This window comes from Pseudarthrobacter sp. NamE2, from assembly GCF_005796205.1.
Classification (GTDB): Bacteria; Actinomycetota; Actinomycetes; order Actinomycetales; family Micrococcaceae; genus Arthrobacter.
On sequence record NZ_VAHN01000020.1, the window covers coordinates 1 to 48882 of the forward strand.

The following is a 48882-nucleotide window of genomic DNA, read 5'->3' on the forward strand; positions in this document are numbered from 1 at the left end:
GATCGCCGCCCCGATGCCGGCCATCACACCGCAGCCCAGCAGGCCAACGGCCGCAGCATCAACATCAGGATCGACCTTGGTGCACTGCCCGGCGGCGACCAGCGTCTTCTCGGCGAAGGCACCGATACCCAGGGCGGGAGAGAGTTCGGTGCCGTCCTCCAAGGTCATCTTCTGGGTGGCGTTGTGCGTGTTGAAGCAGTACTGCGGCTGGCCCTTGGCACAGGCACGGCACTGCCCGCACACAGCGCGCCAGTTCAGGATCACCCGATCGCCCGGAGCCACGGAAGTAACGTCAGGGCCCACGGCGCTGACCACGCCCGTGGCCTCATGGCCCAACAGGTACGGGAAGTCGTTGCCGATGCCGCCCTGCTTGTAATGCAGGTCCGTGTGGCAGACGCCGCAGGTGAGAATGTCCACCAGGGCCTCGCCCGGACCCGGATCCGGCACCAGGATCGTCTCCAACGAAACCGGCGCGTCCTTCTCCCGGACAATCACAGCTTGAACTTTGTGCACCATTCTCTTGTCTTCCTTTCAGATGGCCGGTGGAACTCACCCTGCCCGAGCACCTATAACAACCCGTAGATGCGTAGGTTAGACCTTGCAGCCCGTTGCCCGGTTGCGGAGGAACAGCTGTGGCGAGGCTTCCTGGTGGATCTGGCGTGAACGCAGGCTTACAGAGTCTAGGTGCATTTTGCCTCAGCTCATGGAGAACGAAATGATGGCAAAGGTCCGCTTTCGCACGCCGTGAGCAGCTTCACGGGTCTTCCTATGACTTCTTGCGATACCGGCGCGCAATTGACTCTCTGCCAGCTTACGACAGTACTTGTTCGCGGGTCTCACCAAAGGGAACAGCGTCGCTGAGGGCGATGGTGTACCGGCGGGAATCGTGGCGTGTTACAAGGATGCCTGCACAACCTACGGAGAACGCTACCTCGCGAAGCTCTGCTTCTGCACGATCGAGCAACTCATAGAGGCGACTGGGATCGGTAACGCGGACTTCCAGGTGCTCGTCTATCTGTTGAGGCATGATCACTGTTTCCTTTCGAGGATTAGGGTCCCCCAATAGCCCAACCCCTGATCCTTAACGGGTGCTGCGTCTTATATCCAGTAGAGGGTGACTGGATCACCACGGACAAACAAACGACGGCTGCCTGTGCTCTTGTCGATGAGCCAGATGAGCTGTCCGTCGTCAGCACGCTCGTCCACAAGGGCGGTGTAGAGGAAGAAATCGTTCGACCACACTTCGACGCAATTCCCATGCTGCAGGCAGTCCCAAGCGCGGACAGGCTTTTGATCGGTTAGCCTTCGACTTGCCCCCGCAAGTTTTAGTTTCCGTCCATTCACGTTTCAGTCCTTTGGGCCAAGTTGTACAACCACGTTTGTCCGATACAGCAAAGTGGGTAACCCGATAACTGCATGTCCGTGACGTCTCAGGCCAGCGCCGGAGGTGGCGTCCTTTGGGTGCCAAACCGCAGGACGCCACCACAGCTAGGGATGGTTAGGCGATAGCTTCGCGGAGTTCTTTTGCTGCCAGGGCGGGGTCGGCTGCGCTATAGATCGCACCGCCTGCGACGGCAACGTCGGCGCCGGCTTCCTGCACGGCACCGATGGTGGCGACCTTCACGCCGCCTGCTACAGAGAACGGGACCCGGGCTTCGGCGCCGGCGCGGAGCAGACCGTTGAGGTCGAAGCCGGGCTTGGCCTGCTCGTCCAGGCCGGCGTGCATCTCAACGAACTTGGCACCGAGAGCGCGGACTTCCTTGGCACGGGTGACCTTGTCCTCGACACTGATCAGGTCAACGACAACGCCCTTGTTGTGGGCCTTGGCTGCCTTCACGGCCCCGGCAATGGTGGAGTCATCAGCGGTGCCGAGCACGGTGACCAGGTCGGCGCCGGCCTTGAAAGCGATGTCGGCTTCGAGTTCACCGGCGTCCATGGTCTTCATGTCGGCGAACACGATCTTGTCCGGGTGGGCTTCCTTGATCGCGGTGATCACGGAGAGGCCTTCGGCCTTGATCAGCGGGGTGCCGAGTTCGATGATGTCGACGTACTCGGCGACCTTGCCGGCCAGTTCGAGGGCGTCTTCGGTGGTCAGGAGGTCGATGGCTACCTGGAGTTTCATGATGTGTTTCTTTCTGTTGGGAACTGCAGTGGATGTACGGAAAATTGGAAAGAGCTGCCGGGGTGTTATTCGAGGTTGGCGTGCCGGAGCCAAAGCTCCTCGGCGGGCTCGTCGGTGTTCTCCCAGAGAGACTGGAAGAGCGCCTCGGTGGCCAGGAACAGGGTCTGTTCGAACAGGGACCCGGAGTACTGGCGGGTAACGCTGGAGCCGTGGTCGGTTTTCTGCGCGGCCGGAATGATCACCACCGCGTCAGCAAGCCCGGCCAGTGGTGAGTCCGGGTTGGTGGTGAACGCGGCAATTCGCGCCCCGGCCTTGGCCGCGGTCTCTGCTGACTTGACCACACCGGAGGTCGTTCCCGACCCCGAAGCGACCAACAGCAGGTCGCCGGAGCTGATCGCCGGAGTAGTGGTGTCACCGGCGATATGAACGGTCAAACCCAGGTGCATGAGCCGCATCGCGGCCATCCGCAGAACCAGGCCGCTACGTCCTGCTCCGGCTACGAATACCCGCCCTGAATGGCAGATATGGGCAGCCAAGCCCGCCAATTCCTCTTCATTGATCTTGGCAGCAGTGTCCACAATTTCGTCCCTTACAAGGGACAGGTTGCGGACGATGTCACCTGTGGTGCTGTAGACGGCACGCGTCGCACTTGCTGTTGGACTCACGATATCCCCTTCGATTCGGTCACCGGCCGCCTTGGGCGGCGGTGGATTCCTTCCGGTTGACGTCCATACTTCCGAAGCAGTCAGGCTGCGATAACGCTGTTTTATGACGGTTCTCACTACACTTTCGGGTTGTGCATCAACGCACTCATAAGAGGCGTCGTATTGATGCTCGTTCCGTAGCTGTGACGGGTCCCTTTATCGGAGCCCTATCCGAAAAACCAGTGGAACTATCCCAAAACAGCGTTTCCCGTCATCGCATATGGCAGGACCATAGGTGGCACGCTTCCCACGTCGGGGGGCTGTGCGCACAGTCGTCACCGGACCCGGAAGGAGACCCCAAGGATGACGAACCAAAGGTCCGTCCGGCTGCTCCGCGCCGGTCTGGTGGGTTCACTGATTGTCGTTCTGGGTGCGGGCGGACATGTTGCCGGTGGGGGAGCCTTACCCCGGCCGGAGGTCATGATCGCGCTCTGCGCGGTAACCATGATTCCAGTATTGGTGATGTCGTCATTCCGGTTCTCGGTACCTGTGCTCGTTGGCTTGATGGCGGCCGGCCAGGGGTGGTTGCATTGGTCCTTCGGCGCCCTTGTCCCCGGCCAACACTTCGCATCGGGCTTGCTGTTGCCTGCTTCCGGTCATTCCGTACATCTACCGACTTCCAGCCCTGGCACCTTCTTAGGGACCGCGTTTTCGTCCCTTGACGCGGGCGGAGGCTGGCCCATGATGACTGCCCACGCTATAGCCAGCGTGGTCGCCGCGTTGTTCCTGGCGCGTGGCGAGGATGCGGTGCGCCTGGTGGTCAGCTGGCTTAAGCCACTGGTGCAGGTCCCTGAGTTCAACGCCTTGCCGCCAGTGGTCAGCGTGGAGTGGCCGGCCGGTGTCGTGCCTTCCCCGGCAACCACCGCACTCCGTCTTCCCGCCCGGCGAGGTCCGCCTGCCGTCCACGCGGCCGCCTGAATACCCGCCTTCCATTCGGAACAGGGGACACTCAGGACCGGCCGCCGCCGCACAAGGCCTGTAAACAGGCGTAACTGGGTTTTCCTGACCATCCCTTAGTGAAAGGCGTTCCTGCCATGAATACATTGCGTCGTCGTACCCTCGACACCATCGCTGCCACGACGTTGGCTGCCGGCCTAATTACCCTCGGCGCGGGCGCAGCTTCCGCCCATGTCCGCGTCGACCCCGACGGCACCTCTGAGGGAAGCTACACCCAACTGACTTTCCGGGTGCCGAACGAATCTGAAACGGCCAAAACGAACAAACTTGAAGTTTCCCTGCCCACGCAAACTCCCTTCAGCTCTGTCTCTGTAAAACCCCTGGACGGATGGAAGGCAGAGGTTGTGATCAGCGAATTGCCAGAGCCCGTGACCGTCAACGGAGCTACGGTCACCAAGGCCCCGACCTCCGTCATCTGGACGGCGGACGAGACCCATCAAATCGGCCCGCACGAGTACCAGACGTTTTCCATTTCAGTCGGGGTGCTACCCACGGCCGGTACTGAACTGATCCTGCCCGCGTCACAGACCTACACCGACGGGAACACCGTGAAATGGGACCAAGGAGCTACCGAGGGCCAAGCCGAACCGAAGTACCCCGCACCTGCCTTTACCACGACGGCAAAGTCCAACGGACACTCGCACGGCGGGGCAACAACACCGCCCGCCACGGTCCCGGCTGCGGCGGCGTCCAGCACCTCCCCTGCAAATGATGCCGGAGCGACAGCTGGATGGCTGGGCCTTGCAACAGGATTAATTGGCTTGACCACCGGTTTTATAGCCCTGGCACGCACTCGCTCACATCGAGTCGAGTAAGACGTACAGTCCCGCTCACATTCCTTTTCACGCCATGAGGACTGCAGGGGAGCCGTTTCTACCCGAGCTCTTCGACGTGACACAGAATCCAATGAGTGCGCCCCGGGCCTTGTCCGGGGCGCACTCATTAGGATGACCCCCTGGAAAAAATTAGCTACCACTCCCCCTTTCGGGGAGGCAAAATCCATGATGGCCAGATCCGCTACAGGACCTCTCAACAGCTCATTAGGCGGCCAGTCAATAGAGGCCAGTAAGAGTCCTCGCTAGGGGTGGTGCTGCAGTTCCCGAAGGCATTGGCGGGCCAGACTCTTGCTCAGGCCGGTCCGCTGGGCGAGCTGCAGCGGGTCGGGCTGACCGTCGCGGGACTTCTCATGATGTTCCAGATAAGCGGCAACCCGCTGCAACGCCCATTTGGGCAGCAGCCGGGGGGTGCTAGTCATGGCATCCGAAAGTCGTGATGACGTAGCCATCTGCACGCAGGAAGAGCTGCCTGCCATGCGTAGCATCTGGTTCCAGCCACAACATCGAGGAGTCATCCGACACCATGTCCACTTTGCCCTGCCGTACCACTTGTCCTTGTCGCCGCAGCTCGACAGTTTGCCCGATCAGTGAGCTCCAATCGGAAACACTTTGAGCCATGAAACTCTCCTTGTACATCCCAACGCACGGCTCCAACCGGCGCGGCTAGCTGGTGTAGGGGTCGGCGATGCCGATGTATTGGGTGGTGGTGTATTCGGCGATGCCTTCGGAGCCGCCTTCGCGGCCTAGGCCTGATTGCTTCACTCCGCCGAAGGGTGCTGCGGCGTTGGAGATGACGCCGGCGTTGAAGCCGACCATGCCGAACTCAATCTGTTCCGCCACGCGCAGGAGCCGGTTGAAGTCCTTGCTGTAGAGGTAGGACGCGAGGCCGTACTCGGAGGCGTTGGCCAGCCGGATGGCTTCTTCTTCGGTGGTGAAGGTGGTGACGGGGGCGACGGGGCCGAAGATTTCCTGGCCCAGGATCGCCGCGTCATTGGGGACGTCGGCGAGGACGGTGGGCTGGTAGAAGTATCCGGGCCCGTCCACAGGTCCACCGCCGGTGACGGCAATTGCGCCGGCGTCGACGGCGGCGCTCACCAAAGCGTGCACGTCATCCCGGGCGCCGCCGTCAATCAGTGGCCCGACCTTCGTGTTGGGGTCGGTACCGCGGCCGGTGGTCAGGGCGCCCATCGCTGCGGCGAACTTGCGGGTAAATTCCTGCGCGACGGATGCATGAACGAGGAACCGGTTCGCTGCGGTGCAGGCTTCGCCCATGTTCCGCATCTTCGCCGCCATCGCCCCCTCAACAGCTGCATCCAGGTCTGCGTCTTCGAACACGATGAAGGGGGCGTTCCCGCCCAGTTCCATCGAGGTCCGCAGCACGTTCTGGGCGGCATCGGCCATGAGCCGTTTGCCGACCGGGGTGGAGCCGGTGAAGCTCACTTTCCGGAGGCGGGAGTCTTTCAGCAGCGGCCCGGAGATCCCGGACGCCGAGACGGAGGAGACGACGTTGAGGACGCCTGCTGGCAGGCCGGCGTCGAGCATGGTCTGTGCGAAGTACTGCGCCGTGAGCGGGGTCAGCTTCGCGGGTTTCAACACCATGGTGCAGCCGGCGGCGACTGCGGGTGCTACCTTGCGGGTGGCCATTGCGAGCGGGAAGTTCCACGGGGTGATGAGCAGGCAGGGTCCGACCGGTTTGTGCTGGACCAGGATCTTGTTCTTCCCCTCAGGCGTGGTGAGGTAGCGGCCGTAATCGCGGACGGTTTCCTCCGAGAACCAGCGCAAAAACTCCGCCCCGTACGTCACCTCACCCCGGGCCTCCGCCAGCGGCTTACCCATCTCCAGGGTCATCAGCAGCGCGAAGTCCTCGGCACGCTCGGTGACCAGGTCAAAGGCCCGGCGGAGGATCTCGGCCCGGACCCGGGGTGCGGTGCGTGCCCAGGAGGCCTGGACGGCGTCGGCCGCATCCAGCGCGGCGATCGCATCCTCGCTCGTAGCCGAGGCAAGGGTGGCGAGCACCTGCCCGGTAGCGGGATCGTACACATCGAACGTGCCGCCGTCGGACGCCTCCCGCCACTCACCACCGATCAGAAGGCCGGTGGGCACCGAGGCGAGAAGGGAGGCCTCCCGCTCGGAGGAGACAGCGGGAGAAAGGGAAGGGGCAAGAGACATGGTGCTCCTTGGGGAAAGAAAAAGGTCATGGATCGGTGGTTGAGCCTGTTTGGGACAGGCTCAACCACCGGGAGTCTCACTGAAGGTGTTACGCCTTGGGCGTGAGGATCTTGTTGAGATCGCTTTGGGTGACGGAGCGGGTGCGGTCGAAGCGGGGGTCATTTCGGAGTTCCTTGACCAGGCCGACGCCGAGGAGTGCGACGATCACGGTGAACGGCAGGGCCGAGAGCATGGCCGCCTGCTGCAGGGCACCCAGGCCGCCGACAATGAGGAGCACGACGGCGCACAGCCCGGTCAGCAGTCCCCAGGTGGTCAGGACGGGCTTGGTCGGGTTCAGCGTTCCGCGGGAGGACATCATGCTCAGGACGAAGGTGTTCGCGTCGGCGCCGGAGACGAAGTACATCACGACCAGGAAGATGGCCACAATGGACGTCAGGCCCGAGAGTGGAAGCCCGGCGAGAGTGGCGAAGAAGGCCGAGTTGACGTCTTCGAGGGCTGCGGCGCCGATCTGGCCCCCGTTGTCCATGTCGAACTTGATGGCGGTGCCGCCAAAGATGGTGAACCAGGCGAAGAAGACAACGCTGGGGACGATCATGACGCCTGCGACGAATTCGCGGATGGTGCGTCCCTTGGAGATCTTGGCGAGGAATACGCCGACGAAGGCGCCCCAGCTCAGCCACCAGGCCATCATGAAGTAGGTCCACCACTGCATCCACTGGACATCCTCCGGTGTGCCCGGGGTGAGCAGGCTGACGGCGAAGAAGCCGCTGAGGTATTCGCCGAGCGAGCGGAAGAAGAGGTTGGAGATGAAGTTCGTGGGGCCGGTGAACAGGACATACACTGCCAGGCCGACGGACAGGACCATGGTGCCCTGGCTGAGGTACTTAACGCCGCGGTGAACACCCGACAGGGCGGACAATGTGAAGATCACGGTGATGACGGCGATGATGAGGATCTGCCCGACCAGGCTGGAGGGGATCCCGAAGACGCGGTTGAGGCCCTCACCGATCTGGGAAGCGCCCAGGCCGAGCGAGGTGGTGGTTCCGAAGAGGGTGGCGATGATGGCGAAGACGTCGATCATCTTGCCGAACCAGCCGTCAACGAGTCTGCCGAAGACCGGGCGGAGCATGGGGGAGACCAGGCCGGCGTTGTTGCGGCAGTGCGTGGAGTAGGCGATCGCGAGGCCGAAGACGCCGAAGACTGCCCAGGCGTGCGGGCCCCAGTCGAAGTAGGAGAACTGCATGGCGCGGACCGCGGCTTCCATGGTGCCTGCCTGGGCCAGGCCGTGCGGGGGCGACGCGAAGTGCGAGATGGGTTCGGCGACGCCGTAGCTGATCAGTCCAATGCCCATGACGGCCGAGAGGATCATCGCCAGCCAGGCCCAGGTGCTGAACTCAGGTTTGGCGTCCTGGGCACCCAGCCGGATGCGTCCGAACCGGCTGAGGCCGATGTAGATGAGCAGCCCGATGCACCCGAGGGTGACCACCAGGTAGCTCCATCCCACGCTCTGGGCCACCCAGTCCATCGCTGCGGTCATGACAGCGCTGAGGCTCGCCGGGGACAGTGATGCCCAGGCCGTGAAGGCCCCGATGAGGCCGACGGATGCCCAGAAGACTGCACCGGGCTTGCCCCGGAGGCGGTCCGCCTTGGCCATCGGTGTTTCGATGACCGGGCCGTCGCCGTTGGGGGAGTTGAGGACGGTTGGGCTCGCGCCCGTGCCTGGCTTTGTCGTGTCCATCAGGTCCTCGGCATTTTGTGTGTGGGTCATGGGTGCTCCAGATGCAACGCTGCATTAGTTGGAAAGTTGATGGGTTCCCTGTGGGGGGATGGTGGGCTGCCCTGGCCTGCCCGGGGTGGCAGGGCCAGGGCGCTGACGCGCGTGGGTCAGAGTTCCTCGAGCTGCGCACCGTCAAAGAAGTGGCCTGCCTTGTAAATCATTGGCGCCGTTTCGGCGACCTCGGCGTGCCGGACCCGGCCGACGAAGATGGTGTGGGTTTTGGCCTGGAAGCGTTCCTTAATCTCCGCTTCGAGGGACGCTGCTGATCCGTCGATGAGCGGTACGCCGTTGGGGCCGGCGTGCCATTCCAGGTCGGCGAACTTGTCCGGGGTCTTTGAGGCGAAGGTCTTAACGGTTCCCAGCTGGTCGTTGCTGAGGATGTTGATCCCGAAATGGGACGACTGGAACAGGGCGGGGTAGGTCGAGGACGTCTTTTGGACGCAGACGAGAACGAGTGGGGGGTCCAGGGAGATCGAGGCGTAGGAGTTGGCGGCAAGGCCCTTTGGGTTGCCGTCTTCATCAACGGTGGTCACCACGGTGACGCCGGTGATGAACTGCCGGTTGAATCCCTTCATGATGTCCTGCGGCAGGTTTCCGGACAGGTTGTCGACGACCACTTCCGGGGTTTCTTCCTCGAAGGCGGACCCGAGGGAGGGGATGCCCACATGGGCGAGGAGTTCGACGGCGTCCCAGGTCACCTGTTCGTGGGCGATGCGCCCGTCCCGGAGGGTCAGGGCATTGGAGCCGCGGGTTTCCACGACGCGGCCTGTAGGCGGGACGCCTCTAAGCGGGCGAGTGAAGGTTCCGGTCGACTTCCAGAAGATGGCCATGTCGTCGCCGTTGGCGATGACCTTCTCGATGCGGGTGGTCAGATCCGGGAATGCGGCCCGGACGTCAAGGATTTCCTGCTGCAGCTCCTTCAGCCCGGACACCTTCTTCGTGCCGGTGCTCTCACGCTGGTAGTCAGCGGTGACGATGGCGTCGAATGCGGTGACATCACCCTCGTCCCAGGCTGCAGTCCAGGCGGCGGTCACGGCGTCATTGAGTGTTTCTTGCATGCCACAACGGTAGGACCGCAATGTGACCCACGTCAATAGGGCTGCAAAAATCAAGTGGATCCGCGAAATAACCGCAGGGTCTTGACGCTCTTCTTGTATGCAACGTAGTTTTGATGCATGCAAGAAGTCACTCAGTTGCGAAAAGGCATCCAGGGGTCCGCCACCCAGGCCACCCTGTTGGACAAGCTGCGGAAGCTGGTCCTCAGCGGCGAGTACCCGCCTGGCGCACCTTTGCCGGAGTTGTTCCTGGCCGAGGAGTTCGAGGTGAGCCGGACGCCGGTACGTGAGGCGCTCAAGCAGCTGGAGAACGAGGGTCTTGTGGAGATCCGTCCCAAAGTGGGGACGTTTGTCCGCATTCCGACCCGCCGCGAAATCGTGGAACTCTTCCAATTGAAGGAAAGCCTCGAGGGCCTGGCTGCGGGCCTGCTTGCCCGGCGCGGGCCCGTGCCGGAACTGGAGATCCTCAAGCGCAACATCGAGGAATCAGAGCGCGCCGAACGGCGTGCCGACACCGGTAAGTACGCCGAACTTGTCCATGAGTTCCACTGGACGATCGTGCAGGGTTCTGACAACTCCAAGCTCGTCGAGCACTACGGGCGCCTTATGAACCAGCTGGCCTACCATCGGATCGTGCTCGAAACCGTCGAGCGTCCCGCCCGCATGCGTGCCTCTATCCGGGAACACCAGTCGGTGGTCGACGCCCTGTTGGAAAAGGATCCGGTGGGCGCCGAACTCGCCATGCGCGGCCACGTCAATGCCTCAAGCCTCGCCGCGTCGCGCGGCGCAGACGCCGGTTCTGTCACCGGTGCCGAAAAAGAAGCTTAGTCACCGAAAGGAACCCCATGACTGCCACCACCTACCCAAAGAAGGGTTGAACCGTGTCTGAGACCATCACCCCCGTCGCTGAGGGAACCAACCAGGCGACCGCTATCGAAGAACTCGCCCGGGAACTTGGCGTCCGCAAAGTTACCGTAATGACGGAAGAAATCCTCCGCGACGGATCAGGTGCCCTGGTCACCAGCGTGACCAGGGCCGCCGCGGCCGCCGTGATCCGCAACCCGTGGAGCGGTTCGGCTGTTTCCACCGATCTTGCACCGGAAACCGAACGGATCGCTCCCGTGCTCGCGAAAATCCTTACCGACCGTCTCACGGCAGCCCTGGGAGGCGCCGGCGAGATTGAGGCGTTCGGCAAGTCCGCCGTCGTCGGGCTGAAGGGCGAGGTTGAGCACGCCGCAGCGCTCATTCATACGCCGTTCTTCGGCAACCTTGTCCGCGAATTCCTCGAAGGCACCTCGATCCTGTCCTTCTCGGACGACCGGGCAGAGCCGGGAACCACCATTGCCGTGCCGATGTGGCACAAGGAAGCCGCCTCCACCCGCAGCCACTACCAAACCCTGACGCTGAACCTGAGCGATGCGCCCCACCCCAACGAAATCGTCGTGGTCGCCGCCGCCTCAACCGGTTCGCGCCCGCACCCCCGCATCGGTGACCGCACCACCGACCGCCCCGTAACCGCCCAAATCCTGGAGGGAATCCTGCCGTGAACATCCGCAAAATCGTCACCCTGTCCGAAGAAATCCTGACCGAAGGTGGCCGCCCCGTATCGCCAGGCGCCCGTGTTGCGATCGCCGTCGCCGTCGTTGAAAACCCGTGGGCCGGCCAGGGCTTCGTTGAGGACCTCAGCGCGGGCATCGATGCCACCGCCTCGGATCTCGGCAAGCTTCTGACCCCCAAGGTCATCGAGGCCCTCGGCGCCCCCGTTGAGGCCTACGGCAAGGCGGCCATCGTCGGTATCGAAGGCGAGATTGAGCACGGCTCGGCGCTGATTCATACGCTGAAGTTCGGCGACCACTACCGCCAGGCCACCTCCGCCACCACGCTGCTGCCCGCCGTCGAGAAGCGCGCACCGGCCGGTACCGTCTTCGACATCCCGATGAAGCACATCACGGACGCCACCATCCGCTCCCACCACCAGAGCGTGGAGGTCCGGGTGGCCGACGCACCGCACCCCGGTGAGATCCTTATCGCCCTGGCCGCTTCCGCGCAGGGACGGCCGCAGGAGCGCCTGGCGCCCCTGTCCACGGAGCAGTGACCCAAGTGCCTGAAACCCCCGTAGCCCTGCTGCATGGCGTGGGTCTGGACGCGAGCATGTGGGCCCCGGTCCGGGATGCCCTCAAGCGGGATTCAGTTGCCCTTGACCTTCCGGGCCACGGTCGTCAACCGGCGCTGACCCTGCCGGTTTCGCTCGCGGATCTCGCAGCCGACGTGCTGGACCGTCTTCCCGGGCGAAGCCACCTGGTTGGGTTCTCGCTTGGGGCGCTGATCGCGCAACACATCGCCAGGTTCCACCCGGAAAGGGTGGCGACCCTGACCTGTGTGAACTCGGTGTGCCGACGCACGGAGGCTGAATCACGGGCGGTTATGGCACGGCTGGCTTCCGCGGAGCACAACTTTCCGGCCAACGTTGAGGCATCGATCGACCGCTGGTACACCGGCACATCCGTGCCAGCGGATGTCGTGGAAGCGACCCGCCGAACCCTGGAAGCGAACAACGTCGCATCCTTTGTGCACGCCTACCGCGTCTTCGCGACCGGGGACGCGGTCATCGGCCCCGAACTCGGCCGCATCCAGGTTCCCACCCTTGCTGTCACCGGTGAGCTGGACCCCGGATCAACCCCGGACATGACCCGCCGCCTGGCGGCAGCCATCCCCGGGGCAAGGAGCCTGGTGGTTCCCGGCGCACGGCACATGCTGCCGGTCCAGAGCGCCGACGTACTGGCCGGGGCAATCAACGACTTCATCCAAGAATCCGAAGGAGAACGGGCATGACGCTCCGACTCGACCACTTCATCGGCGGTACCTGGTCTGCTCCCGCCGGCGGGGAATACTTCCCCAGCACCAACCCGGCAACCCTTGAGCTGCTCTATGAAGCCGCCCGCGGTACCGAAGAGGACGTCCGTCGTGCCGTCGCGGCGGCCAAGGAAGCCTTCGAGTCCCCGCTATGGCGCGATCTCACCGCCACCAAGCGCGGCCACCTCCTTCGCCGCCTCGGCGACCTGATCGGCGAGCACGCAGACGAGCTCGCCGAGCTGGAAACCCTGGACAACGGCAAGCTGCTGCGCGAGATGCGCGGCCAGCTCGCCAACCTGCCCGAGTACCTCTACTACTACGCCGGGCTCGCGGACAAGGTCCAAGGCAGCCAGATCCCCACCAACTCGATCACCATGCTGAACTACACCCAGCGCGAGCCGCTCGGCGTCGTCGGGGCCATCACGCCGTGGAACTCGCCCCTGACGCTGACCACTTCCAAGCTCGCCCCGGCACTGGCCGCGGGCAACACCGTGGTCATCAAGCCCAGCGAGTACACCTCCCGGACCATCCTCCGCGTCGCCGAGCTGGCCACGCAGGCCGGATTCCCGGACGGTGTGGTGAACGTTGTCACCGGCTTCGGACAGGAAGCGGGTGCCGCCTTGGTCAGCCACCGCGACCTGGCGAAGATTTCCTTCACAGGATCCACCCAGACCGGAGCCCGCATTGCCGCGGAGACCGCGTCGCGCTTCATCGGCTCCACCCTGGAACTCGGCGGCAAGAGCCCCAACATCGTGTTTGAAGACGCCGACGTGTCCAACGCGGCCATGGGAGTCATCGCCGGCATCTTCGCCGCCGCCGGGCAGACCTGCATCGCCGGCAGCCGGGTGTTCGCCCACCGCAGCGTCTATGACGAACTCGTTGAACGGGTCGCCGAACGTGCCGCGTCGATCATCATCGGCGACCCGCGCCTGGCCACCACCGAACTCGGACCCCTCGCGTTCGGCGCACAGCTGGACAAGGTGAGCTCCTACGTCGACATCGGCGTCAGCGAGGGCGCAACGGTGCGGACAGGCGGCAAGCGCCCGGACATCGAACTCCCCGGCTACTTCTTCGCACCCACCGTCTTGACCGGCGTCGACAACACCATGCGCGTGGTGCGCGAAGAGATCTTCGGGCCGGTGGCCGCGATCATGCCCTTCAATTCCGAAGACGAGGTGGTGGGCCTGGCCAACGACACCGAATACGGCCTCGCCGCCGGCGTCTGGACCCAGAACCTCGCACGCGCCCACCGGATGGCCCGCCGGCTCGAAGCAGGCACGGTGTGGGTCAACACCTACAGGGCGATGTCCCCAATGTCACCGCGGCAGGGGTTCAAGAACTCCGGCGTGGGCATCGAGCACGGGCTTGAGTCCATGCACGAATACACCCGGCTCAAGAGCGTCTGGATCAACACCGACGAAGGCCCTGTCTCCGATCCGTTCGTCCTGCGCAGCTAAGGAGCCCGAAATGCCGCTCATTGAAGTATCCATTGCCCGGGGCCGGACCCCTGAACAGCTCCGCTCACTCATCAACGAGCTGCACCAGGCCGCGGAGAAGGCTGTCGGTGCGGTACCTGAGAACACCACGGTCATCATCCGCGAGGTCGAGCACGAACACTGGTCCCGCGGCAACCAGACCATCGCCGAACGCAACGCCGCAGCCAAGTAGCTGCGCCCACTAATCACGCCGGCGGCGGACACCGCCGCCGAACGAAGGAGTTTTACTCATGCGCTTTTCCCTTTTCGTCCACATGGAGCGCTGGGACGAGTCCGTCTCGTACCAGGAAAGCTTCGAAAACCTGACCGAGCTCACCCTCATGGCCGAGGCCGGCGGTTTCAGCACCGTCTGGATCGGTGAGCACCACTCGATGGAATACACCATCTCGCCGAGTCCTATGCCCCAGCTCGCGAACCTGGCCGCGCGAACCTCAAAGATCCGCCTCGGCGCCGGAACCATCATCGCCCCGTTCTGGAACCCGCTCCGCGTCGCGGGGGAGTGCGCCCTCCTGGATGTCATCAGTAACGGCCGCATGGAAGTGGGCCTGGCCCGCGGAGCCTACCAGTTTGAGTTCGACCGCCTGATGGGCGGCATGTCAGCGGTCGACGGCGGCAAGCACCTCCGTGAGCTCGTCCCTGCCGTGCGCAAGCTGTGGGAAGGCGATTACGAACACAATGGCGAAGTGTGGCAGTTCCCCACTTCAACGAGCGTTCCCAAGCCCGTCCAAAAGCCGACCCCGCCGATGTGGATCGCCGCCCGCGATATTTCCTCGCATGAGTTCGCGGTCGAGAACGGATGCAATGTCATGGTCACCCCGCTGATGAAGGGTGACGAGGAGGTCGAGGACCTCGTCAACAAGTTCGAGTCAGCTGTCGAGAAAAACCCGGGCGTGCCCCGTCCGGACCTCATGGTCCTGCGCCACACCCACGTCCACTCCGCAGACGAGCCCGAGGGCTGGCGCCGCCCGGCCGAAGGCATCAACAAGTTCTACCGGACCTTCGATGCCTGGTTCGGCAACAAGACCACGCCCAAGAACGGCTTCCTCGAGCCCAGCCCCGAAGAAAAGTTCGCCGAACGTCCCGAGTTCACGCCTGAGTCTCTGCACAAGACCGCCATGATCGGCACGCCGGAGGAGATCATCGAACGGCTCCGCAAGTACGAAGCCCTCGGCGTCACCGAATTCAGCGTCTGGTCCGACAACAGCCTTACCCACGAGGAAAAGAAGCGCTCCCTCGAACTCTTCATTAAACACGTCGTCCCGGCCTTCGAGGAGCAACCCGCCGCCGTTGGAGGCTAACCACCAATTCGTACCACAGGGCTGACGGAAACCGCCGATAGGTAAATCCTTCATCAACTTGGCAGTGACAAAGCAGCACCCCGGTCTTGGACCGGGGTGCTGTTCTTTTATCGCCTCTGTGGTCTTTTCCGCGCGTGCTCTTGCCGTTCTGCCTCGGCGGTCGCCCGTTTGACGGGAGTAAGGCGCCAGCTTGTGCCCACCCGCCGGCCACCCAACGTTTGCAGACCTAAGCCAGGTTGCAACCTGGTGCTGTAGCCAAATCTCGCTGGGTTAACGCGCGTTTATACTCAATTTATGACAACTGGGCAGACGGAGAAGGTACTTTCTGCCGAGTCCGGCCCCGGAACGTTGGATGCTCCCGGTCCCCTGGAAAGCGTTATCGCAGGCCAGGTAAAGCGGCATCGGGTAGGGGCTGGCATGTCGGCCGCGGAGTTGGCGGCCCGGACGGGTCTGTCCAAGGCGATGATCTCCAAGATTGAGTCGGCTAACACGTCCTGTTCTCTTACTACTCTCCATCGGCTGGCCCAGGGTTTGAATATCCCGGTTACGGCGCTGTTCCAAGGTGCGGATACCGAACGCGAGGCGACTCTCACCCGTGCGGGAGAGGGTAGCGTTACCGTCCGCAGCGGCACACGGCATGGCCATGAATACCGTTCGCTGGGCGAGCTTAAGCGTCGGGCGCGTGCCATTGAGCCGAGCCTGGTAACCCTGACGAGCGCCTCTGATGTGTTTCCCCAGTTTCAGCATGCTGGTACCGAGTTCATCTACATGCTTGAGGGCCGCATGGTCTACGGCCATGGATCCTATGAATATGACCTCGGCCCCGGCGACTCACTTGTGTTTGAGGGGGAGGGGCCCCACGGGCCGCTGCGCTTGGTGGAATTGCCTATTCGGTTCCTGGCAGTGGCAGCACCCTGACCTTGCAGGCAACGTGCGCTGTGCTTGCCGGAGCGGAATCAGCAAGGGTTAAGTTCGACGAGGGCCGCGGTGCCTTGGCCCCGAATCACTTGAGGCGCTGCTTTTGACCCAAGCACTGCATCGAACCGGCGCAGCGCCGTGCCACTGGCATGGGCGTGACCATCTAGGAGAACAGCTACTTGATGCGGCATCAGCTGGTGTTCACCGAGCGGCAGGATCGTAACGGTGCCTTCGGTCCGGCCCGCCCTGCACATGAGGTTCAGGTTCCTCACCGGGCCCTGGGGCAGTTCTGCTGTGGTGACGGCGCCCCCGTCGAACGACAGTGGCTGGTGTGAGGCCACCGAGCGGGAGGTGCCATCGATGGTGAGCTGAAGCGGGCCGCCGTCCACCAGGGTGAGAACGCGCCTAATGCCCGGCAGCCCGGAGAAGAGTCCGGGCTGCCGGACATCGGCGATGGAGAGCCGCCAGTCCCAATGGTCACCTGCGCCGATGTCCAGACCCCCGCCCTGGGCCAAGGTGCCTGCAGCGATCACTTTGAGACTGCCCCCGCCGTTGATCCACGGTGACCCTTCGAGGTCGGCGAATCGGATGATGTCCATCAGGACCGCGAGGGTGAGCCGAGCATTTCGGGTTCTTCGTCCACGAGGTAGGCCTCCTCCGCGTGAGCGGTGAGGTCGATGCCGCGCAGTTCGTCCTCGGGACGGATACGCAGACCGACGGTAATCTGGACGAGCTTTGCCACGACCCAGGTTGCGGCGAAGGAGTAAACGAGGACGGCTGCGGTGGCGAGGGCCTGTGTGGCGAGCAGGTCGAGTCCGCCGCCGTAAAGCAACCCTGCTGCCTTGTTCGGGGCTGCGTCGGTGGCGAAGATGCCGATGAGCAGTGTGCCGATGATGCCGCCGACCAGGTGAACGCCGACGACGTCCAGGGAGTCATCGAAGCCGAGGCGGAACTTCCATTCGACGGCCAGAGAGCATACGGCTCCAGCAATTGCGCCTATGGCGATAGCGCCGAGGGGGCTGACTGCTCCGCAGGCGGGTGTGATGGCTACGAGGCCGGCGACCAGGCCGGAAGCAGCTCCCACGCTGCTGGCACGGCCGCGGCGGAGGCGTTCGACGGCAATCCAGCCCAGGAGCGCGGCGGCGCCTGCCACCGCAGTGGTGAGGAAGACGACGGATGCGGTGTTCCCGGCAGCCAGGGCTGATCCGGCGTTGAAGCCGTACCAGCCAACCCAGAGGAGTCCGGCGCCGACGAGTACCAGGGGCCGGCTGTGGGGGCGGATGTGTTCGCTCTTGGGCCAGCCGGTGCTGCGTCCGAGCGCCAGGGAGAGTGCCAGGGCGGCGACGCCGGCGTTGATGTGGACGGCTGTGCCGCCGGCGAAGTCTATGGCTTTGAGGTCGTTGAGGATCCATCCTCCGGTGATGGTGCCGTCGGGCGAGTCCAGGGCGAAGACCCAGTGGGCAACGGGAAGGTAGACAAGTGTCGCCCAGAGTGCGGCGAACAGCATCCAGGCGCCGAATTTCATGCGTCCTGCTGCGGCCCCGGCAATGATGGCGGTGGTGATGCCTGCGAAGAAAAGCTGGAATGCTGCGAACAGAGCCGGTGGGAGGGATGCGTTCGGGTCCTCGGCCAGCAGTTGCTCCAGGCCGGGGTATTCGGTGACGTCTCCGATGAGGCCGAGTCCGCCCACTGAGTTGCCGAAAACGGCCGAGTAGCCGAAGACGGCCCACAGGACGGCGACGATGCTGACGCCACCGAAGCACATCATCATCATGTTGAGGATACGGCGGGAACCGACCATTCCCCCATAAAAGAGGGCCAGTGCGGGGATCATCAAGCAAACCAAAGCCGAGCTGACCAGTAGCCAGGCGACATTTCCCGAATCCATGGGAAGCCTCTTTCGAAATGGACGCGGTTGGAAGATTGCGTCGGGTGTGCGGAGTAAAAGGGGTGCATGGGGGCAGGTGACGGCTGCCCCCATGCGGGTCTTTGGATCAGGCCAGGGCGGGGGTGTCCCAGAGGTTCAGGACGGTGCCGATGTTCTTCTCTTCAGCGGTTTGGTACAGCTCGGTGGCCCAGGCAACGTCTTCGATGGGCATGCCGCCGACGGAGTAGAGGATGATTTCTTCGTCGTCGCGTCGTGCGGGGAGCTTTCCGGTGGCGATGTCGGCGATTTCTTCGATCTTTGAGGCCGGGATCTTTCCTTCCTCGAGCAGACCAAACCAGTGCGATCCGGGGATGCCCAGAATCTGGTAGGCGGTGGGGCCGTATTCATCGAGCCACGCCCGGTAGAGGCCCTCGGCGTCAATGACCAGGCGGGCGTCTCCCTGGAGGAAGTCGTCATCGAAGCGCGCGGCGGCGGGCAGGAGCAGGAGGGCTCCGGGCTTGATTGCATGCTTCGGGAAGTACGGGAAGGCTTCGCTTCCTGCCGCGTCGGTGGACGTGGTGGCCATGACGACATCGGCGTCGGCGATTGCGTTCTCGATGGTGTGTGCGGCGGTGACCGTGGTGAGCTGGGGGAACTTGGCGGTAGCCCAGTCGACGAAGGCCTGCGTGGTGCCGGTGCTGCGGCCCTTTACGTACAAGGTGTCAATCGAGGGGCGCAGCGCAAGGGTGGTTTCGAGGACGGAGCGGGCGATGACGCCCGGGCCAACGACTGCGGCAACCTTGGCGTCGGCTTTTGCGAGGTGCTTGACGCCGACACCCGGGACGGCGCCGGTGCGGTAGGCGCTAAGCAGGTTGGCGCTCATGATGGCCAGTGGCGCCCCGGTGTCCCGGTCGTTTAGGACGAAGACGTGGATCGAGCGGGGAAGCCCTTTCTGCCGGTTTTCGGTGTTGGAGCCGTACCACTTCACGCCGGTGGTTCCGAACCGGCCACCCAGGTATGCGGGCATTGCCATGAAGCGGCGGTCGGGGCCGTCCTTCGGCATGCCCTCGAATGCGGGGTCAGCGGGGAAGGTGATCATTGCCCCGTGGGAGTTTCCGTTCTCGCCGGCCATTCGGTAATCACCCTGGCGCAGGAGTATCAGGGCCTCTTCCATCACGTTGGTGCAGCGGACAAGGTCGCCGACACCGGCTTCGATCATGTTCGGTTCGCTGAGGTACCGGAAGTTGATACGGGTAGACACATTGACTCCTGAAATTCTTGTCATGAAACGGTGGTGAGTACGAGTAAACGCAGGGTGGGTTTCGGCTGCGTCAGGGCGATGTTTCCGGCGTGTAACTTCTTTCTGGGCCGGTTCACTGCAGACTGAAGCGCCCGCACCGCGTGGCGGTACGGGTGGTCAGTCCTAAGGCGTTAGGTCATGAGCGCCGCGAGGGCGTCTGCCAAGGTTTGGGCTCCGGTTTCGGCGTCTTCGTCCAGCACGTGTTCTTCGGGGGAGTGGGATATGCCGCTGGGATTGCGGACGAACAGCATGGCTGTTGGGACTAGGGGGGAGAGTACCCCGGCGTCGTGTCCTGCGCCGGTGTCAAGCATGGGTGCGTCCGGCAGCGCGTGTTGGAGTTGTTGCTGCAGTCCTGGATCGAAGTGGACTGTGGGGCTCAGTGATTCTTCTGTGAGTTCGATTGTGCAGCCTTCTTCGGCGGCAATCAGTTGCGCCTGGGTGTGGATGCTTTCCACGAGGGAGGCGGTGATGGCGTCATCGGGGTGGCGGACGTCGAGCCAGAAGTCCACTCGTGAAGCAATGACGTTGGTCCCGCCGGGGACTGGTTGCAGGCGGCCAACTGTAGCGCGGGCGTGGGGCTGCTGGCGGGCGGTGTCGCGGATGGCGACGACGGTACGGGAAGCTGCAATCATGGGGTCGCGGCGGTCGGCCATCAGTGTGGTGCCGGCATGGTTTCCCTGTCCGTTGATGCTCAGGCGCCATCGGCCGTGGCCGAGGATCGATGAAGCGACGGCGATGGGCCGGTTGAGGTCGATCAGGCCGCGGCCTTGTTCGACGTGGAGTTCGACGAACGCGCCGATCTGCCCCAGGAGCTGTTCATCCTTTCCCAGAAAGCGGGGGTCGAGGCCGTTTGCGCGGGCGATGTCGGCGAAGGTGTTGCCCTCCGGGTCACTGAGGTTCCGGGCTTTGTCCGCGTCAATGGCGCCGGTCATCAGGCGCGAGCCGAGGCAGGCGACGCCGAAGCGGGAACCTTCCTCTTCCGAGAAGACCACAACGGCCAGTGGCCGTGTTGGGGTGGTGATGCGGGCTTTGAGCATATCGACGGCGACCAGGGCGGAGGCTACACCGAGGGGGCCATCGAAGTGGCCACCGCCGGGGACGGAGTCGAGGTGGCTGCCGGTAATGAGGCTGTTGCTGCGGTCACCGCCCGGGATGTCCCACCAGGCCCAGATGGCGCCGTTGCGGTCTGTTTCCACAGACAGGCCACGTTTGGTGGCCTGTTCGATGAACCATTCACGCAGGTCGAGTTCGGCTGTGGAGTAGACGGGGCGGGTGTAGCCGCCGCGCAAGGGATCGGCGCCTGTTGCGGCGATGTCCGACAGCAGGCCGGTCACGGTGGCCACCGTAGCGGTGGCGATTTCTGGCATCAGTGTGCTCCTGCCATGGCGGTTTGGGCGTCGAGGCGGAATTGTTCCGGAACGGTTCCGGCGCCGGTGGCGAGGTCGGCAGCGAGTTGCCCGATCAGCGGTGCGAACTTGGCGCCGTGGCCGGAGCAGGGGGAGAGGAGGGTGATGCCGTCAGCACGGTCCAGGATGAAGTCCTCGCTGGGGGTATTCGTGAAGAGGCAGGTGGTTTCGGCGTATGGTTCGGGAGTCAGGCCGGGAAGGTACTTCTCGACGTAGTCGATCACTCGGCGGCGGTTGGCAGGGTCGATCAGCCCGTCCTGGTCCGCGGCGGACGGCAGGGTTTTGCCGCCGTTGTATTCGGCGACTTTTTGTCCCCGGAAGCCGGCATCGCGGCCACCGGGCAGGCCGTACGCTTGCCAGCCGTCGCGTTTGTGGATGAACGTGGGCCAGGGTGTGTTGCCGGTGTCCGCGCTGTCGGCGTAGGGGAAGTGGTAGGCCTGTTCCTGCCGGACTTCCAGTGCTGGCATGTTCGCCAGGAATCCCACCGGCAGGGACAGTGAGCCGAGCAATTGGGGAAGCCAGCCGCCGGCTGCGACGATGACGTTCCCGGCGTGCAGCGAACGTCCGTCATCCGAGGTGAGGACGTAGTTGCCCGCGGTTCCGGTGATGGACGCGACGGCCCAGTTGGTGTGCAGGGCTGCGCCGTTTGCGGTTGCCTGGGCGACCATGGCTGCCACGGATTCGTGGGCGTCGATGACCCCGGCGCCGGGGTGCCAGAGCACGTCGGTGTCGAAGGCGATCTGCGGCCACCTGGTTTGTGCTTCTTGGGCCGAGAGGAGTTCGTGCTCAATGCCGTAGTTGGTCAACGCTGCAGCGAGGCGTTCCGGTTGCCGGACCGCGCCGTAGTCCACGGCGCCGGTAGGGGTGATCAGTTGCTTGCCGGTTAGGTGGGCGAGTTCGTCCCAGCCTGCCTTCGCTTGCAGGACAAGTCCGGTGTAGAAGTCGTCTGGGTAGGCATAGCGAAAGATCCGGGCCGAGCCGTGTGAGCTGCCCGCGTCGTTTGCCGGCGTGCTCCGCTCCAGCAGCGCTACTTCGTGGCCGCGGACGGCAAGCTGCCAGGCAGAAGCCGCGCCGGAGAGCCCCGCCCCGACAACGGCATATTCGATCGATTCCATTGAGTGGCTCCCAATTGTGATTGAGGGGTGCGTATTGCGTTGTCTCCAGTAACCCATCGCAGGAGTGCGCGCGTCCAATATCATTTGCAAAGTGATTATTACTGTCTATCGAAAGAATCAGTCATGGAACTCAGGCAGCTTCGGTATTTCCTCGTGGTTGCGGACGAGCTTCATTTCGGCCGTGCCGCTGATCGGTTGCACATCACCCAGCCACCTCTAACCGTGGCGATACGGCGGCTGGAGCGTGAGCTCGGCGTCCAGCTTTTTGACCGGACCACACGGCGGGTCACCCTGACCCCTGCGGGGGAGTCATTCAAGCGACGGGTCCAGGACGCCTTGGCAGAACTCGACGATGCAGCAGGCGATGTTGCCAGCGTCTCTACCGGAATGAGTGGAAGGATCAGGGTTGGATTTGTCAGCTCGGCCAGCTACACCGCCATCCCGGAAGCGCTCCGGAATTTCAGGGAGCAGCGCCCCCGGGTGCAACTCGTCCTGCGCCCCCTGACCAGCGGCGAGCAGGTCGAACAACTACTCGACGGCGACTTGGACGTTGGCCTTCTTCGCGACCCCGGCCAGGTCCCCGGGCTGGCCATGCAACGGGTGAGCGCGGAGGATCTTGTTGCCGTCCTGCCCGAGGCGCACCCTCTGGCCAGAAATTCAGAGATCCGGCCCGACGATCTCTCTGGTGAGCCCATGATCCTTTTTCCCTATCGGCTCATGCCTGGGTTTGTTTCCCGGGTGCTTCAGCTGTTTGACGGGCAAGCTCCACCACGGGTTGCCCAGCAGGCCATACACCAAGAAACCGTCCTCGGCCTCGTTGCAGCCGGCATTGGCGCCTCCCTCCTCCCGGAATCAGTCCGGCGCTTTCAGATGCCGGGCGTCGTCACGCGGCCGATCACCGGACGACCGCAAACCGCCCTCTACGCAGCCCGTGGAACTACGAACCTGCCCACAGTGGACGAATTCATGAGATGCCTTCAGTCGATCGGGAAGTAACACGCACGAAACTATCATTTACTACCATTCATTTAGTTTCACAAGGTTCAACTACTGATGAATGGAGTCGCCTTGAAAAACAGAAGCCTCATGAAAACCGGGCGCGCCGCCGATTTCGGGCTACGGCGCGTTCTTCGTACCGGGGAGCACTGTCCTGTCAGTGGATGGTGGGCAGTGGCATCAGAACCTAAAGCGGCGCGGTTTATTAGCGAAGGGAGCGTGATGCCGGCCCACAACGGCATCGCGGTCGCATGGAAGCGGGCGATCCAACCCATTCTGTAGGAGCTTGCCTGACGTGGCTCCACACTCGCCGTCCATGCGCTGCACGTGGAGCATTCCACCCGGGGTTCGGACACGGGCGCGTAAAAGGAAATCGCTGCATTCGCCGATACCGTGCACGGTGCTTCAAAAATTCCGAAACCCATTCACGCGACTGGCGAACCCATCCTCAATCAACTTGGCAACGAAAGAACTCATGCAACAAAAACGTCCGCGCGTCGCGATTCCCGCCCGCCTCAATTCCAATTCCATGGATGCCCGCGTCATCATAGCCGCCAAGGCTTTCCACAGCATTGTGTCCCTGGTTGAATCCCAAGACCTGCAGCCGGTGATAATCGATGATCCCGCTACCGATATGGCTCAGTTCGACGGACTGGTGCTGCCGGGCGGGGGAGACATTGACCCTGAACGCTACGGACAGTCCCAATCTCCCCAGGTTTACGACGTGAACCCAAACCAAGACGCCTTGGACTTCAACGTCGCATCCTCTGCGTTGACCCAGGAGATACCCATCTTGGGGATCTGCCGCGGGATGCAGATCTTAAACTCCTTGTTCGGCGGGACCCTCCATCAAGACCTGCAGCCCACCAAAACCACTCATCGGATCATGAGTGCAGATGTCGCCGAATGGTCTTGGCACCGCGTTGCCCTGCGGTCCGGTTCACCACTGGCACTGGCCTCGGGAACTAAAACGCCCAACATCGCGTCAGCACACCACCAAGGCATCGATCGCCTCGGACATGGCCTGATTTTGGAAGGGACCGCACCCGACGGGCTACCTGAAGCATTCTCAACCACGAACGGGCTCATCTGGGCAGTCCAATGGCATCCGGAAGCGGAAGGAACAGAGCCCTTAGTCCAGATGGCACCCTTCCACCTTTTCGCCGACCGGGTCAAAAGCGAACACGAAGGGGCTGATTCCTGCGCCCGACCTGAGGGCTTGCAACCAGCCATTGCTTGAAACGAGCTCACCCACGTATCGACCCCCACGAGCGCGGGCCGCGTGTGCCGCAAGTAGCCATCGGGTCATTCCGGAGGCAAGAGAAATCGGATGAGGGTCCGGTACCCGCCTCACTCGTCAAGGTTTCTCGAGGTCGCCTTCGGGCGAAACTCGGACGGAGGTGACTGGCATTGCGTGGCAAGATGCGGCCCGCCAGACCGTCCTCATCTGAACGCGACGATTTGCGTCGGCGTCAGAATAGGGTGAAATTCCGCTTCACCGACACTGGCTCAATGATGTTCTCAGATCCCATTCTGACAGTTGGAGGGACGGGAAACCCGAGTGCGGCAGCCCGCGAAACCTAGAAATTCTCAACAGATCCGGGGCCTGATTGAGATCGCTTGGGGAATCAGCCGTCAATTCACGTCTCATGACTCGACAGGTGTCTGCGAACAAGACGAGAGCTCTAACGACAGGGGAATCCTCCCTGGCCACGGGCCCGAACGTCAGGTTGGAGTGTACTTCAACGGGATATGAATCGGTCTGGGAACGGGCCACCAGACTTTGCGTTAGTGTCTGCCGCTGGCCGCTGTTCTAGAAGCGTGCTCGGCTACCAAGCGTGCCAAGTCGCGGGAAACTTCAGCCTTTGCGGCTGCCCTTGCATCGGTTTGCGACATGTTGGTGATCCTCTTTGCGTCGAACTGGCGAGGAGCCCTACGAGCTGTGCGCCCCTGATGGTGCCACGTTCTACGTCAGCCGTTTCGGCCAATGGATCATGAAACATGACATGCCCGGCATCGGGTTTGGTATCGGGAAGTCTGGTTTGATTCATCGACTCACCTTTCCGATTTTGGACAGCAGTTCATGAATCGACTTCTCCTAGGCACCGGGTTCTATGCAGGGAGCGCAGATCGTGCCTCTACGCCCCACGTCATTTTCCGAATGTTTTCAGGATTCAGCCCAGTCAATGCGGCCAGTTCGTAGTCATCCAGGAGCCGCTTTCTCCGGGCGGCGGCGAGGAGTTTGAGCTGCTTGGCTTCCACCGCAGCTTTGGAGCGCTCCAGAGCTGCCAGTTCTGTGCTAAGGGCACAAATGATCTCAAGGTGCTCCTGCCGGGACGACGCGTTTGGATGCAGATCCGGGAAGGAAAGCCCGATTCTGCGCACTTCGAAGCGCGATATTCGGGTTGCTTCTGCCAGGACCTTGATGGTTAGACCGTCGCTGAGCGCCTGTGCGATCTGCTGGTTCAGGTGAGCAGACGCGTCGCGGAGGCTACTGGATTTAAAACGGATGGACTGCCGGTAGTAGCTCAACAGCTTTCGAACCCGCTCGGTCTGTTGAGCAGGCGACTTGCGCTTTCGGGTACCACGGTACCGGTAACCCGCGGGGCCGCTATCTGGTCGTGCACTCGGCGTGACTTTGGCAGCGTCGGGGCGACGTGTTTTGGGTGCAGGCAATTGTATTCCTCACATCATCGACGTGCATTCCGGACGAACCCGGCAGAACTGCATTTTGCTGCAGTAGTGCCGGTTTCCAGAGCGTCGGGGCTGCAGACTTATCCAGAAGGTTAGGCCGAACGGGCAGGGCTCGGGAAATACGAAAACTGCGTGGAGCCATAAGTATCTGTTGGGTCCGCCGAAGCTTCAACACTTTGAGGGAGCCAAGGATTCTAGCCGTCGAGCGGGGGAGAAGCCTGGGGCTCCAGTTTCACCTGGTCCTGGAAGGCGATGCAGAAACCCTTGCCGGTCATAAGGGACGCTTATCCGTCCACGCACTTTAGGTCTTATCCAGACCGAGGCCAGACTCCTTAGGCTCGAAGGAATCAGTACAGCCCTGAGACCTTTTGGAAGAGACCATGTCTGAATTTGAACCAGCATCGCGGGTGTCCCGCATCAAGTCTTCTGCCAGTGTGGCCGCCGCGGCCCGTGTGCGTGAGCTGAAGGCAGAAGGGCGCCGGATCCTGGACCTGACGGTCGGCGAGCCTGACTTCGACACCCCGGCCCACATCAAGTCTGCAGCAATCGAGGCGATCACCCGGGGGGAGACGAAGTACACCTCGGTTACCGGCACCCCGGCGCTGCAGACGGCGATCCTTCAGACCTTGGAACTGCGCACGGGCATTCACTACTCGCCGGCTGAGATCACCATCGGCGGCGGGGCCAAGCAGGTTATTTTCACGGCCTTCATGGCATCCCTGAATGCCGGCGATGAAGTGGTGGTCCCTGCCCCGTACTGGGTCTCGTATCCGGACATGGTGCTCGCCAATGAGGGCACTCCGGTAGTGGTTCCCTGCAGCGAGGAGTCGGGGTTCAAGCTCACTCCCGATGCCTTGGCAGGGGCGCTCAATGAACGGACCAAGTGGGTGATCCTGAATACGCCGTCGAATCCTACCGGAGCCGTGTACTCTCCGAGGGAACTGCGGGAGCTCGCGGATGTTCTGGCGAACTTCCCGCACGTCTTTGTCCTGACTGACGAGATCTATGATCAGATTTACTTTGGCCAGGCGAAGCTCTCGTGCCTCGTGGAGGTCGCCCCCGAATTAAAGGACCGCATTCTGGCCGTCAACGGAGTTTCCAAGGCCTATGCCATGACCGGATGGCGCCTGGGGTACGCCGCCGGCCCGGCGCCGCTCATTGCAGCGATCAACAAACTGCAGTCCCAGATCTCGTCCTGCCCCTCCTCGGTGAGCCAGGCCGCGAGTGCTGCCGCGCTTACCGGCGACCAAAGCTTCGTGCAGGAAAGCCGTGAGGTCTACCGCAGCCGGCGGGATGCGGCAGTCGCCGCTCTCAACGCCGTTGACGGACTGTCATGCACGACGCCGGAAGGCGCCTTTTACGCATACGTCAACTGCGCGGGGGTCATCGGAAAAACGACGCCCGAGGGGAAGGTCATCGAAAATGACCAGGACTTCACCCTCTACCTCCTGGAGGCGGCATCGGTAGCTGTTATCCAGGGATCGGCTTATGGACTGGGCCCCTACTTCCGCATCTCCTACGCGACCGGCCTTGACGTCATCGAAGAGTCCATTGCCGCTATCGACAAGGCCGTCCAGGCCCTCACCTAATTTCCAGATCGCACCAGAAGGAAAACCACCGTGATTCACGTCAAAACCAACATCGAGCGGCCCGCTGCCGACGCGATCAGCCGCCTGGCGAAGTTCTCGTCGGCCACCATTCACGAGGCCCAAGGACGCAAGGGAGCCCTCAGCTCCAAGATCAAGCCGATCGACCGAAGCATGTCCTTCTGCGGGCCTGCAGTCACTGTCCGCTGTGCCCCGCGGGACAATCTCATGCTGCAGGTGGCCATCCATTATGCGGAAGCAGGAGACGTCGTCCTGGCGGCGGCGGGGGAGTACGAGGAAGCCGGAACCTTCGGCGACGTCCTCGGCAACGCCATGAAGGCCAAGGGGCTGGCCGGGCTGGTGACTGACTCGGGCGTCCGCGACACCCAGGACCTTATCGAGCTTGGCCTGCCTGTCTTTTCCGGAAGCGTCTCGATCAAGGGCACCGTCAAGGAGACAATCGGACCCATCAACCACCCGGTGGTTTTTGGAGACGAGGTCATCTACCCCGGTGACGTCCTCCGCGGTGATGCAGACGGCGTTGTGGTGGTCAGGAAGGACGAGATCGAGGATGTCATACGCCTCTCGCAGGAACGTGACGACGCCGAGCGGGAGCTCATCCGCCTCTACCAGGCCGGCGGCACCACGATTGAACTGTGCAACCTCACCGAGGTCCTAAAGGCCAAGGGATTGCTCGTCGAAAACGCCTAAAAGTGTCCAAGGCCAGCGCCGCTGGGCGCTGGCCGGAGGGAAAAAAATAAGGGAGGGTTGGCGGGTCCTGGTCAGGACCAGCCAACCCCCTTATTCGTATCCGTCACTGTCAGTTCCAGTTGCAGGCGGTCGCCGTGGGCCTAAGCAACTTCCGATGCATGAGAGCAACTTCCCATGGCGTGAGCTGAATGCCCAGGAGCGCTACAGGGACAAGGAACGGCACCAGGAAGCGCCACCGCTTCCGGGAAAAGCGCTTACGGCAGGGAGTATGCAGGTGGTCCGACGTAACCGTCCTCGAGGTGCCAAAGCGTTGACTTGCCTGGACCTGTCGGCGGCATGATGCTGCCCTCAAACACGAAGATGGGTTCAATTGACCGGTCTTCCGGGCACCAAAAACCACTGGCCGGACAGTGCGATCCTGTTTTTGCCCTCAAGGTCAGACTAGTGGCAGAATTTCTGCGATTTGAAATCTTTTTCACGGCGGCTCTCCCAATTAATAATTACAGAACCAATGGCTGGAATTCTGTGGCCTTGCTTCCACATTAGATTCTTGGGAGTCCCTTTACTAAGACGAATGTTCAATGTCCTGATAAGCCAATCCTATGAAGCCGCGGCTCCTCGCCGTCTGGCGTACTTACTGCTGAGCATTTCATGAAGCATCTCCTTCAGCACAAGGAGCACCGCCGAGGCCGCTTCTGAGAGCGGCTCGTGGTCAGGCGTGCACAATGCGATCTTGCACTGCAGTTCCGGGTCAACAATCCGGAGTACACGGAAGTCTTCCTCGTGGAACAGGGCATCGGCGGCTGACTTCGGAAGGACGGTTGCACCTAAGTCAGCCCGCAGAAGCCGCGTCAGCGAAGGTACGGACTCGATCTCGCCGACCAGGCGCAGCTGCAGGCCTCTACTTTGAAGGCCCGATTCGACCAGCTGGCGGAGCGTATGGTTCTGCTCAGGCAGGAAAAGCCCATGCTGTGCCGCCTCTTCCAAAGAGACGCCTCCGTCCTCCACCCCAGGTCCGATGCTTCTGCGGGCGTTCACAACCAGGTAAAGGTCTTCGACAATCATGGTGGTGAACTGGACGCCCCGGATCGGGCCCGGCTCATAGATGAGGGCCATGTCTAGCCTGCCGTTTTTGATGGCCTCGCTGAGGACACCGCCGTAGATCTCGGTGATATGCAGCACGATATCCGGGTATCTGTGGGCGACTTCGCTGATGATCTGGGGGGTCAGACTTGAGGCCATGCTGTAAGGAGCGATAGCAATGGACACGCGTCCGGAAGGTGCGGCCCCTGATGCCGCAACGTCCTGGCGCGCCTGCTCCACCTGTCGCAAGATCATGTGCGCGTGCCGATACAGCGTGTTACCGGCGGCTGTGGGCTGCACCCCCTGCTTGCTGCGGATCAACAGCCGCTGCTTCAGTTCATTCTCAAGGGCAGTCACCTGCTGGCTCAAGGCCGGCTGCGCCACATGCAGCGCGGCCGCGGCCTTGGTGATACTGCCCGAATCCACGATCTGCACGAAGTATGCGAGCTTCCGCGTATCCATAGCTTGCCTTCCTTCCTAAAGGACCACCGGCGACCTCCTCGAACCTTGGAGGGTCATATCCGGATGCTATGGAGGGATATGCAATAGGTCTTTGTGTGATCCGCATCTCGAACACTAGTTTGATCTTACATCGCGATTCTAGCGCCTGCTCGATGTCCTCCCCGAGAGGCAGGCATAAGGATTCGCGATGCCACCAGACGCATTTCGCATAAAGGCCAGCTTCAACAAAATAGTCGCGGTCTTTAACATCACGGAAATAAGAAGACCCTAGGTTTAGAAGCATCAAAGATTCGCTGCCATAAACCGGACTCTTCTTTATTAAAGAAAGCTGACAAATGAGAGCAACAATCAAGGGCAAGATCGCCGCAGTAGCGGCTTCCACCGTCGCGATCCTCACGCTATCGGCCTGCGGCGGTGGTTCCGGCTCTTCTGCCGGCGACAGCCCAACGTCGGGGGAAGTAAATCTCATCGCCTACTCCGGCGTCTGGCAGGACCAGTACACCGCGGCGGTCATCGAACCGTTCAAGGCCAAGTACCCGAACATCAAGATCAACTACGCGTCCAAGCGTTCCTCGGCGGAAATGCTCAGCGCGCTGCAGGGGCAGAAGAACAACCCTGCCACCGATGTGGCGATCATGGACAACTCGGTGTCCACTACCGGGAACAACCAGGGACTCTTCGAGAAGATCGATACCACCAGCGTGCCGAACCTCGCCAACGTTCCCGAGAAGTTCCGGGACAAGGACGGGTACGGCCCCGTGGCTATGCTGGACGCCGTCGGCCTGCTCTATGACACCGCCACCTTCCCCAAGGCCCCTGAAAGCTGGAAGGTGCTGTGGGATCCGGCCTACGCCGGCAAGATCAACGTCAACGCCCCGCCGTCCCTCTTGGGCCTGTCCCTGACGGCCATCACCTCCAAGATGGAGGGTGAGGACTACACCAAGGGCATTGACAAGGCTGTGGCACGGCTGAAGGAGATGGCCCCGGGTGTGCAGACTTTCGCGCCGAACCCGGATGAGTACCAGAACGTCATCACCGGCCAGACCGTGCTGGGTCTGGGCCAGAACGCCCGCGGCCAGTTCTACAGCGACCAGAGCAACAAGAAGATGGGTGTCACCTTCCCTAAAGAAGGCACCGTGTACCAGATCAACACCATCAACCTGGTCAAGGACGCCCCGCACTCCGCGGCCGCCAAGACGTTCGTGGACTACGCCCTGTCCGCCGAGGCGCAGACGGCCTTCGCCAAGGCCCTGTTCTACGCCCCATCGGTCAGCAATGCTGAACTGCCCGCCGATGTGAAGAACCGTGTGGTCCCGACCGATGGGTCCCTGAACATCGTGCCGCTGGATGTGGAGTTCCTCTCCTCCGCCCGTGACAAATGGACCGATACCTGGAAGCGCCAGATCATCACCAAGTAACGGCACAACGGTGCCCCTCCCCAACTTCGCTTCAGGAGAACTGAAATCGTGACTGAAACAAAATTGTCGATCAAGGATCTGACCAAGAGATACGCCGCTGGTCTTGAACCGGCCGTCGACCGCCTGAACATGGAGGTGGAGGAGGGGCACCTGGTGGCGCTCCTCGGACCGTCTGGCTGCGGCAAGACCACCACCTTGCGGATGGTGGCCGGCCTCATGGACCCGACGGCCGGCTCGATCATGGTGGACGGCAAGGAAATCACCCACACCCCCGTCAACAAGAGGGGGATGGGCATGGTCTTCCAGTCCTATGCACTGTTTCCCCACATGAACGTGGAGCAGAACGTGGCCTTCGGCCTGCAAATGCGCCAGACACCCAAGTCCGAGCAGAAAAAGCGTGTAGCTGCCGCGCTGGACATGGTCCAGCTGGGCCATCTGGGAAAGCGGCAGACCAAGGAACTTTCCGGTGGCCAGCAGCAACGTATCGCTCTGGCCCGGGCCCTCGTCGTCGAGCCCACGCTGCTCCTGTTGGACGAGCCCCTCTCCAACCTGGACGCGAAGCTCCGTGAAACCATGCGCAGCGAAATCAGGTCCATCCAGCAGCGCACCAGGGCCACCACCCTCTTCGTCACCCACGACCAGGACGAGGCCCTGGACATGGCGGACCGGATCGCCGTCATGAACGGCGGCCTGATCGAACAGTTCGGTTCCCCCACGGAGGTCTATGAACGCCCGCGCACGCACTTCGTTGCCAACTTCATCGGCCAGGCCAACTTCCTCACCGCCCGGGTGGGAGCCGACACGGGTGCGGCTCCGGTGGGCGAACGCTACTACAAGATTGATGTTGACGGGTTCGGGCAGTTCGGTGCCGTGGGCGTCCCCGGGCTCACGGGCAGCACGCACGAACTGGTGATCAGACCCCACCGGCTCAATGTATCCCTGCACCCCGGCGTCGTCGGCCCGGAGTCCATCGCAGGCACCATCGAACGCGTCAGCTACACCGGTGACGCGCTGGCCGTCGCCGTCCGGGTAGGTGAGAAATCTCTCCAGGCGCAGCTGCTGACCTCCAGCGGTGACCTGCCCCGCGCCGGAGAGACAGCCTATCTTTCCTGGGTGGCAGAGGACGCGTACCTCCTGCCCGCGCCCGCGAAAGGCTTGCCGGAATGACTCTCCTCCAAAACAAGATTCCCCCGGCCACCCACCGGGGAATCGAAGAAGGCGTACTGGAGCGGGCAGCAGGAAAGCGGAACCGCCGCACCTATCTTGCCCTCCTGATCCCAGGGCTCCTCGGACTGCTGGTGAGCTTCGTCTTCCCGCTGGCCTACATGATCCGGATGTCCTTTAACAAGGGCGCACCGGACGGGGTCATCATCGAGACGTTCACACTGGAGACCTACATCCAGCCGCTGACAGACCCGTACTACTGGCGGGTCACCCTGGACACTTTCCAGATGGGCGTCACCGTGGGGGTGCTCTGCGTCCTGGTCTCCTATCCGGTAGCGCTCTTCCTGGCCCGCAGCACCAGCAAATACCGGGGACTCCTCATCGCCGTGGCCATCGCACCCCTGCTCACCTCAGCGGTCGTCCGCACGTACGGGTGGATGGTCATCCTGGGCACAAACGGGCTCGTCAACTCCTCCCTCGAAGGAATGGGCCTCATCACCGAGCCGCTGAAGCTAACCAACAACATGACCGGTGTAACCATCGGGCTGGTGGAGATCTTCATGCCCTACGCCATCCTGGCGATGATTTCCGGCTTCGGCCGGCTCAACCGCCAATTGGAGGAAGCGGCGGGTTCGCTGGGCGCCAGCAAGTTCAAGGTATTCACCCGCGTCACGTTGCCGCTCAGCCTGCCGGGCCTGCTGACAGCGTTCCTGCTGGTCTTCGTGCTGGCCATCAGCACATTCATCACGCCGCGGCTCCTGGGCGGCGGCAGCGTCCAGGTGCTGGCTACCGAAATCTACGACCAGACCACGGGCCTGCTCAACTGGCCCTTCGCCGCAGCCCTGTCTGTCATCCTGCTGGTGCTCTTCGGCGTCATCATCGCCGTGTACCAGCGCCTCACCAAGAAGATCGGAGGCTAGCTGCCATGAGTGAAGCTCGCCTGTTCAAACCGCGGTTCAACCCGGCCAAACCAGCCTTCGGGATCCTGGTGTTCCTGCTGTACCTCTTCCTGCTGGCACCACTGCTGATCGTCTTCGTCGTTTCCTTCGCCTCCAACCAGTACCTGTCCTTCCCGCCCGAGGGTCTGACGCTGAAGTGGTACGAACTGCTTCCGGCGGAAAGCACCTTCATGAACGGGATGAAAGTCAGCCTGATCGTCGCCATCGCGGTCACATTCATAGTGCTGGTCCTGGGCGTGCCGGCCGCGCTGGCACTGGACAGGTTCGACTTCAAGGCCAAGGCGGCCGTACAGTCGTTCTTCCTCTCGCCGCTGCTGATTCCCAGTATCGTGCTGGCACTGGGCATGGTCCTGCTCTTTGGGCCCCTGGAGCTGAACAACACCTATGCCGGCATCATCATCGGGCACGTAGCGATCACCATCCCGTTCGTCATCAGAACCACCCTGATGAGCCTGGCCACCACCGATACCTCCTGCGAGGCCGCAGCCCGCATCCTGGGCGCGGACTCCTGGACGGTTTTCCGCCGCATCACCCTTCCCATCATCCAACCCGGGGTGATCGCCGGAGGCGTCATCGCCTTCATCGTCTCCTTCGACGAAGCTGTCATCTCGCTCTTCGTGGCCGAATCGGGCCTGCCCACCCTGCCCGTGCAAGTGCTCCGCTACGTTGAGAACTCCGCGGACGCCGCCGTCGCCGCTTTGTCGGTAATCCTGATCCTGATATCACTCGCGGTGGTCGTGATCGTGGAACGGGTCATGGGCCTTCGCAAGGCAGTCAGCTAACCCCCATTGCCGCCCGGCTAACCTCAACTGCTGCCCGGCCCCTTCAGGGCCGGGCAGCAGCATTCCCGGGACCAGGCGTCATAACTTAGGCCTATCCCGTGACACCGATTACGTCTTTGTGTGATCAAACTCCCGGTGTCAGACTTTTTTGCAGACGCCGGTAACCCGGCACCCCCGGACATCGAGCCCCTACCGGTTCACCGGAGACCCACACCACCAGCTACAGCTGCCCCCTGCCCTGCGAAGGCACAAACGGCAGCTCACCTCCCAGGAAGGCACACAATGGGACCCACAGTTGATCTCGTGGCAGATCTTGGAGAAGGCTTCGGCGCCTACTCGATGGGCGACGACGCCGCCCTGCTCGAGGTGGTTTCCAGCGCCAACATCGCCTGCGGATTCCACGCCGGTGACCCTGATATCATGAACGCGACCGTGGCCGAATGCGTCCGGCGCGGCGTCAGCATCGGCGCACACCCGAGCTTCCCCGACCTCCGCGGCTTCGGCCGGCGCACCATGGACCTGAGCGCGGACGAAGTCCGCAACGACGTCCTCTACCAATTCGGCGCACTGACCGCCTTCGCCGCCTACCACGGCACCCGCGTCGCCCACATTGCCCCGCACGGCCGCCTGGGAAACCTCGTCGCCACCCGTGCCGACTACGCCGCGGCCGTCGCCGATGCCGCCGCCCGCGTCAACCCGGACCTGATCGTCCTGGCTCAGGACGGCGAACTTGCCTCCGCTGCTGCTGAAAGGCAACTCGCCGTGGGAATTGTCGGCATCGCAGACCGCGCCTACGAGGCCGACGGTACGCTGGTGCCCCGCAGCCGCCCCGGCGCCGTCATTCACGACCCTTCAACCATCGTGGACCGCACCGTCCGGATGGTGTGCGAAGGGCTCATCGAAACAGTGGCAGGAACAGACCTGCCCATCATCGCCGACACCGTCCTCCTGCACGGAGACACTCCCGGAGCGGTGCAGTTGGCCCGCCGGATCCGCGTCGAACTGGAAAACGCCGGAGTCACCATCGCCCCGCTCGCCCAGGTGCTGGCCGCCAAAGTGAAGGCCGCCTGACATGGCCGCCACGTCAACCCCCACTCCGGTGAGAATCTTCGAATCGGGCGATGCGGCGCTGCGCGTTGTTGCGGACTCCCCGGACAGGGAAGTCAACTGGAACACCGTGCATTCCCTCGCCGCGTGGCTCGACGCCGCTGGAGCGGACGGCGTCCACGGTGCCGTGCCAACCTACGACTCTCTGCTCGTCGAGTTCGACCCCCACGTCACCTCCGCCCGGCAGGTTCGTGCCTTTGTCCTCCTGGGCATGCGCCAGCTCGACTACCTCGGCGCTCCGGCACGCACACCGAGGCAATTCGACATCCCCGTCGTCTACGGAGGGGAATACGGTCCGGACCTGGAGCGGGTTGCCGAGCACGAACAGCTGCCTGTCGAGGAAATCATTGCCCTCCACACGGCCAAGTCCTACGTCATCCGTTGCCTCGGCGCCCCGGCCGGATCACCGATGATGGATGGGCCGGATTTTCCGCTCCCCGTTCCGCGGCTGAAGGACCCCCGCCTATCCGTCCCGGCAGGTGCCGTATCCGTTGCCGGCCGGCAGGCAGTCATTGCCCCGGCAGTGGCACCCGGTGGCTGGTGCGTCATCGGCCAAACACCCCTGACGGTGCTGAACCCCGCCAAGGAACCGCTCGTGCCTTACCAGCCCGGCGACCTGCTCCGGTTCCACCAGATCCCGGCTGAAGAGTTCTCACTGTTGGCCGGTCGGGAACTGGAGGCCACCCAGTGAGCGGATCATTAATCATTCAGCAGCCCGGCCATGCCGTGGTCACCGATCTCGGCCGCTTCCGTGGGCCACGTTACGGGCTTCCCGTTAACGGCGCTTTGGATCAATTTTCGGCGCGGGCCGCGAACATCCTTACCGCCAACGCGGAGAACGATCCGCTGATCGAAATAACTGCTCTGGACTTCCGGGCCCGCGCCACCGCCGATCTTCTGATCGCCGTTACAGGTGCACCCCTGACGCTCACCGTCGGCGGGCGGGAGTGCCCGCAGTGGGAGCCCGTCTCCGTCCGTGCAGGGGAAACGATCGCGGTCCGGGGCATCACCGGCGGGCTGCGCGCTTACCTTTCCGTCCACGGCTCCATTACCGCCCCAGAACTCCTGGGAAGCTGCGCTCCAGATACCGTCATCGGATTTGGCCTAAAGCTGGCGGAAGGCACCGAACTCATCACGTCCAAGACGGTTCCGCCGATCAAGCAGCCCTACTTTGACCTTCCATTGTTCAGGCTGGGACTGACCAAGCCGGACTTCAGCACTCATCCTGTGATCGATGTGACCGACGGACCGGACCTGGAAGAATTCGGCGACACCGCGGAGCTGCTGTTCACCACCCGCTACACGGTCAGCCCCAGAAGCAACCACATCGGACTGCGTCTCGGCGGAGCCCTTCCCGAGCGACAGTCAAGCAGCGAGGTATTGTCCCGCGGCGTCCCGGTCGGAGCAGTCGAAGTCCCTTCCCGCGAGGAACTGCTGGTTCTGCACCGGGGACGAGGAGTCACCGCCGGGTACCCGGTCCTGGCCGTTGTCACCAGCCGTTCCCTAAACGTCCTGGCCCAGGCGAGGCCGGGGCATACCGTCACGTTCCGCAGGACCACCGTTGCGGAAGCGACAGCGGAGCACCGCGCGGCCATGCGGGAACTGGAAAGGCTCCGCACGACAGTCAACACAGTCTTCGCCCTCCTGGGCACCGGAGCCAGCCCTCGCTGGCCCGGGCTTATGGCGGCCAACAACTAGGCCGGGCTTGACGCCCGCTTTATCTGCATCAGAATCAAGTAAGGAATGAAAATGTCAACATCAACGCGCGCGGCCCTGCCGCAGCATGACCGCCTCGATGCGAGGCAAACCCGCAAGGTAGTGACCGCCGGGTGCGTCGGGATCTTCGTCGAGCTCTACGACAACGGCATCTTCGCGTTCATGGCAGGAACCCTTGCCCTCGTCTTCCTGGCACCGGGCAACCCGGACAACGCCTTGCTGTTCGTCTTCGCCGGATACGCCGTGTCCTTCTTCGTCCGCCCCCTCGGCGCCGTGGTCTGCGGCATCCTGGGCGACAAAATCGGAAGGCAAAAACTCCTGGTCTTTGTCATCATGCTCATCAGCGTGGCCACGGCCGGCATCGGCCTGCTGCCTGACTACGCCGCGATCGGCATCGCAGCACCGGCGCTGCTGGTGTTCCTCCGCCTTCTGCAGGGCTTCTCCGTCGGCGGCGAGGCTGCCGGCGCCATGACCTTCCTCGCCGAGCACGCACCCGAGGGCAAGCGCGGCATCATCACCTCCTTCGCCCAGATCGCGTCCTTCGCCGCCCTGCTCACCGGCACCCTGGTCGCCTACGCCATGTCCCCCTGGCTCACGCAGGCAGCGATCGACGGCGGCGGGTTTGGTGCGTTCGCGTGGCGCATCCCGTTCCTGGTCGCCATCCCCATGGGCATCATCGGCTGGTACATCCGCAAAGCGATCAGCGACACCCCGAACTTTGAACGGCTCAAGGAAGAAGGCGGGCTGTCCAAGAACCCGCTGAAGGAAGCCTTCGCTTCCGCTGAGCACCGCCGCGCCATGCTGCTGGCCCTGTTCATCCCGCTCATGAACGGCTCCGGCTACTACGTCCTGTTCTCCTACATGCCCACCTTCCTCAAAGGAAAGCAGCTCAACTTCACCATCGGCGAAGCGCTCCTCGTCACCGCCTGCAGCCTGGTGGTCATCTGCATTGCCATCCCCTTCATGGGTGCCCTTTCGGACCGTATCGGACGCAAGAAGGTCATCGCCGGCTCGGCGATTGCCATGGCCGTCCTTGGAATTCCCGCCTACGCCCTGATCGCCACCGGCGAGATGGCACTGGCCATCCTAGGGGCCTGCATCATGGCCATCGTGTTCGCCGGTCACACCGCAGTGATCCACATCCTGATCGTGGAACTCTTCCCCACCCGCGTGCGCTACTCCGCCTACGGCCTGGGCTACAACATCTCCTCGGCGCTCTTCGGAGGCACCGCACCGCTGCTGATGACCTGGCTGATCTCCGCCACGGGCAACATCTACATGCCGGCCTTCTACGCCGTCATCACAGCACTCGGCACCCTCGCTGCAGTCAGCACAGTCAAGGACCGTGCGCACCTGCCACTGCGGGACGCATAAACACACCCATCACCTTCAGCTGCCCCAGAGACGCGGCTAAAAGCAACGCGTTGCTACCTAACAGGAGACTTCCATGCCCTTTTCAGACTATTCAACTGCCCTGGTCACCGGTGCTTCCACCGGAATGGGTGCCGCGATCGCCGAACGCCTCGCAAAACGTGGACTCACCGTCCACGCGGTGGCCCGTAACGAGGAGCGCCTGACCGATCTGGCAGAAAAGACCGGAGCCATTCCCCACGTCGTAGACCTCACCGATACCGCTGCGCTGACCGCCGCCGTCGGGAATCTTGAAGTCGACGTCCTGGTCAATTGCGCCGGAGTCTCCCGCCCCGGGAACATCCTTGACTCCAGCCAGGACGACATCGACGAACTCGTCGACGTCAACCTCCGCGGGCTGCTCCAGCTGACCAGGCTGGTACTCCCGGGCATGGTCGAACGCGACCGTGGCCACGTCATCAACGTCAGCTCCATCGCCGGGATCTACAACTTTTACGGCCACACGGTCTACCACGCCACGAAGGCCGCCGTGCACCAGATCTCCCGGCAGCTGCGCAACGACACCGTGGGCAAGCGCATCCGCGTCACAGAATTGTGCCCCGGACGCGTCGAAACCGAGATCTTCGGCCGCAACATGGGCGGCACGCCCGAGGCCATGGAAGAGGCGTGGAAGACGTATTACGAAGGCTACGAGTCCCTGACCACGGACGATATCGTCAACGCCATGGACTACGCCATCGAGACTCCCCGCCACGTGAACGTGGGCATGCTGGAACTCATGCCCACCTTCCAGGTTCCCGGCGGGCTCACGTTCGACCGGCGACCGGCTTAAAGCTCCCACCGGGTTTGGGGCCGGCAGACCGGCCCGCCCCGTTCCGCCACTCCCCAGAATCGATAGGTTTTCCGATGCAAACAGTCCGCACCGTCAGCTTCCCCGACTCCCAGCTGCTCGCCGATCTCTCACCCCTTCCCGAAGGGCTCAAGGGAGTGGTATGGGACCTGAAGTCGGATCCCGATGAGGGGACACTGCAGGAGATCGACGGCGTCATCCTCCCGTACATAAACGCCGGTGCGGTTCTGGGGTCCCTCGCCAAAGTTGAAAACCTGAAGTACGTCCAGACGCAGTCCACCGGATACGACGGCGTCATCGAGGCGACCGGACCGGCCGCCGGCGTCGCCAGCGCCTCCGGTGTCCACGCCGCCGCGACGGCCGAACTCGCGGTGGGGCTGATTCTGGCCAAACTGCGAGGCATCGACCAGGCCGTCCGCGACCAGCAGCACGGCCTCTGGCGGCCGGAGCGCCGCCAGTCCCTGGCGGACCGGCGCGTGCTTTTGCTGGGCGTCGGCGGGATCGGGCACGAGATCGCCCGCCGCCTGGAACCGTTCGAAGTCACCGTCACACGAGTGGGAAGCGTGGCCCGGACCGACGAACACGGCGAGGTGCATGCGCCGGCGGAAGTCACCGCACTCGCCGCCACACACGACATCCTCGTCACCGTGCTGCCCCTGAACGAGCAGACCCATCAGCTGATCGGCGAAGAGGTCCTCGCTACCCTGCCGGACGGCGCACTCGTGGTGAACGTGGGGCGCGGCCCGGTCGTGGACACGGCCGCACTGACCAAGGAAGTCCTGTCCGGGCGCCTGCAATGCGCCCTGGACGTCGTCGATCCCGAACCGCTGCCGCAGGACCACCCCCTGTGGTCCACGCCCAACGCCCTAATCACACCGCACGTCGGCGGCAACGCCTCGGCTTTCGAGCCACGGATCCTGAAGCTCCTGCGCCGGCAGCTCGAAGCCCTGGCCGCGGGCCACGCCCCGGCCAACCTCGTACAGCGCGGCCCCTTCTAAGGCGGCCCGGCACTCATGAACCACCTATCCGCGCGGCGAAGGAGCTGCTGACCATGAATCCACTTTTTGACCTGACCGGCCGGGTGGCCCTGGTGACCGGCTCCAGCCGCGGGATCGGCAACGCCCTAGCCAAGGCCCTGGCCGACGCCGGCGCCACCGTCGTGCTCAACGGCATCAACGCCGGACGGCTCAAGGACGCCGAAGCGGCGATGGCCGCCGACTACGCGCCCGGACGCGTGCACAGCTGCGCCTTCGATGTCACCAGCGACGCCGAGGCCGCCCGCGGCATCGCGTGGATCGAGGAAAACGTCGGTCCACTTGAGATCCTGGTGAACAACGCCGGCATCCAGCACCGCATACCGATGCTGGATCTGGACGTGAAGGACTGGGAACGGGTGCTCTGCACCGACCTGACCAGCGCTTTCCTCGTGGGCAGGGAAGCGGCCCGGCACATGATCCCCCGCGGCCGCGGCAAGATCATCAACATCTGCTCCGTCCAGACCGACCTAGCCCGCCCCACCATCGCCCCGTACATTGCCGCCAAGGGGGGCCTGCGGAACCTGACCCGCGCCATGACGGCGGAGTGGGCCGCTTCGGGCCTGCAGATCAACGGCATCGCGCCGGGCTACATCCACACTGAAATGACGCAGAACCTCGTGGATGATGAGCAGTTCAACTCCTGGATCCTGGGCCGCACCCCGGCCAACCGGTGGGGCACCGTCCAGGACCTGGCGGGCCCGGCCGTGTGGCTGGCCTCCAGCGGCTCAGATTTCGTGAACGGCCAGACCATCTTCATCGACGGCGGAATGACGGTGGTGGTCTGATGTTGACCGAAAACACACTCCCCATCTCCGGCCCCGCCGTCGTTGCCCACGCCAAAGGCGACCTCCGCATTGACGACATCACACTGGCCGCGCCCGCCCCGGATGAGGCCGTCATCGAAGTCCTGTACGGGGGTATCTGTGGGTCCGACCTGCACTACTGGCTGCACGGCGCCGCCGGTGAATCCATCCTGAAGGCACCCCTGGTGCTGGGCCATGAAATCTCCGGACGAGTGGTCCGTCCTGCTGCCAACGGAACAGGCCCCGCCGCAGGGACTCCCGTGGCCGTGCATCCGGCGACCCCCGGCCCTGGTGCCGCCCGGTACCCGGCGGACCGGCCCAACCTCTCTCCCGGCTGCACCTACCTCGGCAGCGCTGCCCGCTACCCGCACACCGACGGTGCCTTCAGCCGGTACATAAACCTGCCGGTGCGGATGCTGCGGGCACTGCCGGCGGGCCTTGACCTGCGGACAGCTGCGCTGATCGAACCGGCCAGCGTCGCCTGGCACGCAGTGTCCCGTGCAGGAGACGTAGCTGGCAAGACTGCCCTGGTGATCGGCTGCGGGCCCATCGGCGCACTCACAGTAGCGGTCCTGAAGCGTGCCGGCGCGGGCCGGATCGTCGCGGTCGACATGCACCCGAAGCCATTGGAGATCGCTGCCGCCGTCGGCGCCGATGAGGTCCTGGCCGCGGGTGACGTAGAGGCAATCGCCGCCGTGGAAGCGGACGTTGTCATTGAATCCTCCGGCAATCATCATGGGCTGGCCTCCGCCATCCAGGGTGCCGCGCGGGGAGGGACGGTGGTGATGGTGGGCCTGCTGCCCACCGGACCCCAGCCGGTCCTGATCTCTTTGGCCATCGTACGCGAACTTGAACTCTGCGGTTCGTTCCGGTTCAACGACGAAATCGACGACGTTATTGCCGCACTGGCCGACGGTTCCCTGCAGATCGAACCCGTGATCACCCACGAGTTCCCCGTCACCCAGGCACTGGAGGCCTTTGACGTCGCACGCAATTCCGCGGAATCAGGCAAAGTGCTCCTCAGCTTCGGCTCGGCAGACAATTGACGGGCGCGGCAACTATCGCCTCAGCCGGCGAACCATTCAAGGAAGACGAAATGATCACGAAACTGCCACCCCTTGTTGTCATGGGCGTTTCCGGATGCGGCAAATCCACCATCGGCGCCCTGCTGGGGAGGCGACTGGGCGTTCCCTTCTTTGACGGGGACGACTTCCATCCGCCAGCCAACAAGGCCAAGATGGCCAGCGGCACCCCGCTGGACGACGACGACCGGGCACCTTGGCTCGCCGAAATCGGCGCTGCATTGGCAACGCCTGCCAATGGTGCCGGATCCCGCATCATCGCCTGCTCGGCACTCAAGCGCAGCTACCGCAACCTTCTGCGCAGCTTCGCACCTGACGTGGTGTTCATTCACCTGATCGGTGATGCGGAGACCATTTCACTGCGGCTGAGCGGGAGGGCACACGAATATATGCCCAGCAGCTTACTCGGATCCCAGTTGGCGGCGCTGGAAGAACTGGAAGCAGATGAGGCCCACGTCCTCGTGGACATACGCCTTGCCCCGGACCTCCTCGTCGAGTCGGTGGCCCGCCAGCTGGCTGGACTGCAGGATGAGCGCACCACCACAATGACCGGGAGCCCGTCTCAACGGCAGCAATAAGTGATGGCCCCCATTGCCCCGCTGGTGAAGTCGCACGGCGTCGACTATCTCATTGCCGCCGTCATCCTCGCCGGGGTTTTCCAGATCATCCTCGGCGTCTCGGGAGTCGCGAACTGATGCGGTTCATTCCGCGCTCCGTCATGGTCGGCTTCGTCAACGCCCTGGCCATCCTGATCTTCATGTCCCAGGTCCCCGAACTGCTGGGCGTCCCGTGGCTGGTCTACCAGCTGACGGCGCTGGGCCTGCTCATCGTTTTCGGCCTGCCCAGGCTGACGAATATCGTGCCGGCGCCGCTCGTTGCCATCGTCGCCCTGACCCTGCTCACGGTCCTTGGGGGCATCTCCGTCCCCACGGTCGGCGACAAGGGCGACCTGCCCGAATCCCTCCCGCAGCTTTTCATCCCGAGCATGCCGTTCACGCCCGAGACACTGCACATCGTCTTCCCGTACGCCCTCGCCGTGGCCTTCGTCGGGCTCCTCGAATCCCTGATGACCACCAAGCTCGTTGACGACGTCACCGACACCCGCTCGCACAAGCCCCGGGAAGCCTGGGGCCAGGACGTGGCCAACATTGTCACCGGCTTCACCGGCGGCATGGGCGGCTGCGCAATGATCGGCCAGACCAAGATCAACGTGAAAGCCTCCGGCGCCCGCACCCGCATCTCCACCTTCCTCACCGGGGTCTTCCTGCTGATCCTCGTCGTCGCCCTCGGCGGCGTGGTCTCGGTGATTCCGATGGCGGCGCTGGTCGCCGCGATGATCTTCGTTTCGTGGGCCACATTCGACTGGCACAGCATCCATCCCCGAACGCTGAAGATGATGCCCAAGAGCGAAACGATGGTCATGCTCGCCACGGTGATTGTCGTCGTCGCCACCCACAACCTGGCCATCGGCGTCGGCATCGGTGTCCTGGCCATGGTCCTCTTCGCCCGGCGCGTGGCGCACTTCGTCACCGTCAAGCGCACCGTCAAGGTGATCAACGGGCAGGAAACCGCCACCTACGTGGTGGACGGCGAGCTCTTCTTCGCCTCCTCGAACGACCTTTATACCCAGTTTGACTACGCATTGGATCCGGAGCGCGTCGTCATCGACATGCACGCCTCCCACCTCTGGGACGCCTCCACCATAGCCGCCCTCGACGCGGTCACCGAGAAGTACCGCCATCACGGCAAGAACGTGGAGATCACCGGGCTGAACGACGCCAGCATCCTCATGCGCGAACGCTTCGCCGGCAAACTCACCGGGCACTGTCTCAATGCTCCTCCTAGATTGTGCAGTGCCTTCTGAAGGCTCTGGGCCTCCGATCAGAGGAACCCAAGTGGGCGCCGCAGCAGACGGCGCCAGCCGGCCAGCACATCCTTGCCGTCCTGGTCCTGAATGGACTACGAGCTATGCTCGCTTATCCTTACTGCCCCTTAGGTACCTCTTGAGACCGCGCTTCCGCTCGCCGCTGAGCGGCCTGCTCTACTAATTCAGACATCCATGGACGGTGCCCCCGGTGGAACGTCATCCCTTCTGGCAGTCCTTGGACGGACGGAACGGAGTCGGCGATGTCGATGGTGACGCGGCTACCTCCCAATGGGGCGTTGGTGATGTGCAGCTGGCCATACGATTCGGGGAGAACTGGATCCATCCATACGCCTCCGGCGGACACGACTGGATCGTAGCGCATCAGGCTCGTCACCAACTGGATCGGAGCCGTCGCTGCCCACGCTTGCGGTGAGCATGCCGTCGGATAGGGGACAGGGACGGCGAGCTGCTCCCGGCTGAACCCGCAGAACAGCTCCGGGAGGCGGCCGTCAGAGTACTCGGCCGCGTCCAATATGCCTGTAGCTATCTGCTGGGCTTCAGCTATGAACCCGTAGCGGAGGAGTCCGGCTGCGACGATTGCGTTATCGTGTGGCCAGACCGACCCATTGTGGTAACTGGCGGGGTTGTAGGCGCCCATGTCGCTGGCAAGTGTGCGCACGCCCCAGCCGCTGAACATTTCCGGGGACATCAGGCGTTCGGCCACCTGGGGGGCCTTGTCCTCGTCAATGAGTCCCTGCAACAGGCAGTGGCCCATGTTTGAAGCGCAGGCGTCGACTTGGCGCTTCTTGCCGTCCAAGGCGATGGCGTAGTAGCCGCGCTCTGGCATCCAGAACTGCTCGTTGAACTGTTTTTTCAGTTTCGCCGCCCGATCGGCGAGCTCATTTCCAAGGGCTGTGTCCCCGGTATCGTAGGCTAACCACGCACGCGACAGATAGGCGACGTAGACGTAGGCTTGGACCTCGCAGAGCGCGATCGGCGGCTCGGCCAGTGTCCCGTCGGCGAAGTTGATCCCGTCCCAGGAATCCTTCCAGCCCTGGTTGATCAGGCCCTGGTCATTAAGCCGCTCGTACTCGACAAATCCGTCGCTGTCCCTGTCCCCGTACTTCAGAATCCATTCCAGTGCGCGGTCTGCATGGGGCAGCAGTGCGGCGATGGTCTCCTTAGCGAATCCCCAGCGGCTGACAGCACCTAGGACCATCAGGAACAGGGGTGTGGCATCGATGCTGCCGTAATAGTTGGATTTGCCACCCAATGAGAGCCCGCTGGAGACGTCGAGCCGGACTTCGTGGAGGATTTTTCCCGGTTCCTCCTCAGTCATTTGGTCCACCACCGTACCTTGGCGGTCCGCTAATGTCTGCAGAGTGCCCAAGGCCAGGGAAGGGTCCACGGGCATCGCCATTACCGAGGCCCACAAGGAATCACGCCCGAACAGGGTCATGAACCAGGGCGCTCCGGCGGCTACCACCACCCGGTCCGAGTGGTTCGGGTCCTCAATGCGAAGGGCGCCCAGGTCGTCATAACTGCGGCGCAGGGTCCGTTCGATCGATCGGTTGCCCATCTGCAGCACCGGAATCTTAGCCACCCATTCTCTCCGGCGCTGGTCCCGGGGGGATAAGCCGTCCCGGTCGGGATGAACAAATGCCGCCGCTGCTCCTTCATTGCTGGGCAGAACGGTCAGAACGGTACTCCAGTATCCGCGCGCCGGGAGAGACACCCGATAGACCACCGCATCTTCGGTAATGTCTGCACCGGTTACATGGACGTCCATGCCCTTCGTGATGTCTTGCCAGACAGCCTGGATAGTGAGCATGTCCCTGTCGGCCTTGCGGGTTTCGTCCCAGCGCCGCTGGATCCGTGCCTCTTTCACCTCGAAAAGGTCTGCAAAATCCGCCTCGACGCTCAGCGCAATGACGCATTCGGTCGGTTCAGGGGAGTAGTTGCGAACTGTGACCTGCTCTTGAATGCCGGCCCCTACTTCCCGTAACCGCTCTACCAGCAGTGTGCTGTCGGCGTAGCCGTCAGAACGGGTGACCCGTCCGACAAACAACGCCCGGTACGGCTCCTTAATCTCTGCCGCCAACGGTTCAAGCGGTCGGTCATCAACTGTAAGACTCCAGCCCGAAAGAATTCGGGCGTCCTGGACGAAAAGGCCATGCGGATGTTCGGCATTGATGTCCCCATTCGGTGAGGAAATGCAGAAGGACGAACCTTCGACCAAAGTGACAGTCCCCGCCCCGAGCGGGCCAGCGGCCGTATCAGCATTCCAACCTGCCATCGAAGACCTCTCAGAGAACTAACGGGTGCCGTTACCTTTCACTGGCGCCCCACTCACCGGCCGCTTCTCCAAACGACGCTACTCTTGCTTGAACTCCCGAACCAGAGCTAGCACTAGAGGAGATCCAGATTGCAAAAGACATGGGAATCTACCGGGCCATACCTGGGCTCCCGCCTCTGGAGGACACCGGAAGGACTTTCAGAATCCCCCTTGATTCAGGGGCGGTTATAGCGGCAAGGTGCCTTAGCAACCGAGCACTTGTCCAAAGAGCTTCAGCCCCATATAGAGCTTCTGACACGCATTTGAGGTTCCGTTCGGACTGGTCTTGAAACGCCGATAGTGGATATTCCGTCAACCTGGCGAGGCTTGAACAAGCTGCGCTTGGTGATCTGTTCCGCCCACGGTTGGGGTCAATTCGGGTTATCCACGGCTGAATATTGGGAGCCGTTGGGGTAGCTCCCGGAGCAGCAGTAGCGGTGGACAACCCATGAAAATTATCCCCGGTTCTGGGCGGCGGAGCGTTGCCGTATCCAGTTGGGGTGTGCTCAAGCTGGACGAAACAAAGTTGCAAGAAGCCAACTTTGGCCCCTAAACCGAGCTTTTTCAGGGCTTTTGAAAGCGTTACTGGCTAGACGCGGCCCAGCGCATTGATGTCTTCGAGGAAGTCCTGGTGCACTGTTTCACTGACTGTGGTGCGGGTTTCGGAGATGGCGTCGAGGTAGTCCTCAGTGGAGGGCCCCTTCCGCTCAGCATCCCGGACCGAGGGCTGCGCTCCTGATGCTGGCCCACGGTCGTCGTACACTGCTTTTTCCAATGCCCGCTGGGAGGCACTGCGCGCGGCATATTCGATGTCGGCCGGAGAAAAGCCCTCAGTGCATTTAACGAGGAGCTCGACGTCCACGACGTCCAGCACGGACACGGGGATGAACCGCTGCCACATGGCCTCGCGGGCGTGCCGGTCGGGTAGTCCGATGGGGATGACGTAGTCGAACCGGCCGTGCCGCAGGAATGCGGAGTCCAGGGCCCGGATGAAGTTGGTGGCGCACACTAGCAGGCGGCCCGGCTGTTCGCGGAACGCCGGGATGATTTTGAGGAGTTCGTTGGTAACTCCCTGCAGGGGTGACGGCGGCTCCCCGGAGCGCTGGGAGGCGATCTCCTCCACTTCGTCGATGAACACTACGGCGTGTTCCAGTTCAGTGATCTTCAGGAAGGTTTCGCGGAGGGCTCCGGCGAGGCCTTGGGGGTCGGCAGCGAGGCGGGAGGGGAAGACTTCAACGAAGGGCCATTCAAGGCGGGAGGCGATGGCTTTGGCGAAGGTGGTTTTGCCGGTGCCGGGCGGGCCGAAGAGTACGACGGCGCGTGGCGGTACTACGCCGAATTCGTCGGCGAGGTCGGCCTCGGCAAGCGGGAGGACGAGGCGGCGTTCCAGCAGTTCCTTTTCCCGGTGCATGCCGGCGACGTTTTGCCACAGGTCTCGGGCGAGGACGCGTCCGCCGAGCTGGCCTAGGGCGCCGAGTTCCTGGCGCTGGACGGGGATGGTGCGTTCGAAGTAGCGCAGGTTCTTTTTGAGGGCGAAGCCGCGGCCGAGGAACGCTTCCACCCGGGTTTCGGATTCGGGCATGAGTGCCGAGAGCTTGTTGAGTCCGTGCGGGGCCATCCGGTTTTCGACGGCGGCGAGCAGCGACGTCCCGATGCCCCGGCCTCGGTGCTCGGGCAGGGTGGCCAGGAAGACGATCCAGCCCTGGTCGTGTGCGGCGCGCCCGACTGCGGCGCCCACTACCTGCTCCCCTTGTACTGCCACTACGGCGTGGTCCTTTGCGCAGGATGCGAGCACCTCGGAGAGGGCGTACACGGGTTCCACGTTGTTCGCCTTTAAGGTCTCCCACAGGTGCAGGATCCCGTCCAGGTCCGCCGAATGGAAGTCCCTGATCCGCCAGTTAGTCATGCCGTTTCTCCAGATTTCGGTGGTGAATGAAGGTGCTTGATACAAGGTAGAAAAGCGGCCCTTTTGTCGAGGCTCAGTCTGCCAGCAGCATGAAGTGGTCGATGGGAGTTTCCAGCATTGGCGCATCAGGCAGCGCCCACGCTGTATACCCTTCAACTTTGTCGAACAGGGCGCGTGGTTCGACTCCCTCGCGTCTCAGCCACAGGAAGTCGCCGTTCGCCGACACTATTTCGACCTGCCCTACACGAATGAACTGGCCTTTTCTTCGGATGCATATAACTCGGCCAGCTAATTTGTAGTTCCAGTTATCGATGTACTCGCCAGTTATCTTCGGCATTTCCATCTGGTTTCTCTCCTGTTCGTGGATCGATGTAGGGGTGACTGCCGGGACTCCAGGCTTGGGATACGGGCTTTTGACTAGTGCCCCGTATGCATGCGCACGATGAAACGCATTGACCGTCGCCGGGCCGACTCTCCCGACTTTCGGGGCACTTGTTGCGAAGAGTGGCGCCAGCCCGGCGGACGGATTCGACTAAAACTTCAACTTAGGTAATTGCGAGTCCTTATACGGTGTCCTTTTCCCGTGCTTCTGTGAGGTAGCGGGCGTAGGCGGGGAGGGTGAGGAAGGACGGGAAGTCGGAGGCTAGGGTGACTTCTTCGAAGATGTCGCGGGCGTCTTCGAACCGGTCACCGTCAAAGCGCATCAGGCGGGCGAATTCATCGTCGAGGAGTTCCTCGACCCAGTGGTGACTGACGATGACGCCGTGGTCGGTGATGGCGCGGGCGTAGAGCCACTGCCAGAGCTGGGAGCGGGAGATTTCGGCGGTGGCGGCGTCTTCCATGAGATTATGGATGGCCACCGCGCCGTTGCCGCGCAGCCAGGATTCGATGTAGCGGATGCCGACTTCGATGTTGTTGCGGACGCCCTGTTCAGTGATGGTGCCGTGCAGGGAGGCGATGTCGATCAGGGCACGGTCGTCCGGGATGACGTCCTCGCGGAGATTCCCGAGCTGGTTCGGCCTGGTGCCCAGGATGCCGTCAAACACTTCGCGGCAAACGGGCACCAGGTCAGGGTGGGCC

47 protein-coding genes and 2 pseudogenes are annotated in these 48882 nt (G+C 62.9%); 28 read left to right on the forward strand and 21 right to left on the reverse strand.

Going from position 1 to position 48882, the window contains the following annotated elements; translation table 11 throughout:
* From FDW83_RS17540 to hxlB, 5 genes are all read right to left on the reverse strand, one after another.
* A partial coding sequence (locus FDW83_RS17540; RefSeq protein ID WP_171027606.1) for an alcohol dehydrogenase catalytic domain-containing protein occupies positions 1–516 on the reverse strand: 516 nt, incomplete at its 3' end.
* 295 nt (positions 517–811) lie between these two features.
* Complete coding sequence (locus FDW83_RS17545) at positions 812–1027, reverse strand: hypothetical protein (RefSeq protein ID WP_138139365.1); 216 nt, start codon at positions 1025–1027, stop codon at positions 812–814.
* Between the two features lie 71 nt (positions 1028–1098).
* Positions 1099–1242: a hypothetical protein gene (locus FDW83_RS19245; RefSeq protein WP_171027607.1), complete on the reverse strand. Its 144-nt coding sequence runs from the start codon at positions 1240–1242 to the stop codon at positions 1099–1101.
* Between the two features lie 256 nt (positions 1243–1498).
* The gene (gene hxlA, locus FDW83_RS17550; protein WP_138139366.1) at positions 1499–2122 is read right to left on the reverse strand and encodes a 3-hexulose-6-phosphate synthase; all 624 of its coding nucleotides are present in this window, start codon (positions 2120–2122) and stop codon (positions 1499–1501) included.
* A 65-nt stretch (positions 2123–2187) separates the two neighbouring features.
* Positions 2188–2787 carry a 6-phospho-3-hexuloisomerase gene (gene hxlB / locus FDW83_RS17555; protein ID WP_138139367.1) on the reverse strand — a complete coding sequence of 200 codons (600 nt, stop codon included), beginning with the start codon at positions 2785–2787 and terminating at the stop codon, positions 2188–2190.
* Positions 2788–3507: 720 nt separating this feature from the next.
* On the opposite strand from hxlB, the gene FDW83_RS17560 reads away from it, so the two are divergent.
* Both FDW83_RS17560 and FDW83_RS17565 read left to right on the forward strand, forming a co-directional pair.
* Positions 3508–3744, forward strand: a complete 237-nt coding sequence (locus FDW83_RS17560) for a hypothetical protein (RefSeq protein ID WP_171027608.1) — start codon at positions 3508–3510, stop codon at positions 3742–3744.
* Positions 3745–3860: 116 nt separating this feature from the next.
* On the forward strand, positions 3861–4598 hold the full coding sequence (locus FDW83_RS17565; RefSeq protein ID WP_138139369.1) for a YcnI family protein: 738 nt from the start codon (positions 3861–3863) through the stop codon (positions 4596–4598).
* A gap of 263 nt (positions 4599–4861) precedes the next feature.
* Here FDW83_RS17565 and FDW83_RS19250 read toward each other — a convergent pair whose 3' ends face one another.
* The 5 genes from FDW83_RS19250 to FDW83_RS17585 form a co-directional block, all read right to left on the reverse strand.
* Entirely contained in the window at positions 4862–5038 is a 177-nt protein-coding gene (locus FDW83_RS19250; protein WP_171027609.1) for a hypothetical protein, read from the reverse strand.
* On the reverse strand, positions 5031–5237 hold the full coding sequence (locus tag FDW83_RS17570; protein WP_138139370.1) for a hypothetical protein: 207 nt from the start codon (positions 5235–5237) through the stop codon (positions 5031–5033). The genes FDW83_RS19250 and FDW83_RS17570 overlap by 8 nt, the downstream gene beginning before the upstream one ends.
* 45 nt (positions 5238–5282) lie before the next feature.
* Positions 5283–6788, reverse strand: a complete 1506-nt coding sequence (locus FDW83_RS17575) for an NAD-dependent succinate-semialdehyde dehydrogenase (protein ID WP_138139371.1) — start codon at positions 6786–6788, stop codon at positions 5283–5285.
* 88 nt (positions 6789–6876) lie between these two features.
* Entirely contained in the window at positions 6877–8556 is a 1680-nt protein-coding gene (locus FDW83_RS17580) for a BCCT family transporter (RefSeq protein ID WP_138139372.1), read from the reverse strand.
* Between the two features lie 116 nt (positions 8557–8672).
* The gene (locus tag FDW83_RS17585) at positions 8673–9623 is read right to left on the reverse strand and encodes a flavin reductase (RefSeq protein WP_138139373.1); all 951 of its coding nucleotides are present in this window, start codon (positions 9621–9623) and stop codon (positions 8673–8675) included.
* 117 nt (positions 9624–9740) lie between these two features.
* On the opposite strand from FDW83_RS17585, the gene FDW83_RS17590 reads away from it, so the two are divergent.
* The 8 genes from FDW83_RS17590 (at position 9741) to FDW83_RS17625 (ending at position 16185) form a co-directional block, all read left to right on the forward strand.
* Positions 9741–10448 (forward strand): GntR family transcriptional regulator, encoded by a 708-nt coding sequence (locus FDW83_RS17590; RefSeq protein ID WP_138139374.1) that lies wholly within the window; start codon positions 9741–9743, stop codon positions 10446–10448.
* 53 nt (positions 10449–10501) lie between these two features.
* Positions 10502–11167 carry an amino acid synthesis family protein gene (locus FDW83_RS17595; RefSeq protein WP_138139375.1) on the forward strand — a complete coding sequence of 222 codons (666 nt, stop codon included), beginning with the start codon at positions 10502–10504 and terminating at the stop codon, positions 11165–11167.
* Positions 11164–11715 (forward strand): amino acid synthesis family protein, encoded by a 552-nt coding sequence (locus FDW83_RS17600; protein WP_138139376.1) that lies wholly within the window; start codon positions 11164–11166, stop codon positions 11713–11715. The genes FDW83_RS17595 and FDW83_RS17600 overlap by 4 nt, the downstream gene beginning before the upstream one ends.
* A 5-nt stretch (positions 11716–11720) precedes the next feature.
* On the forward strand, positions 11721–12452 hold the full coding sequence (locus FDW83_RS17605) for an alpha/beta fold hydrolase (RefSeq protein ID WP_138139377.1): 732 nt from the start codon (positions 11721–11723) through the stop codon (positions 12450–12452).
* Positions 12449–13930 carry an aldehyde dehydrogenase gene (locus FDW83_RS17610; protein ID WP_138139378.1) on the forward strand — a complete coding sequence of 494 codons (1482 nt, stop codon included), beginning with the start codon at positions 12449–12451 and terminating at the stop codon, positions 13928–13930. The genes FDW83_RS17605 and FDW83_RS17610 overlap by 4 nt, the downstream gene beginning before the upstream one ends.
* Positions 13931–13940: 10 nt before the next feature.
* Positions 13941–14141 (forward strand): tautomerase family protein, encoded by a 201-nt coding sequence (locus FDW83_RS17615; protein WP_138139379.1) that lies wholly within the window; start codon positions 13941–13943, stop codon positions 14139–14141.
* 58 nt (positions 14142–14199) lie between these two features.
* Entirely contained in the window at positions 14200–15267 is a 1068-nt protein-coding gene (locus FDW83_RS17620; protein WP_138139380.1) for an LLM class flavin-dependent oxidoreductase, read from the forward strand.
* Between the two features lie 294 nt (positions 15268–15561).
* The gene (locus FDW83_RS17625) at positions 15562–16185 is read left to right on the forward strand and encodes an XRE family transcriptional regulator (RefSeq protein ID WP_138139381.1); all 624 of its coding nucleotides are present in this window, start codon (positions 15562–15564) and stop codon (positions 16183–16185) included.
* A 38-nt stretch (positions 16186–16223) separates the two neighbouring features.
* On the opposite strand, the gene FDW83_RS17630 is transcribed toward FDW83_RS17625, so the two are convergent.
* The 5 genes from FDW83_RS17630 to FDW83_RS17650 all read right to left on the reverse strand — a co-directional run bounded on the left by FDW83_RS17630 (position 16224) and on the right by FDW83_RS17650 (position 21873).
* Positions 16224–16784, reverse strand: a complete 561-nt coding sequence (locus FDW83_RS17630; protein ID WP_138139382.1) for a HutD family protein — start codon at positions 16782–16784, stop codon at positions 16224–16226.
* Positions 16784–18073 (reverse strand): ammonium transporter, encoded by a 1290-nt coding sequence (locus tag FDW83_RS17635; RefSeq protein ID WP_138139383.1) that lies wholly within the window; start codon positions 18071–18073, stop codon positions 16784–16786. The genes FDW83_RS17630 and FDW83_RS17635 overlap by 1 nt, the downstream gene beginning before the upstream one ends.
* 106 nt (positions 18074–18179) lie before the next feature.
* On the reverse strand, positions 18180–19313 hold the full coding sequence (locus FDW83_RS17640; protein ID WP_240721041.1) for a tyramine oxidase subunit B: 1134 nt from the start codon (positions 19311–19313) through the stop codon (positions 18180–18182).
* 170 nt (positions 19314–19483) lie between these two features.
* Positions 19484–20719, reverse strand: a complete 1236-nt coding sequence (locus FDW83_RS17645) for an allantoate amidohydrolase (protein WP_138139385.1) — start codon at positions 20717–20719, stop codon at positions 19484–19486.
* Positions 20719–21873: an FAD-dependent oxidoreductase gene (locus tag FDW83_RS17650; protein WP_138139386.1), complete on the reverse strand. Its 1155-nt coding sequence runs from the start codon at positions 21871–21873 to the stop codon at positions 20719–20721. Before FDW83_RS17650 ends, FDW83_RS17645 begins: the two co-directional genes overlap by 1 nt.
* 123 nt (positions 21874–21996) lie before the next feature.
* Here FDW83_RS17650 and FDW83_RS17655 point away from each other — a divergent pair, with 123 nt between their 5' ends.
* Both FDW83_RS17655 and FDW83_RS17665 read left to right on the forward strand, forming a co-directional pair.
* Positions 21997–22869, forward strand: coding sequence for a LysR substrate-binding domain-containing protein (locus FDW83_RS17655; protein WP_138139408.1), 873 nt, complete (start codon positions 21997–21999; stop codon positions 22867–22869).
* Between the two features lie 457 nt (positions 22870–23326).
* The gene (locus FDW83_RS17665; RefSeq protein WP_171027611.1) at positions 23327–24109 is read left to right on the forward strand and encodes a gamma-glutamyl-gamma-aminobutyrate hydrolase family protein; all 783 of its coding nucleotides are present in this window, start codon (positions 23327–23329) and stop codon (positions 24107–24109) included.
* 872 nt (positions 24110–24981) lie between these two features.
* On the opposite strand, the gene FDW83_RS17670 is transcribed toward FDW83_RS17665, so the two are convergent.
* Positions 24982–25545: a hypothetical protein gene (locus FDW83_RS17670; RefSeq protein WP_205754695.1), complete on the reverse strand. Its 564-nt coding sequence runs from the start codon at positions 25543–25545 to the stop codon at positions 24982–24984.
* 398 nt (positions 25546–25943) lie between these two features.
* Here FDW83_RS17670 and FDW83_RS17675 point away from each other — a divergent pair, with 398 nt between their 5' ends.
* Positions 25944–27152: an aspartate transaminase gene (locus tag FDW83_RS17675; protein ID WP_138139388.1), complete on the forward strand. Its 1209-nt coding sequence runs from the start codon at positions 25944–25946 to the stop codon at positions 27150–27152.
* Positions 27153–27182: 30 nt separating this feature from the next.
* A complete protein-coding gene (locus FDW83_RS17680; RefSeq protein WP_138139389.1) occupies positions 27183–27860 on the forward strand; it encodes a 4-carboxy-4-hydroxy-2-oxoadipate aldolase/oxaloacetate decarboxylase in 678 nt (225 codons plus the stop codon).
* Between the two features lie 600 nt (positions 27861–28460).
* Here FDW83_RS17680 and nac read toward each other — a convergent pair.
* Entirely contained in the window at positions 28461–29405 is a 945-nt protein-coding gene (nac, locus tag FDW83_RS17690) for a nitrogen assimilation transcriptional regulator NAC (RefSeq protein ID WP_138139391.1), read from the reverse strand.
* Between the two features lie 335 nt (positions 29406–29740).
* Here nac and FDW83_RS17695 point away from each other — a divergent pair, with 335 nt between their 5' ends.
* From FDW83_RS17695 to FDW83_RS17760, 14 genes and pseudogenes are all read left to right on the forward strand, one after another.
* Positions 29741–30823: an ABC transporter substrate-binding protein gene (locus tag FDW83_RS17695; RefSeq protein ID WP_138139392.1), complete on the forward strand. Its 1083-nt coding sequence runs from the start codon at positions 29741–29743 to the stop codon at positions 30821–30823.
* A 48-nt stretch (positions 30824–30871) separates the two neighbouring features.
* A complete protein-coding gene (locus FDW83_RS17700) occupies positions 30872–31990 on the forward strand; it encodes an ABC transporter ATP-binding protein (protein WP_138139393.1) in 1119 nt (372 codons plus the stop codon).
* Positions 31987–32907 (forward strand): ABC transporter permease, encoded by a 921-nt coding sequence (locus FDW83_RS17705; protein ID WP_138139394.1) that lies wholly within the window; start codon positions 31987–31989, stop codon positions 32905–32907. The genes FDW83_RS17700 and FDW83_RS17705 overlap by 4 nt, the downstream gene beginning before the upstream one ends.
* A 5-nt stretch (positions 32908–32912) precedes the next feature.
* On the forward strand, positions 32913–33728 hold the full coding sequence (locus FDW83_RS17710) for an ABC transporter permease (protein ID WP_138139395.1): 816 nt from the start codon (positions 32913–32915) through the stop codon (positions 33726–33728).
* A 282-nt stretch (positions 33729–34010) separates the two neighbouring features.
* Positions 34011–34799: a LamB/YcsF family protein gene (locus tag FDW83_RS17715; protein WP_138139396.1), complete on the forward strand. Its 789-nt coding sequence runs from the start codon at positions 34011–34013 to the stop codon at positions 34797–34799.
* A 1-nt stretch (position 34800) separates the two neighbouring features.
* Positions 34801–35526, forward strand: a complete 726-nt coding sequence (locus FDW83_RS17720; RefSeq protein WP_138139397.1) for an allophanate hydrolase subunit 1 — start codon at positions 34801–34803, stop codon at positions 35524–35526.
* Entirely contained in the window at positions 35523–36533 is a 1011-nt protein-coding gene (locus tag FDW83_RS17725; protein WP_138139398.1) for a biotin-dependent carboxyltransferase family protein, read from the forward strand. Before FDW83_RS17720 ends, FDW83_RS17725 begins: the two co-directional genes overlap by 4 nt.
* A gap of 51 nt (positions 36534–36584) precedes the next feature.
* A complete protein-coding gene (locus tag FDW83_RS17730) occupies positions 36585–37925 on the forward strand; it encodes an MFS transporter (protein ID WP_138139399.1) in 1341 nt (446 codons plus the stop codon).
* Positions 37926–37998: 73 nt separating this feature from the next.
* Positions 37999–38754 (forward strand): SDR family oxidoreductase, encoded by a 756-nt coding sequence (locus FDW83_RS17735; protein ID WP_138139400.1) that lies wholly within the window; start codon positions 37999–38001, stop codon positions 38752–38754.
* 74 nt (positions 38755–38828) lie between these two features.
* Positions 38829–39770, forward strand: a complete 942-nt coding sequence (locus tag FDW83_RS17740) for a 2-hydroxyacid dehydrogenase (protein WP_138139401.1) — start codon at positions 38829–38831, stop codon at positions 39768–39770.
* 53 nt (positions 39771–39823) lie between these two features.
* Complete coding sequence (locus FDW83_RS17745; RefSeq protein ID WP_138139402.1) at positions 39824–40594, forward strand: SDR family oxidoreductase; 771 nt, start codon at positions 39824–39826, stop codon at positions 40592–40594.
* The gene (locus tag FDW83_RS17750; RefSeq protein WP_138139403.1) at positions 40594–41658 is read left to right on the forward strand and encodes an L-idonate 5-dehydrogenase; all 1065 of its coding nucleotides are present in this window, start codon (positions 40594–40596) and stop codon (positions 41656–41658) included. The genes FDW83_RS17745 and FDW83_RS17750 overlap by 1 nt, the downstream gene beginning before the upstream one ends.
* Before the next feature lie 50 nt (positions 41659–41708).
* The gene (locus tag FDW83_RS17755) at positions 41709–42272 is read left to right on the forward strand and encodes a gluconokinase (RefSeq protein WP_138139404.1); all 564 of its coding nucleotides are present in this window, start codon (positions 41709–41711) and stop codon (positions 42270–42272) included.
* Positions 42273–42284: 12 nt separating this feature from the next.
* Positions 42285–43558, forward strand: a pseudogene (locus tag FDW83_RS17760) (SulP family inorganic anion transporter); the annotation flags it as partial.
* A 118-nt stretch (positions 43559–43676) separates the two neighbouring features.
* Here FDW83_RS17760 and FDW83_RS17765 read toward each other — a convergent pair.
* The 4 genes and pseudogenes from FDW83_RS17765 to FDW83_RS17780 form a co-directional block, all read right to left on the reverse strand.
* Positions 43677–45857 (reverse strand): glycogen debranching N-terminal domain-containing protein, encoded by a 2181-nt coding sequence (locus FDW83_RS17765; protein WP_138139405.1) that lies wholly within the window; start codon positions 45855–45857, stop codon positions 43677–43679.
* Between the two features lie 628 nt (positions 45858–46485).
* The gene (locus FDW83_RS17770; RefSeq protein ID WP_138139406.1) at positions 46486–47802 is read right to left on the reverse strand and encodes an ATP-binding protein; all 1317 of its coding nucleotides are present in this window, start codon (positions 47800–47802) and stop codon (positions 46486–46488) included.
* A gap of 73 nt (positions 47803–47875) precedes the next feature.
* The gene (locus tag FDW83_RS17775; RefSeq protein WP_138139407.1) at positions 47876–48145 is read right to left on the reverse strand and encodes a hypothetical protein; all 270 of its coding nucleotides are present in this window, start codon (positions 48143–48145) and stop codon (positions 47876–47878) included.
* A gap of 220 nt (positions 48146–48365) precedes the next feature.
* Positions 48366–48882, reverse strand: a pseudogene (locus FDW83_RS17780) (malate synthase A); the annotation flags it as partial.

Bases quoted from the DNA above. Each gene is read 5' to 3' on its own strand.
- FDW83_RS17765 (WP_138139405.1), bottom strand. From the start codon at position 45,857: ATGGCAGGTTGGAATGCTGATACGGCCGCTGGCCCGCTCGGGGCGGGG.
- FDW83_RS17730 (WP_138139399.1), top strand. From the start codon at position 36,585: ATGTCAACATCAACGCGCGCGGCCCTGCCGCAGCATGACCGCCTCGAT.
- FDW83_RS17570 (WP_138139370.1), bottom strand. From the start codon at position 5,237: ATGGCTCAAAGTGTTTCCGATTGGAGCTCACTGATCGGGCAAACTGTC.
- FDW83_RS17580 (WP_138139372.1), bottom strand. From the start codon at position 8,556: ATGACCCACACACAAAATGCCGAGGACCTGATGGACACGACAAAGCCA.
- FDW83_RS17775 (WP_138139407.1), bottom strand. From the start codon at position 48,145: ATGGAAATGCCGAAGATAACTGGCGAGTACATCGATAACTGGAACTAC.
- FDW83_RS17635 (WP_138139383.1), bottom strand. From the start codon at position 18,073: ATGGATTCGGGAAATGTCGCCTGGCTACTGGTCAGCTCGGCTTTGGTT.
- FDW83_RS17645 (WP_138139385.1), bottom strand. From the start codon at position 20,719: ATGCCAGAAATCGCCACCGCTACGGTGGCCACCGTGACCGGCCTGCTG.
- FDW83_RS17625 (WP_138139381.1), top strand. From the start codon at position 15,562: ATGACAACTGGGCAGACGGAGAAGGTACTTTCTGCCGAGTCCGGCCCC.
- FDW83_RS17705 (WP_138139394.1), top strand. From the start codon at position 31,987: ATGACTCTCCTCCAAAACAAGATTCCCCCGGCCACCCACCGGGGAATC.
- FDW83_RS17575 (WP_138139371.1), bottom strand. From the start codon at position 6,788: ATGTCTCTTGCCCCTTCCCTTTCTCCCGCTGTCTCCTCCGAGCGGGAG.
- FDW83_RS17650 (WP_138139386.1), bottom strand. From the start codon at position 21,873: ATGGAATCGATCGAATATGCCGTTGTCGGGGCGGGGCTCTCCGGCGCG.
- FDW83_RS17695 (WP_138139392.1), top strand. From the start codon at position 29,741: ATGAGAGCAACAATCAAGGGCAAGATCGCCGCAGTAGCGGCTTCCACC.
- FDW83_RS17560 (WP_171027608.1), top strand. From the start codon at position 3,508: ATGATGACTGCCCACGCTATAGCCAGCGTGGTCGCCGCGTTGTTCCTG.
- FDW83_RS17755 (WP_138139404.1), top strand. From the start codon at position 41,709: ATGATCACGAAACTGCCACCCCTTGTTGTCATGGGCGTTTCCGGATGC.
- FDW83_RS17590 (WP_138139374.1), top strand. From the start codon at position 9,741: ATGCAAGAAGTCACTCAGTTGCGAAAAGGCATCCAGGGGTCCGCCACC.
- FDW83_RS17615 (WP_138139379.1), top strand. From the start codon at position 13,941: ATGCCGCTCATTGAAGTATCCATTGCCCGGGGCCGGACCCCTGAACAG.
- FDW83_RS17715 (WP_138139396.1), top strand. From the start codon at position 34,011: ATGGGACCCACAGTTGATCTCGTGGCAGATCTTGGAGAAGGCTTCGGC.
- FDW83_RS17750 (WP_138139403.1), top strand. From the start codon at position 40,594: ATGTTGACCGAAAACACACTCCCCATCTCCGGCCCCGCCGTCGTTGCC.
- FDW83_RS17675 (WP_138139388.1), top strand. From the start codon at position 25,944: ATGTCTGAATTTGAACCAGCATCGCGGGTGTCCCGCATCAAGTCTTCT.
- FDW83_RS19250 (WP_171027609.1), bottom strand. From the start codon at position 5,038: ATGACTAGCACCCCCCGGCTGCTGCCCAAATGGGCGTTGCAGCGGGTT.
- FDW83_RS17630 (WP_138139382.1), bottom strand. From the start codon at position 16,784: ATGGACATCATCCGATTCGCCGACCTCGAAGGGTCACCGTGGATCAAC.
- FDW83_RS17740 (WP_138139401.1), top strand. From the start codon at position 38,829: ATGCAAACAGTCCGCACCGTCAGCTTCCCCGACTCCCAGCTGCTCGCC.
- FDW83_RS17545 (WP_138139365.1), bottom strand. From the start codon at position 1,027: ATGCCTCAACAGATAGACGAGCACCTGGAAGTCCGCGTTACCGATCCC.
- FDW83_RS17720 (WP_138139397.1), top strand. From the start codon at position 34,801: ATGGCCGCCACGTCAACCCCCACTCCGGTGAGAATCTTCGAATCGGGC.
- FDW83_RS17655 (WP_138139408.1), top strand. From the start codon at position 21,997: ATGGAACTCAGGCAGCTTCGGTATTTCCTCGTGGTTGCGGACGAGCTT.
- FDW83_RS17710 (WP_138139395.1), top strand. From the start codon at position 32,913: ATGAGTGAAGCTCGCCTGTTCAAACCGCGGTTCAACCCGGCCAAACCA.
- FDW83_RS17770 (WP_138139406.1), bottom strand. From the start codon at position 47,802: ATGACTAACTGGCGGATCAGGGACTTCCATTCGGCGGACCTGGACGGG.
- nac (WP_138139391.1), bottom strand. From the start codon at position 29,405: ATGGATACGCGGAAGCTCGCATACTTCGTGCAGATCGTGGATTCGGGC.
- FDW83_RS17565 (WP_138139369.1), top strand. From the start codon at position 3,861: ATGAATACATTGCGTCGTCGTACCCTCGACACCATCGCTGCCACGACG.
- FDW83_RS17735 (WP_138139400.1), top strand. From the start codon at position 37,999: ATGCCCTTTTCAGACTATTCAACTGCCCTGGTCACCGGTGCTTCCACC.
- hxlA (WP_138139366.1), bottom strand. From the start codon at position 2,122: ATGAAACTCCAGGTAGCCATCGACCTCCTGACCACCGAAGACGCCCTC.
- FDW83_RS17745 (WP_138139402.1), top strand. From the start codon at position 39,824: ATGAATCCACTTTTTGACCTGACCGGCCGGGTGGCCCTGGTGACCGGC.
- FDW83_RS17620 (WP_138139380.1), top strand. From the start codon at position 14,200: ATGCGCTTTTCCCTTTTCGTCCACATGGAGCGCTGGGACGAGTCCGTC.
- FDW83_RS17585 (WP_138139373.1), bottom strand. From the start codon at position 9,623: ATGCAAGAAACACTCAATGACGCCGTGACCGCCGCCTGGACTGCAGCC.
- FDW83_RS17610 (WP_138139378.1), top strand. From the start codon at position 12,449: ATGACGCTCCGACTCGACCACTTCATCGGCGGTACCTGGTCTGCTCCC.